The 57,671-nt window shown below is 59.4% G+C and carries 52 protein-coding genes (2 of these 52 only partly in view); 27 read left to right on the forward strand and 25 right to left on the reverse strand.

What is annotated here, in order from left to right; all coding sequences use genetic code 11:
- Both VOI22_RS16650 and VOI22_RS16655 read right to left on the reverse strand, forming a co-directional pair.
- Positions 1-1,103: the 5' portion of a GSCFA domain-containing protein gene (locus tag VOI22_RS16650; protein WP_323797578.1), read on the reverse strand. It extends 256 nt beyond the left edge of the window; 1,103 of the gene's 1,359 nt are visible here — the first part of the coding sequence; its start codon is at positions 1,101-1,103; its stop codon lies off the left edge, out of view.
- Between the two features lie 178 nt (positions 1,104-1,281).
- On the reverse strand, positions 1,282-1,836 hold the full coding sequence (locus VOI22_RS16655; protein WP_323797579.1) for a hypothetical protein: 555 nt from the start codon (positions 1,834-1,836) through the stop codon (positions 1,282-1,284).
- A 188-nt stretch (positions 1,837-2,024) separates the two neighbouring features.
- Between VOI22_RS16655 and VOI22_RS16660 the strand changes: the two genes are divergently transcribed.
- On the forward strand, positions 2,025-3,371 hold the full coding sequence (locus tag VOI22_RS16660; RefSeq protein ID WP_323797580.1) for a TldD/PmbA family protein: 1,347 nt from the start codon (positions 2,025-2,027) through the stop codon (positions 3,369-3,371).
- A 104-nt stretch (positions 3,372-3,475) separates the two neighbouring features.
- Positions 3,476-3,961 (forward strand): YHS domain-containing (seleno)protein, encoded by a 486-nt coding sequence (locus VOI22_RS16665; RefSeq protein WP_028465974.1) that lies wholly within the window; start codon positions 3,476-3,478, stop codon positions 3,959-3,961.
- Positions 3,962-3,973: 12 nt separating this feature from the next.
- On the opposite strand, the gene VOI22_RS16670 is transcribed toward VOI22_RS16665, so the two are convergent.
- Positions 3,974-4,957, reverse strand: a complete 984-nt coding sequence (locus tag VOI22_RS16670) for a diacylglycerol kinase family protein (RefSeq protein ID WP_323797583.1) — start codon at positions 4,955-4,957, stop codon at positions 3,974-3,976.
- Positions 4,958-5,185: 228 nt separating this feature from the next.
- Between VOI22_RS16670 and VOI22_RS16675 the strand changes: the two genes are divergently transcribed.
- The 5 genes from VOI22_RS16675 to lpxK all read left to right on the forward strand — a co-directional run bounded on the left by VOI22_RS16675 (position 5,186) and on the right by lpxK (position 10,104).
- The gene (locus VOI22_RS16675; RefSeq protein WP_323797584.1) at positions 5,186-5,956 is read left to right on the forward strand and encodes a UDP-2,3-diacylglucosamine diphosphatase; all 771 of its coding nucleotides are present in this window, start codon (positions 5,186-5,188) and stop codon (positions 5,954-5,956) included.
- A gap of 13 nt (positions 5,957-5,969) precedes the next feature.
- Complete coding sequence (locus VOI22_RS16680) at positions 5,970-7,016, forward strand: glycosyltransferase family 1 protein (RefSeq protein ID WP_323797585.1); 1,047 nt, start codon at positions 5,970-5,972, stop codon at positions 7,014-7,016.
- Between the two features lie 102 nt (positions 7,017-7,118).
- Positions 7,119-7,832 (forward strand): lysophospholipid acyltransferase family protein, encoded by a 714-nt coding sequence (locus tag VOI22_RS16685; RefSeq protein ID WP_323797586.1) that lies wholly within the window; start codon positions 7,119-7,121, stop codon positions 7,830-7,832.
- A complete protein-coding gene (locus tag VOI22_RS16690; protein WP_323797587.1) occupies positions 7,829-9,130 on the forward strand; it encodes a 3-deoxy-D-manno-octulosonic acid transferase in 1,302 nt (433 codons plus the stop codon). The genes VOI22_RS16685 and VOI22_RS16690 overlap by 4 nt, the downstream gene beginning before the upstream one ends.
- A complete protein-coding gene (lpxK, locus tag VOI22_RS16695; RefSeq protein ID WP_323797588.1) occupies positions 9,127-10,104 on the forward strand; it encodes a tetraacyldisaccharide 4'-kinase in 978 nt (325 codons plus the stop codon). The genes VOI22_RS16690 and lpxK overlap by 4 nt, the downstream gene beginning before the upstream one ends.
- A 12-nt stretch (positions 10,105-10,116) precedes the next feature.
- Here the strand turns inward: lpxK and VOI22_RS16700 are convergent, their stop codons facing one another.
- Entirely contained in the window at positions 10,117-10,935 is an 819-nt protein-coding gene (locus VOI22_RS16700) for a M23 family metallopeptidase (RefSeq protein WP_323797589.1), read from the reverse strand.
- Positions 10,932-12,545, reverse strand: a complete 1,614-nt coding sequence (gene xseA / locus VOI22_RS16705; RefSeq protein ID WP_323797590.1) for an exodeoxyribonuclease VII large subunit — start codon at positions 12,543-12,545, stop codon at positions 10,932-10,934. The genes VOI22_RS16700 and xseA overlap by 4 nt, the downstream gene beginning before the upstream one ends.
- Positions 12,546-12,596: 51 nt before the next feature.
- Here xseA and purD point away from each other — a divergent pair, with 51 nt between their 5' ends.
- Both purD and VOI22_RS16715 read left to right on the forward strand, forming a co-directional pair.
- Entirely contained in the window at positions 12,597-13,886 is a 1,290-nt protein-coding gene (gene purD, locus VOI22_RS16710; protein ID WP_323797591.1) for a phosphoribosylamine--glycine ligase, read from the forward strand.
- 142 nt (positions 13,887-14,028) lie between these two features.
- Positions 14,029-15,822, forward strand: a complete 1,794-nt coding sequence (locus tag VOI22_RS16715; RefSeq protein ID WP_323797592.1) for a bifunctional diguanylate cyclase/phosphodiesterase — start codon at positions 14,029-14,031, stop codon at positions 15,820-15,822.
- A gap of 33 nt (positions 15,823-15,855) precedes the next feature.
- Here VOI22_RS16715 and VOI22_RS16720 read toward each other — a convergent pair whose 3' ends face one another.
- The 3 genes from VOI22_RS16720 to VOI22_RS16730 form a co-directional block, all read right to left on the reverse strand.
- The gene (locus VOI22_RS16720) at positions 15,856-16,131 is read right to left on the reverse strand and encodes a hypothetical protein (protein ID WP_323797593.1); all 276 of its coding nucleotides are present in this window, start codon (positions 16,129-16,131) and stop codon (positions 15,856-15,858) included.
- A gap of 118 nt (positions 16,132-16,249) precedes the next feature.
- Entirely contained in the window at positions 16,250-17,182 is a 933-nt protein-coding gene (locus tag VOI22_RS16725; protein WP_323798016.1) for a diguanylate cyclase, read from the reverse strand.
- Positions 17,183-17,289: 107 nt separating this feature from the next.
- The gene (locus tag VOI22_RS16730) at positions 17,290-19,248 is read right to left on the reverse strand and encodes an acetoacetate--CoA ligase (protein ID WP_323797594.1); all 1,959 of its coding nucleotides are present in this window, start codon (positions 19,246-19,248) and stop codon (positions 17,290-17,292) included.
- A gap of 191 nt (positions 19,249-19,439) precedes the next feature.
- Between VOI22_RS16730 and VOI22_RS16735 the strand changes: the two genes are divergently transcribed.
- On the forward strand, positions 19,440-19,985 hold the full coding sequence (locus VOI22_RS16735) for a GNAT family N-acetyltransferase (protein ID WP_323797595.1): 546 nt from the start codon (positions 19,440-19,442) through the stop codon (positions 19,983-19,985).
- A 171-nt stretch (positions 19,986-20,156) separates the two neighbouring features.
- On the forward strand, positions 20,157-21,128 hold the full coding sequence (locus tag VOI22_RS16740; protein WP_323797596.1) for a DMT family transporter: 972 nt from the start codon (positions 20,157-20,159) through the stop codon (positions 21,126-21,128).
- Here the strand turns inward: VOI22_RS16740 and VOI22_RS16745 are convergent.
- Complete coding sequence (locus tag VOI22_RS16745) at positions 21,125-21,622, reverse strand: DUF3429 domain-containing protein (protein ID WP_028465985.1); 498 nt, start codon at positions 21,620-21,622, stop codon at positions 21,125-21,127. The two genes, VOI22_RS16740 and VOI22_RS16745, sit on opposite strands and share 4 nt — an antisense overlap.
- A gap of 138 nt (positions 21,623-21,760) precedes the next feature.
- Here VOI22_RS16745 and VOI22_RS16750 point away from each other — a divergent pair, with 138 nt between their 5' ends.
- The 3 genes from VOI22_RS16750 to VOI22_RS16760 all read left to right on the forward strand — a co-directional run bounded on the left by VOI22_RS16750 (position 21,761) and on the right by VOI22_RS16760 (position 25,012).
- Positions 21,761-22,522, forward strand: a complete 762-nt coding sequence (locus VOI22_RS16750) for an SDR family NAD(P)-dependent oxidoreductase (protein ID WP_323797598.1) — start codon at positions 21,761-21,763, stop codon at positions 22,520-22,522.
- A gap of 69 nt (positions 22,523-22,591) precedes the next feature.
- Positions 22,592-24,271 carry a hypothetical protein gene (locus VOI22_RS16755; RefSeq protein ID WP_323797599.1) on the forward strand — a complete coding sequence of 560 codons (1,680 nt, stop codon included), beginning with the start codon at positions 22,592-22,594 and terminating at the stop codon, positions 24,269-24,271.
- A 333-nt stretch (positions 24,272-24,604) separates the two neighbouring features.
- Positions 24,605-25,012, forward strand: coding sequence for a hypothetical protein (locus VOI22_RS16760; RefSeq protein ID WP_323797600.1), 408 nt, complete (start codon positions 24,605-24,607; stop codon positions 25,010-25,012).
- A 56-nt stretch (positions 25,013-25,068) separates the two neighbouring features.
- Here the strand turns inward: VOI22_RS16760 and cobB are convergent, their stop codons facing one another.
- Both cobB and VOI22_RS16770 read right to left on the reverse strand, forming a co-directional pair.
- Positions 25,069-25,794, reverse strand: coding sequence for a Sir2 family NAD+-dependent deacetylase (gene cobB / locus VOI22_RS16765; protein ID WP_323797601.1), 726 nt, complete (start codon positions 25,792-25,794; stop codon positions 25,069-25,071).
- 8 nt (positions 25,795-25,802) lie between these two features.
- Complete coding sequence (locus tag VOI22_RS16770) at positions 25,803-26,258, reverse strand: nucleoside deaminase (protein WP_323797602.1); 456 nt, start codon at positions 26,256-26,258, stop codon at positions 25,803-25,805.
- A 77-nt stretch (positions 26,259-26,335) separates the two neighbouring features.
- Between VOI22_RS16770 and VOI22_RS16775 the strand changes: the two genes are divergently transcribed.
- From VOI22_RS16775 to VOI22_RS16785, 3 genes are read left to right on the forward strand one after another with little or no spacing between them, the layout of a single operon-like run.
- Positions 26,336-27,439 carry a pseudouridine synthase gene (locus tag VOI22_RS16775; RefSeq protein ID WP_323797603.1) on the forward strand — a complete coding sequence of 368 codons (1,104 nt, stop codon included), beginning with the start codon at positions 26,336-26,338 and terminating at the stop codon, positions 27,437-27,439.
- Positions 27,390-27,962: a 16S rRNA (guanine(966)-N(2))-methyltransferase RsmD gene (gene rsmD / locus VOI22_RS16780; protein ID WP_323797604.1), complete on the forward strand. Its 573-nt coding sequence runs from the start codon at positions 27,390-27,392 to the stop codon at positions 27,960-27,962. Before VOI22_RS16775 ends, rsmD begins: the two co-directional genes overlap by 50 nt.
- A gap of 28 nt (positions 27,963-27,990) precedes the next feature.
- Positions 27,991-28,461, forward strand: coding sequence for a GFA family protein (locus VOI22_RS16785; RefSeq protein WP_323797605.1), 471 nt, complete (start codon positions 27,991-27,993; stop codon positions 28,459-28,461).
- 7 nt (positions 28,462-28,468) lie between these two features.
- On the opposite strand, the gene VOI22_RS16790 is transcribed toward VOI22_RS16785, so the two are convergent.
- The 6 genes from VOI22_RS16790 to VOI22_RS16815 form a co-directional block, all read right to left on the reverse strand.
- Positions 28,469-29,353, reverse strand: coding sequence for an ABC transporter ATP-binding protein (locus tag VOI22_RS16790; protein WP_323797606.1), 885 nt, complete (start codon positions 29,351-29,353; stop codon positions 28,469-28,471).
- On the reverse strand, positions 29,353-30,102 hold the full coding sequence (locus VOI22_RS16795) for an ABC transporter ATP-binding protein (protein WP_193172099.1): 750 nt from the start codon (positions 30,100-30,102) through the stop codon (positions 29,353-29,355). The genes VOI22_RS16790 and VOI22_RS16795 overlap by 1 nt, the downstream gene beginning before the upstream one ends.
- Positions 30,099-31,157, reverse strand: a complete 1,059-nt coding sequence (locus tag VOI22_RS16800; protein WP_028465993.1) for a branched-chain amino acid ABC transporter permease — start codon at positions 31,155-31,157, stop codon at positions 30,099-30,101. Before VOI22_RS16800 ends, VOI22_RS16795 begins: the two co-directional genes overlap by 4 nt.
- Entirely contained in the window at positions 31,154-32,050 is an 897-nt protein-coding gene (locus VOI22_RS16805) for a branched-chain amino acid ABC transporter permease (RefSeq protein WP_323797607.1), read from the reverse strand. The genes VOI22_RS16800 and VOI22_RS16805 overlap by 4 nt, the downstream gene beginning before the upstream one ends.
- Positions 32,051-32,181: 131 nt before the next feature.
- Positions 32,182-33,435 carry an amino acid ABC transporter substrate-binding protein gene (locus VOI22_RS16810; protein ID WP_323797608.1) on the reverse strand — a complete coding sequence of 418 codons (1,254 nt, stop codon included), beginning with the start codon at positions 33,433-33,435 and terminating at the stop codon, positions 32,182-32,184.
- Positions 33,436-33,594: 159 nt separating this feature from the next.
- Complete coding sequence (locus VOI22_RS16815) at positions 33,595-34,428, reverse strand: nitroreductase family protein (protein ID WP_323797609.1); 834 nt, start codon at positions 34,426-34,428, stop codon at positions 33,595-33,597.
- A 205-nt stretch (positions 34,429-34,633) separates the two neighbouring features.
- On the opposite strand from VOI22_RS16815, the gene VOI22_RS16820 reads away from it, so the two are divergent.
- The 10 genes from VOI22_RS16820 (at position 34,634) to VOI22_RS16865 (ending at position 45,720) form a co-directional block, all read left to right on the forward strand.
- On the forward strand, positions 34,634-34,840 hold the full coding sequence (locus VOI22_RS16820) for a hypothetical protein (protein ID WP_323797610.1): 207 nt from the start codon (positions 34,634-34,636) through the stop codon (positions 34,838-34,840).
- 62 nt (positions 34,841-34,902) lie between these two features.
- A complete protein-coding gene (locus VOI22_RS16825) occupies positions 34,903-36,339 on the forward strand; it encodes an amidohydrolase family protein (protein ID WP_323797611.1) in 1,437 nt (478 codons plus the stop codon).
- A gap of 104 nt (positions 36,340-36,443) precedes the next feature.
- Positions 36,444-37,178: a succinate dehydrogenase/fumarate reductase iron-sulfur subunit gene (locus tag VOI22_RS16830; protein ID WP_323797612.1), complete on the forward strand. Its 735-nt coding sequence runs from the start codon at positions 36,444-36,446 to the stop codon at positions 37,176-37,178.
- A complete protein-coding gene (locus tag VOI22_RS16835; protein ID WP_323797613.1) occupies positions 37,178-37,507 on the forward strand; it encodes a succinate dehydrogenase in 330 nt (109 codons plus the stop codon). The genes VOI22_RS16830 and VOI22_RS16835 overlap by 1 nt, the downstream gene beginning before the upstream one ends.
- Positions 37,504-37,845 (forward strand): succinate dehydrogenase, encoded by a 342-nt coding sequence (locus tag VOI22_RS16840; protein ID WP_323797614.1) that lies wholly within the window; start codon positions 37,504-37,506, stop codon positions 37,843-37,845. The genes VOI22_RS16835 and VOI22_RS16840 overlap by 4 nt, the downstream gene beginning before the upstream one ends.
- On the forward strand, positions 37,842-39,599 hold the full coding sequence (locus tag VOI22_RS16845; RefSeq protein ID WP_323797615.1) for an L-aspartate oxidase: 1,758 nt from the start codon (positions 37,842-37,844) through the stop codon (positions 39,597-39,599). The genes VOI22_RS16840 and VOI22_RS16845 overlap by 4 nt, the downstream gene beginning before the upstream one ends.
- A 122-nt stretch (positions 39,600-39,721) precedes the next feature.
- Positions 39,722-41,008, forward strand: a complete 1,287-nt coding sequence (locus VOI22_RS16850; RefSeq protein ID WP_323797616.1) for a DUF3422 domain-containing protein — start codon at positions 39,722-39,724, stop codon at positions 41,006-41,008.
- Between the two features lie 481 nt (positions 41,009-41,489).
- The gene (locus VOI22_RS16855) at positions 41,490-43,517 is read left to right on the forward strand and encodes an N-6 DNA methylase (RefSeq protein WP_323797617.1); all 2,028 of its coding nucleotides are present in this window, start codon (positions 41,490-41,492) and stop codon (positions 43,515-43,517) included.
- Positions 43,518-43,525: 8 nt separating this feature from the next.
- Positions 43,526-44,926, forward strand: coding sequence for a restriction endonuclease subunit S (locus tag VOI22_RS16860; RefSeq protein WP_323797618.1), 1,401 nt, complete (start codon positions 43,526-43,528; stop codon positions 44,924-44,926).
- Positions 44,926-45,720: a hypothetical protein gene (locus tag VOI22_RS16865; RefSeq protein WP_323797619.1), complete on the forward strand. Its 795-nt coding sequence runs from the start codon at positions 44,926-44,928 to the stop codon at positions 45,718-45,720. The genes VOI22_RS16860 and VOI22_RS16865 overlap by 1 nt, the downstream gene beginning before the upstream one ends.
- Before the next feature lie 320 nt (positions 45,721-46,040).
- Here VOI22_RS16865 and VOI22_RS16870 read toward each other — a convergent pair whose 3' ends face one another.
- From VOI22_RS16870 to VOI22_RS16905, 8 genes are all read right to left on the reverse strand, one after another.
- Positions 46,041-47,408, reverse strand: coding sequence for a mechanosensitive ion channel family protein (locus VOI22_RS16870; protein WP_323797620.1), 1,368 nt, complete (start codon positions 47,406-47,408; stop codon positions 46,041-46,043).
- A 27-nt stretch (positions 47,409-47,435) separates the two neighbouring features.
- On the reverse strand, positions 47,436-47,861 hold the full coding sequence (locus tag VOI22_RS16875; RefSeq protein ID WP_323797621.1) for a universal stress protein: 426 nt from the start codon (positions 47,859-47,861) through the stop codon (positions 47,436-47,438).
- Positions 47,862-47,873: 12 nt separating this feature from the next.
- A complete protein-coding gene (locus VOI22_RS16880) occupies positions 47,874-50,486 on the reverse strand; it encodes a TRAP transporter permease (protein WP_323797622.1) in 2,613 nt (870 codons plus the stop codon).
- Positions 50,487-50,611: 125 nt separating this feature from the next.
- Positions 50,612-51,592, reverse strand: a complete 981-nt coding sequence (locus VOI22_RS16885; RefSeq protein ID WP_323797623.1) for a TAXI family TRAP transporter solute-binding subunit — start codon at positions 51,590-51,592, stop codon at positions 50,612-50,614.
- A gap of 115 nt (positions 51,593-51,707) precedes the next feature.
- Positions 51,708-52,712 carry a C45 family peptidase gene (locus VOI22_RS16890; RefSeq protein ID WP_323797624.1) on the reverse strand — a complete coding sequence of 335 codons (1,005 nt, stop codon included), beginning with the start codon at positions 52,710-52,712 and terminating at the stop codon, positions 51,708-51,710.
- A gap of 15 nt (positions 52,713-52,727) precedes the next feature.
- The gene (locus tag VOI22_RS16895) at positions 52,728-54,233 is read right to left on the reverse strand and encodes a biotin carboxylase (protein WP_323797625.1); all 1,506 of its coding nucleotides are present in this window, start codon (positions 54,231-54,233) and stop codon (positions 52,728-52,730) included.
- A gap of 60 nt (positions 54,234-54,293) precedes the next feature.
- Positions 54,294-57,035, reverse strand: coding sequence for an aminotransferase class I/II-fold pyridoxal phosphate-dependent enzyme (locus VOI22_RS16900; RefSeq protein ID WP_323797626.1), 2,742 nt, complete (start codon positions 57,033-57,035; stop codon positions 54,294-54,296).
- A 38-nt stretch (positions 57,036-57,073) separates the two neighbouring features.
- Positions 57,074-57,671, reverse strand: the 3' portion of a protein-coding gene (locus tag VOI22_RS16905; RefSeq protein ID WP_323797627.1) for a carbon-nitrogen hydrolase family protein. Its footprint extends 347 nt past the window's final position; 598 of the gene's 945 nt are visible here — the last part of the coding sequence; its start codon lies beyond the right edge, outside the window — the gene reads right to left on this strand; the stop codon is at positions 57,074-57,076.

Genomic DNA, 57,671 nt, shown 5'->3' on the forward strand with positions numbered 1-57,671 from the left:
GGTATTGGAGATACCGTAAAAACAATCTTTATTTTGTGGTTTAGTTTTTTCAAATCGTCAAAAGTCTTTTCTATATTCAATACATTTTCCTCAACACTCGATTGCCGAAAAATGTATCTCTTTTTGTCATATAACTCAGCGGGAACACCACCCCACAATACACTCTGAGTTTTCTTGTCTTCCCAAATTTCACTTAACCCGTAGGTAATTATGACGCATTCTGCCGTCTTTAGGAAATTATAAGCCTTTGATGCCTTTTCTGTATCGATTACCTGAATTCCACCACCTAGAAATCCAGTATCTAACTCATTATTTTTTTCATGATCATTCTTCAAAAGAAAATTAATATATTCAGATACCGCAAAACTAGTGTTCATACCTTCTGGAATCTCAATGTTCTCTGCCGTCACCTCTTTCTCTATGAGAGCTTTTCTTATATTCTGGGCAAAGCAAGACCCAAAAGTAATTATATTACCACCAATTTCCAAACGAAGTTTGAATTTACCCGGATCTATAAAATGTCTCCTAATAAACTCTCTAAATATAATGCTTGAATCTATTTTTCTTGGAAAAATATCCATTTCTTTTGCAAAGAATTTAATTCTAGACATCGAGTCAATATCTAAATTTCCTTCAGAATGAATGGTATCAATATTATTCCTTAATCCGTTTTGATATTTTGAAGAGATGTCATGATTAAAAATTGTATCAATTTGATTTTTGTATTCATTTATTCTCACGAAAAAAGGATTCTCTTCGTCATAAACTTTTCTGTCGAATTTGACTGTTTTCAAAAATTTTTCAAATTTCTCCAACAATATATACGCTCGGCGAAATCTCTTATGTTTTCTATGGACATTTACCAGGAAAAATACTGACCCCATGTCATTATTATTTTTACACATATCGAATAACTCTTCTTCATTCTTTTCAGAAAAATCATTCTCAAATTCAGAAATTTTACTAATAAAATCTATTCGTTCATTATCAAAAATTTTTTTCGCCATAAAATCAAATAAATCAATAGATCTTTCGTCTCCAAAGACTGTTATTATGTGCTTTAGGTCCAAAATATCTTTATATGAATACTCTTGATTTTTCAATTTAATCTCCCCCGAAACTCCATTCCATTATAATCTCAACATGAGATTGAAAATAGAACTAAAAACCTCATTCCCAAAATAAACCCTTGAATCTATCATTTTTCCTCGACACACAGACTATTTTACTCTTCCAATTGACGTTGTAAACTTAAGCTACGCACTGAATTTCTACAGTAACCTATTTCGCCGGATAGTCTCGCTTGATTCGATCGAGATCCCGTGCCGCAACCACGGCGTCGATTTCAAGCATCGCGTCGAGGAAGCCTTCCCGGCAGGCCGCGATATGGGTGCGTTGATGGCCTTCCTCGGCCTGCTCGACCCAGCAATCGAACTGGGCCTGCGCGCGAGCCGTGGCGTGCGGTGCCAGGATTCTGGAATCGCGGTCAAACGCCCTGAGCAATCGCTCCCGCGCGGATCGGAGGGCCGGTAATAAAGGTTCGGCGAGCTTCCAGTCCTCCAGACGTTCTGGCGAAACCGTCTCACCCCGGACGGAAGCCAGCGTCTTGTCGGCAAAGCGCTCGGCATCGATCCAGTCCGCCATGGCGTCGGCCTCGTAAAGCGCGAGGCGCCGATATTCTCTCGCGAGGTTCTGCGCGAATCCCTCGCCCTCGTCGGCCTGCCCGCGGACTGCGGCCACTCCGTCATAGAATTGGAACACCTCCGCCCGCGCGGTTTCGGCGGTCAGGGGCGTCAGGAAGGCAATCAACGCAAGAGCGGCCATGGATCGTCGCATCGGTTTCTCCTTTCAAGGATGTCGAGTTACCCCCATCCTGCGCACGGGCTTTTGGCGGAAAGAGGGTCGAGTTCGCCACATTCGACCTCATTTCACGACCGATCCGCCGGTTGCACGCGTGGGCGATCCGCCCTATGTCATGAGCCAGTTCTCAGACAGACCAGAGCTCAGACAGAGACGGGAAACACATGCCAGATACCGCCGGACTTGAACTGCTCGACAGCCTGATCGGAAAGGCGCTGAAGGCCGGCGCCGAGACGGCGGACGCCATTTATCTTACCGGGCGCTCGCTTTCCGTCTCCCAGCGTTTGGGCAAACCGGAAGCGGTCGAACGCGCCGAAGGCAACGATATAGGTCTGCGCGTTCTGGTCGGGAAACAGCAGGCTTCGGTCTCCGGCTCCGATACAAGGCCCGACGCTCTCAACGAACTTGTCGAGCGGGCGGTGGCCATGGCCAAGGTTGCGCCGGAAGATCCTTTTGCCGGGATTGCCGACGCCAGCCAGATCGCCGGCACCAACCCCGAGATCGAAATGTTCGATCCGTATGAGCCATCTGCCGAAGGCCTTACAAATCTGGCGGCCGCCGCCGAAGAAGCCGGTCTCGCGGTCAAGGGTATCACCAATTCGGAAGGCGGGGACGCCGGCTGGAGCACCACCGAAGTTGCCTTTGCGGCAAGCAACGGATTTTCCGGTCAATACCAGCGCTCCAGCTTCTCTGTCTCCGCCGTCATGCTCGCAGGCGAAGGTCAGGGGATGGAGCGGGATTACGATTATACCGCCAAGGTCTTTTTCGCGGATCTCGAGGATGCCGCCGAGATCGGTCGCCGGGCAGGCGAACGGACGATCCGCCGTCTGAACCCGCAGCGCCCGTCGTCGCAGCGTGTTCCGGTGATCTTCGACCCGCGGGTCAGCCGCTCGCTGCTCGGACACCTCTCCTCCGCCATCAACGGCGTGTCGATCGCGCGGGGTACTAGTTTCCTGAAAGACAAGATGGGCGAGCAGATCTTCGCCGATAGCATCCGCATCGTCGATGACCCGTTGCGCGACAGGGGCTTCCGCTCCCGCCCGTTCGACGCCGAGGGTCTGCCGACCGAAAAGCAGATGATCGTCGAAGATGGCCGTCTCGCCTCTTGGATCCTCGACCTGTCGACGGCGCGGCAGCTCGGTCTCGAGAGCAATGGGCACGCCTCGCGCGGCGTCGGTGGGCCGCCGAGCCCGTCCGCTACGAACCTTTATCTGGAACCCGGCGAGATGAGCCCCGAGGACCTGATCAAGTCGGTTGGCACCGGCCTCTACATCACCGACATGATGGGCTCCAGCGTCAGCACCGTGACCGGAGATTACAGCCGGGGCGCAGGCGGCTTCTGGATCGAGAACGGCGAGCTGGCCTATCCGGTATCCGAAATCACCGTTGCAGGGCACCTCACGGAAATCTTCCGGAACATGACGCCAGCAAACGATCTTACATTCAAATACGGCACCGACGCGCCGACCATTCGCGTCGATGGCCTGACCCTTGCCGGATCGAACGCATAGGCCTTTCGGTTTCTTTCACTAATTTGTGACTCGAAAACTCTGGCAATTACGATTGGGCCACCCCAGATCAGGCCCAATCGAGAAATTTCCTATGGAGTCCGAAGATGAGCTGCAAACGTAGCTTGCCGCGCCTGTTCCTTGTGCTTGTCGCTGTTGGACTGGCTGCTGCCGTGTCCCGCGACCCGACAGACGCGTCCGAAATGAATTTGATCGACCCGACAATCAGCGCACACCGGGGCCTCGCCATCGGCGGATACGATCCGGTTGCCTATTTCACAGACTATGCCGCCGTCCATGGGGACGAAACGTATGCCGTTGAATTCGACGGTATACGGTTCCTTTTCAAAAACGCCGACAATCGCCACCAGTTCCTGCAGGATCCCAATCGCTATATGCCTCAATTCGGCGGCCACAGCACCTTTGCCCTCGCCAAGGGCAAGCTGTATGGCGCGGACCCGACGGTCTTCGACATCATCGACGGCCGCCTTTATCTCAGCCGCAACGAACGGGTGCAGGAGCTCTGGCACCGGAACCCCGACGGCTATATCCGTCAGGCGGAAGAGAACTGGTCAGAGCTTAGCGGTGGCTAACCTCCGACTCGCCTAACAACCTCCTCTGGGCACCACCAGCCTGAGCGGTTGCGATGGCAGGGAAATACTGGCGGGGAGATTGGTCACGATATCCCCGTCTGCCTGCACAGGGTCGCCGCTATAGGCCCCCTCCTCCGCCCAGATCGAAACGGACCGTGTCTGGATAATCCGGTAGCCGGCCGTCGTCGGCAGACGGCCCATCATCATGTTCGCCGCATAGCGCACGGCGTTCCAGCGCCCGACGCGCTCGAACAGACAGACATGCAGGATGTCCGCGTCGAGCCTGGCGTCAGGCGCGCAGATGAATGTCCCACCGTAAAAATGCGCCTTGGCGACCACGACCGAAGCTGCCTTGTAAGTGTGGCCTTTGATCGCCACCCGGTAATGGTGCGGCTTGTAGGAAGCCAGCTCCGACAGCGTCGTCAACACATAGGCGCCCTTGCCCAGCCGGGCCTTAACACGCGTATTCACGTTTGCCACCACATCCGCATCGAGACCGACCCCGGCCATCAACGTGAAACGGTGGCCGTTCACATCGCCTATATGCGCCTCCATGACTGGACCACGCCAGATCGTGTCGGCAATTTCCTCGGCCTTAACCTTCAGGCCGATCTCGGCGGCCAGCACGTTCGCCGTGCCGAGCGGCAGGATGGCAAGAGGTAACTCCCCACCGCTCATGCCATTCACCACCTCGTTGATGGTTCCATCCCCGCCAGCGGCCACCACAGCGTCCGGCGCATTTTGTGCCTTCATCAGACTGTGCTGCCTGGCCTGACGGGCAAAGGCTTCGGCATCCCCCCGCGCCCCGGTCTCCTTAACCGTGACCATGACGCCATGGGATTTCAGCCGCTCGATGAGCGATGAGAAAAGCGCATAACGACGCTGTCCTGCCTTTGGGTTGTAGATAACCAGCGCATGGTTCCGGCCATCTCCGGCATCGAATTCGAGAGGGTCGCTTCCCTTCACCCGGGTCGAATCGCCAGTGACCTGATCCAAGTGAAACTCCCGCACGCGGATTGTTGCTCAGCCTAGCGGATGACAGTTTTATTAAACAGCCTATGCACTCCACAAATATAAATAGATTTTTTGTTACAGATTCATGAAGTCATACAAAGTTCATTTTACAAAATATGGTGTGATTCATAATAGAACGCGCAACAGACATTGGACAAAAGCGGTTTTCATTCAAGATCCGGCAAGTTTTCAAAAACGGGATGACGGCAAATGAACAGCCAGAAGGGTACCGACCGCTACCGGGCAATCTGGATTTCCGACATTCATCTCGGGACCAAGGGATGTCAGGCCGAGTATCTGCTCGATTTTCTGAAGCATACGGAATCCGACTACCTCTATCTGGTTGGCGATATCATCGATATCTGGCGCATGAAGCGCTCCTGGTCCTGGAAGCAGAGCCATAACGACGTGCTGCAAAAGCTGCTGCGCAAGGCGCGCAAGGGCACGAAGGTCATGTTCCTGCCGGGCAATCACGACGAGATGTTCCGCGGGTTCCTTGGCGAAAATTTCGGCCAGATCGAGGTCCGGGACGAGCATGTCCATGTCACCAAGGATGGTCGCCGCTTCCTGATCCTGCATGGCGACCAGTACGACGTCGTGGTGAAGTACAACAAGTGGCTCGCGCTGGTCGGCGACGGCGCCTACAACCTCGCCCTCACGCTCAACACCCATTTCAACCAGATCCGCCGCTTCCTCGGCTATCCTTACTGGTCGCTCTCCGCCTACCTGAAGAACAAGGCGAAGCGCGCAGTCGAGTTCATCGGCAATTTCGAGCATGCGCTGGCCGACGAGGCTTCCAAGCGCGGCGTCGACGGCATTATCTGCGGCCACATCCACAAGGCCGAGATGAAGCAGATCGGCGACATCACCTACTGCAACGACGGCGACTGGGTAGAAAGCTGCACGGCGCTGGTCGAGCACGCCGACGGCCGTATGGAAATTCTCAACTGGGCCGAGGTGAGGCAACTCACCTTCGCCTGAGGCGGTAAGCCCAATGAAAATCCTTCTCGTTTCCGACGCCTGGTTCCCGCAGGTGAACGGCGTTGTCCGCACCCTGAACACGGTGATCGGCGAGCTCAAGGCCATGGGCCACGAGGTCGACACCATCACGCCGGACCAGTTCACCACCATCCCCTGCCCGACCTATCCGGAGATCCGCTTGGCCTGCTGGCCCTTCTTCCGGGTCCCGGCGATGATCGAGGCGGCCCGGCCGGATGCCATCCATATCGCCACCGAAGGGCCGCTGGGGATGACGGCGCGGCGCTATTGCGTGCGCAACAAGCTGCCTTTCACCACGGCCTATCACACCCGGTTCCCGGAATATGTCGAGCCGCGCCTCGGCGTGCCGGTGTCATGGACCTACAAGGTCATGCGCCATTTTCACGGCAAGTCCGCCGGTGTCATGGTGGCCACGAAATCCATCCGCGCCGATCTTGAGGCGCGCGGCTTCGACAACATCAAGGACTGGAGCCGGGGCGTCGACACAGAGCTGTTCCGACCCCAATCAAAAGATTCGATCGACGCGCCGCGACCGGTCTTCATGTTCGTCGGTCGGGTGGCGGTGGAAAAGAACCTTCCCGCTTTCCTTGAGCTGGACCTGCCCGGCAGCAAGGTGGTTGTCGGCGGCGGCCCTGACATGAACATGCTGAAAAAGCGCTATCCGGACACCATCTTCGTTGGTGCCAAGAAGGGTGAGGATCTGGCCCGGCATTACGCGGCAGCCGATGTCTTCGTCTTCCCGAGCCGGACCGATACATTCGGCCTCGTCATGCTGGAAGCCCTCGCGTCGGGCGTGCCGGTCGCAGCTTTCCCGGTTCCCGGCCCGCTGGATGTCATCGCGTCGGAGAAGGTTGGCGTGCTGTCAGAAGATCTTGGTGCGGCGGCCAAGGCTGCGTTGAAGCTTTCCGCTGAAGACTGCCGGGCCTATGCGCTCGGCTACAGCTGGCAAGCCTGCGCAGAGCAGTTCTTCAACAATCTGGCCCCCTTCGATTCCGATGCCGCTTTCGGCCGTTTCACGGCACGACCCGTCAAAGCCGCCTGACGTTTTACGCCAATAAGAACTTGGCCCGGCAACGGCGCCCTAGTATGCATTCCCGTAATCGCGAAAAGTGACCGATTCGGTCCTGATGTTCGAACGGAAAGCATGCTGAAACGTCTGTTGCGCACGGATACCGGCCGCGAGGTCGCAAGCCGCCTGTTGGCCACCTTGCTTCGGGGCCTCGCGCGCACCATCCGTTGGCAGATCATCAATCCAGAAATCGCTGACACCGTCTTCCGAAGTGAGCAGCCGATGATCGGCGCCTTCTGGCATAACCGCATCATGCTGATGACGGAGATCTGGAACAGCGACCGGCCGTTCGCCATGCTGCAGTCGAAACACCCGGACGGCCGCCTGATCGCCCGCACCATCGAGCATCTCGGCATCGAGGACATCGTCGGCTCGGCCGGCAAGGGAAAGGGTGGAGCCCAGGCCTTGCGCAGCATGCTGCGGGCATTGAAAAGCGGCACCAGTGTCGGTGTCACACCTGACGGCCCGCGCGGGCCGCGCATGCGGGCCTCCGGCGGCGTCATCGCACTTGCCCGGATGAGTGGCGCGCCGATCTACCCAGTAACCTGGAACGTCTCCCGCCGCCGGGTACTGCGGAGCTGGGACCGGTTCATCCTCGCCCTGCCCTTCAGCCGCGGTGTCTATATCTGGGGTGAGCCCATCCATGTGCCCCGGGATGCGGACGAAGCGCAGATGGAAGTCCTCCGTCTCGAACTTGAAGAGCGTCTGAACCATCTCTGCGCCCAAGCGGACGCCGCCCTCGGAACTGACCCGATCGCGCCCGCCGATCCGGCGCCGGAAGCCTCATGATCTTCCGCCTCTATAGTGTCGCCATGCGCCTCGCCAGCCCCCTGCTCGACCGGCTTCTGGAAAAACGCCTCGCACGTGGCAAGGAAGATCCCGCACGCATCCGCGAACGCCGGGGCGAGGCCACGCTCCCGCGCCCGACGGGCCATCTCTTCTGGGTACACGGCGCCAGTGTTGGCGAATGCCAGACAGCACTTGCGCTGATCGACCAGCTGCTGGCGCTCGACCCGGAGCTGCAAGTACTGCTGACCAGCGGCACCCGCACTTCCGCCGATCTGATGGCCGGGCGCCTGCCGGAGCGGGCAATCCACCAGTTCGTACCGGTTGATCAGCCTCGCTGGATTGACCGGTTTCTAGATCACTGGGCCCCATCCGCCGCCATATTCGTTGAGTCCGATCTGTGGCCCAATCTTGTGCTTGAGACCCAGGCGCGCGACATCCCCCTGATCCTGGCCAACGCCCGCATGTCGGAGAGTTCCTTTGCGCGCTGGCGACGCCTCGGATTTCTGACCGGGCGCCTGTTCGAGGATTTCGCCCTGATCCTGGCCAGCAACGAAGCCCAGAAGCGGGGCTTTGAAAGCCTGACCCGCGCTCCAGTGGTCTGTATAGGAAACCTGAAACGTGCCGCCGGCCCGCTTGCGGTAGATGAAGTAAAATTGCTGGAGCTGAAACACGCTACAGGGACCCGGCCGGTCTTCCTTGCCGCCAGCACACATGACGGTGAGGAGTCTGCAATACTGACAGCTCACCGCCATGCCGCGGACAGGATTCCCGGCCTGCTGACAGTGATCGCACCGCGCCACCCGAACCGCGGCCCCGCAATCGAGCTCATGGCGGCGGATACAGGCCTCACGGTTGCCCGACGATCTACGGGAGCTTTGCCCGATGCGGCAACCGAGGTTTATGTCGCGGATACGATGGGCGAGATGGGTACCCTGTTCACGCTCGCCGATACGGTCTTCATTGCCGGATCCTTCGTGCCCGTGGGCGGACATAACCCGCTTGAACCCGCCCATTTCGGCAAACCGGTCCTGTTCGGCCCGCTGATGACAAAGAATGCCGATATCGCCACAGACATGATCGCGGCAGGGGTTGCCGAAGAGGTTGCTGATGGCATCGCGCTTGGCGGCCGGATTGTCGCGCTGACGCAAGACGGCGCGGAGCGCAGTGCCATGACCGGCGCAGCACTGGCCTTCGCTCGGGGGCAGTCGAAGATCGCGGAGGAAATGGCGGAACGCATCATGGACACCGTCAACCGTCACGGTGCCCCCGGCGCAAGCCCGAGCGGGACGACACCATGAAAGCGCCGGAATTCTGGCATCGCGCAGGCCTGCTTTCGGCACTTCTGACACCCGTCTCCTGGCTCTACCAGATCGGGGCCTCCTTCCGCCTCGCGGTGACAAACACTTACACGGCCTCCGTCCCCGTGTTCTGCGTCGGCAACCTCGTTGCTGGCGGCGCCGGGAAAACGCCTGTTGCTCTGGCGCTCGGCCGGGCCCTGATCCGGCGCGGCCTGAAGGTCGCCTTTCTCAGCCGGGGCTATGGCGGCAACAAGACTGGTCCGCTGCAGGTTCTGCCGGACCGGCACACCGCCCGCGACGTTGGCGACGAGCCGCTCTTGCTCGCCGAGGCGGCACCGACATGGATCGCCCGCGACCGGGCGGCCGGTGCCCGGATGGCGGCGGAAGCTGGCGCGGACATCATCCTGCTTGATGACGGCTTCCAGAACCCGGCCCTTGCCAAGACAATGTCCGTGCTGGTGGTGGATGGCGGCTACGGCTTTGGAAACGGTCATGTGATTCCGTCCGGGCCGTTGCGTGAGCCGGTATCTCATGGGCTGGCCCGGGCCGATGCCGTCATGCTGCTGGGAGACGATCCCGGCGGTCTGGAAGACGTGCTCAGTGAAACGCTCCCGGTTTTTCGCGGCCATCTGACCCCAACCCGCGCAAGCGCTGGATTGCGGGGTGAACGGGCCATCGCTTTCGCCGGCATCGGGCGCCCTAAAAAATTCTTTGATACGCTGCGGGCGCTCGGTGTCGAACTGATCGAAACCCGGTCCTTCGGCGATCATGAACCCTACCGCGGGGAAGATCTGATCGACCTGATCGCCAAGGCCGAGCAGGAAGACGCCCTGCTGCTGACCACATCCAAGGATCATGTCCGGTTGCCGGAAGAGCTGCGGCTAATGATCCGGCGTGTTGATGTGGAGCTTGTCTGGGAAGACCCGGCCGGCATCGAGACCTTGCTGGACAGGATCGTCGCACCCGGCGACTAGTTCTTTCGCCGCCTAGTTTTTCGGGGGCAGGGGCGGCACCAGAACGGCCGCGTCGACCCGGACATCGAACCAGTTGATCCGCCAGTCCAGATGCGGCCCGGTCGCCCGGCCGGTCGCTCCGATGGTGCCGATTTGCGCACCGCGTTTCACTTCCTCGCCGACTTTCGCCGTCACCGTCTGCATATGCAGGAAGGCCGAGCTGAGCCCGTGCCCGTGATCGATGATCACCGTGCCGCCGGTATAATAGAGATCCTGCTCCGCCAGTCGGACGATCCCTCCCGCAGGCGCGATCACAGGAGAGCCCACCGGCCCCGCGACATCGACGCCGAAATGCGGCCGTTTCGGAATGCCGTTCAGGACCCGCTGGCTGCCATAGACTCCGGAAATCCGGCCTTTCGCGGGCCAAATGAAACCTTCGGCGAAATAGGGACGGTCGGTGTCGATTTTCCGAACCTTGCCGATCTTCGCATTCTCCCGACGGATACGGGCGAGCACTTCCGGCTTCGGCTCGACATATTTCTGCGGCAGCCCTTCAATCCGTTGGATATTGTAGGTCCGCTTGGCGATCTTCAGCGCCTTGCGCTCCTCCAATCCGTCCGGCGCCTTGGCGACCAGCATGGCATCAGGCTCCGCATCGCGGCCAAAGCCGAGCACGAACACCCCGTCCGCGCTGACCCGCACGGGACGGCCATCGAGCGTCAGTTTAACGTCCGGATCGGTGCGGCCCATGATGATCCCGCCCTGGGTAAAGGCGCCATTCATCTCCAGCGTCACGGCATCGGCAGGGCGCGCCAGCAGCACCAGAAGGACGGCGAGCAAAAAACGAATCACAACAGGCTCCCCTGCGCCGGATCGGGTTTCTTTGGTTTTGACTTGGGCGCGGGCTTCACCTCCGCCGTGCTTTCGGGCGCTTTCTCCGCCGGTTTGCTGGCGCTTGCGACAGGTGCAGCAGCAACGCCGCCGATCACTGCATCGCGGGCGCCATCGCCGAAATGGATGGAAACCCCATCACCTTCCGACAGCGCCTCCGCACGTGTGACCGGCGACCCGTCCGCATCCCGGACCAGCGCGAAACCGCGCTTCAGGGTCTGCTCGTAGGAATTGCTTTCCAGCAGGCGTCCCGCCGCATCCAGCCGTTTTCCCTGCAGGTCGACAACCCGCGCAAAGGCCTGTTCAAACTGGCTTCCGAGCCGGCCAAGATCACGTTCAGCACGCACCATCCGTTCGGCGATCGGTTCAAGCCGCAAGCGCCCGGCGACTGCACCAAGCCTGCTGACCGCGACCTCTCCGACCCTGCGGATCGAGGATGCCCAGCGCTGCTCCGCCACCTTGAAGCGGCTTTCCATCCTGTTCAGCTCGGCCTGCGGGTCCGGGATTTTCGAGGCCAGATCGCGCATCCGGTCATTCGCCCGGGAAAGCCTGCGTTCCGCCGCTGCGCCCGCCGCCTGCCAACGGTAATCGACGGTCTGCGCCTTCGCCTCGATGATCGAACGCGGATCGCCGAGACCGCGCGCAAGGCCGGAGAGACGGGTTTCCGATTCGGCGAACTTGCGGCGCAGGCCATTGAACAGCCGCGTCCCGTCCTGCATCAGAGTCGCCAGCAGATCGGCCCGCACCGGCACCGCAATCTCGGCGGCGGCAGTCGGGGTTGGCGCCCGGCGATCGGAGGCATAATCGATCAGGGTCGTATCGGTCTCGTGCCCAACGGCGGAGATCAGCGGGATCTCGCTGGCAGCGGCGGCACGAACCACAATTTCCTCATTGAAGGCCCAGAGGTCTTCCAGGCTGCCGCCACCACGGGCGACAATCAGCAGGTCCGGGCGCGGCACGGCACCATCCGGCGCCATCCGGTTAAAGCCCTCGATAGCGGCGGCGACCTGATCCTTCGCCGCTTCGCCCTGGACCAGCACCGGCCAGACCAGCACATGACACGGGAACCGGTCGGACAGCCGGTGCAGGATATCCCGGATCACAGCGCCGGTCGGCGAGGTGACCACGCCGATGACCTTCGGCAGAAACGGCAGCGGACGCTTGCGGGCGGCATCGAACAGGCCTTCGGCGGCCAGCTTCTTGCGCCGGTCTTCCAGCAGCTTCAGCAGCGCACCTTCGCCCGCCAGCTCCATCTGCTCGATCACCATCTGGTATTTCGAACGACCGGGGAAGGTGGTGAGCTTGCCGGTACAGATCACCTCCATGCCTTCTTCCGGCTGGATCGAAAGCCGCTGCGCCGCGCCGCGCCAGCAGATCGCGTCGAGAACCGACTTCTCGTCCTTCAGGGTGAGATAAAGGTGGCCCGATCCAGCCCGCGTCGGCCGGGAAATCTCCCCCCGGACACGAACATGCTCGAACGCCCCCTCGACGGTCCGTTTGACCTGATGAGAGATCTCGCTGACGGAGAATTCGGGAATATTGCCGAGCGGCGGCGCGCTGTCGTCTTGCATGAGGAGAATTTATGCTACAAGGCCGCCGAGTGAAAGCACGGGAACAGAAAAATGAAGATATTGGTCGTCGGATCGGGTGCGCGGGAACATGCCTTGTGCTGGGCCATTTCGGCCTCTCCCCTTTGCGATCACCTTTATTGCGCCCCGGGCAATGCCGGGATCGCAAATGTCGCCGAATGCATCGCGGTAAAAGCCGAGGATGTCGACAGGATTGTTGCCTTCGCCAAGGAAAACGCCATCGACTTCGTCGTGGTCGGCCCGGAAGCGCCACTGGTGGCCGGTCTGGTCGACAAGCTGGACGAAGCCGGAATCAAGGCCTTCGGGCCGAGCGCCGCCGCGGCCCAGCTCGAAGGCTCCAAGGCTTTCACCAAAGGCATCTGCGACCGGCACAATATCCCGACGGCCGCCTACGCCCGCTTCACCGATCTGGAAGCCGCGAAGGACTATGTCACGAAAATGGGCGCTCCCATCGTCGTCAAGGCTGACGGGCTTGCAGCAGGCAAGGGCGTGACCGTTGCCCAGACGGTCAACGACGCGATCTCCGCGCTTGAAGACGCCCTGTCTGGCGGCGCTTTCGGTGCGGCCGGCGAAGAGGTTGTGATCGAGGAATGCCTGATCGGCGAGGAAGCCAGCTTCTTCGCGCTCTGCGATGGCAAGACCGCGTTGCCTCTGGCCACCGCCCAGGACCACAAGGCTGTCGGCGACGGCGATACCGGCCCGAACACGGGCGGGATGGGTGCCTACTCGCCGGCCCCGGTGATGGACGACGCCATGGTCCAACGGGTAATGAAAGAGATCGTTCAGCCAACAGTCGACGGCATGGCAGCCGAAGGCATGCCGTTCAAGGGCGTGCTGTTCGCCGGTCTGATGATCACCAAGGACGGCCCCAAGCTGATCGAGCACAATGTCCGCTTCGGCGATCCCGAATGCGAAGCGCTGATGATGCGGTTGATGAGCGACATCCTGCCGGCACTGATCGCCTCCGCGGACGGCCAGCTCGACCAGATTACCCTGCGCTGGCGCCCGGAGAGCGCGCTGTGCGTCGTGCTCGCTTCGAAGGGCTATCCCAATTCCTACGAGAAGGGCACGCTGATCGCCGAACTCGCGCCGGACAGCGACACCGTGACCACCTTCCATGCCGGCACCGCGCGCACGGACAAGGGCGTGTTGCTTGCGACGGGAGGGCGGGTTCTTGTTGTTACCGCGCTGGGCGAGAGCGTTACCGCCGCCCAGATCCGGGCTTACGAAACGGTAAAAGCCATCAAATGGTCCAATGGTTTTCACCGCAATGATATCGGTTGGCGCGCCGTCGCACGAGAGTCTGCCAATCCAACTAAGTAAAATTTTCTATAAAACAGAATGAATTCTTAGACTTCATTCATTTAACATTCACACACAAAAGGATTTAAAAACGCTCGGAATGAAATAGAAAGCGCAGTAACATCCGCGCCTTAAGTTTCTAGGACGAGTTTTTGTGTTTGATATGAACTCAGCAGTTGCAACGCCTGCCGCCGACGTGGAGACTGTTGAAACATTCCCCCCGTTGGAAGATGTCCTTAATGGGGTGAGCCACGCGTTCCAGCCAATCGTCCATCTCGACACCGGCCTCACTCACGGGTTCGAAGCATTGCTGCGCGGCACGGACACGCTTGGTTTTGAAAGCATTGCCCAGCTGTTCGATCAGGCCGCCGAGAACGGTGTTGTGGAACAGCTTGAGTCACGATTGCTGACCAAGGCCCTGAACGATTTCGCAAACCTTTCCTGCGCCGAAGGGCTGCATCTGTTTTTCAATGTAGATGCCCGCAGCCTACCCGAGCTCGGGCGTAACGTTCCGAAGACACTGAACGCCATGACCGATCTCGGTCTCTCCAGCACACAGCTCTGCCTTGAAGTCTCCGAGAAATCGGACATCTCGCAGGACAGCGCAGCCACCAAGGCCCTGCGCAAAGCCCGCGACAGCGGCATCCAGATTGCGCTGGACGATTTCGGCGAAGGCTATGCCCGGCTCCGCCTGCTGCATGAAGAGCATGCCGAGTATGTGAAATTCGACCGCTACTTCATCAACAATGTCGCCCGCGACCCGAAGAAGAAATTGTTCGTTTCCAGTCTGATCGACATGTTCGAGGTGCTCGGCATCCAGACCATCGCCGAGGGCGTTGAAACGGACGAGGATCTGGCCAGTTGCCGTGAACTCGGATTCGATATGGTCCAGGGCTATCTCGTTGCCCGCCCGACGCTGGATCATGAGAGCCTCAGCCGGAGCTACGAAAGCCTGATCTCGGCCCGGCGGCGCGATAGGCGCTCCCGGACATCGGACCAGCATCTTCTGCGGGAACAGATCGTCGATGTGCCGACCCTCAACATCGAAACACCGATGCAGGACGTTTTCGATGCCTTCCGCACAAACGAAAGTACCCGCCTGTTTCCCGTACTCGATGCTAATCAGCGGCCACTCGGCATCGTGCGGGATGCGGATCTCAAGGCCTATGCCTTCTCGCCCTACGGCAAGGACCTGATCGTGAATCGCAGCTTCGGCAAACGGCTCGGCGATTTCGTCCGCCCCTGCCCGGTTGCGGATATCCATACCCAGGCGGAACGCATCCTGCAGATCTACAGCCACAACGACGCGCTGAATGGCGTGATCATCGTCGAGAATGCGCAATATGCGGGCTTCCTCGACAACTCATCGCTGCTGCGGGTGCTGAACGAGAAGAACCTGATCACCGCCCGCGAAATGAACCCGCTGACAAAGCTGCCTGGAAACACAGCCATCTCGGATTTCATCGCCGACGCGCTGACCGAGGACGACCAAACCCGGGCACTGCTGCATTTCGACTTCGATAATTTCAAGCCGTTCAACGACACCTACGGCTTCCGCCAGGGCGACCGTGCCCTGCTGCTCTTCGCGGAGACTTTGCGGCAGGTCTTCACCGGCCAGGAATTCTTTCTCGGGCATATCGGCGGCGATGATTTTTTCGTCGGTGCCTGCGGCCTGCAGCCGACCGAAATCAGCCAACTGGCCTATGAGGCCCGCAAGCAGTTCGCCATGGATGTGGAAAGTTTCTACGACAAGGAGGCCCGTGAGCGAGGCTCCATCGAAGCGCGCGGCCGGGACGGCCAGCTACGCTCCTACCCGCTCCTGACATGCAGCGCTGCCATGCTGGTGGTCGATCCCGGCGAGCATCAGTCGGATCTGGAAACCGTACTGACGGCCTTTGCCGACCTGAAAAAACGGGCAAAGGAGGAAGGCGGCTTCGCCTTCCACCAAATTCAGTAGACCGGCTTTACAAAAGCCGATCCAGACTTACCGTCAGAGGCTGCTTGGCGGCTTGCCATAGACTTTCTCGAACGCGGCCTTGAGCTCCTCTGTCTCCTCTTCGGTCAGATCGACCATCTCGTCGACGAAGTCTTTCTGTTCCTTGAGGGACCGCTCGCACATTGAATGGAAGATATCCATCATGACGCGAAAGGCACTGAAGCGCGGGTTTCCAACCGGGTCGGAACGGATTTCAAACACCGAGATAATGCCGCCCATCTTGCGGACCATATGATCCAGTTCGGCTGATCTGCCCTTGTCAATTGTCACGGTGACGTCCCCTTAAGCGAATGAAATGACCCATTAAAGATAAAGGCAGGGCATCATACCCGGCATATAAGATGCGGCAATCCCATTCCCGTTCACTGGGGAACACATCCTGCCGGTATCAGACCAGCTCCGCTGTCCAGACCACGACCTGATCCCGACCGTTGTTCTTGGCCTCATAGAGCGCCCGGTCAGCGCGCTCCATGATATCCTTCAGGCTCCGTCTCGGCACGAGTTGCGCCACACCGAACGATACAGTCACGGAGAGCGGATCGCCTTTATCAATCTGGATCGGTGTTTCGGAGATGGTCTTCCGGACCCGGTCGAGGACCCGGCGGGCATCCTCCGGACCGGAATCCGGCAGACTGATCAGGAACTCCTCGCCTCCGAACCGATAAATCGAATCGTACGGCCGGAGCGTGTCTTCGATGATCCGTGTCACGCGGGCGAGTACCCGGTCTCCAGCCTGATGCCCATAGGTATCGTTAACGGATTTGAAGCGGTCAATGTCGGCGATCGCGATTGAACAGGGGCGGCCGCTGCGCCGCATCCGCTGTTGCTCACGCATCAGTTCCCGCTCCATGGTCATGCGGGTGTTCGTGCCGGTCAGCGGATCCAGATCGGAAAGCGCCGCCCGGAAGGCCCGGGCCATGCGGCCGGCCTGCTCGTTGAAACTGTCGATCTTGTGCAGCAGTGCGTCGTATTCCCCGGCCGGGATTCCGTCATCCTTCCAGCCCCGCACAGCGAGGATAGCCGCATGCGCGTAAAGCCCCTGATGCATGCCGACGAGCATGGCGAAGGCTGGCTGGGAGAAAATGTCGTCATCCCGGTTGGTGGAGTACCAACGGCCGAAGCGGCTCATCCGGTGCGCATCTTCCGTCACCACTTCCGGATCGGGGCGCAAGCGGCAAACCAGCGCCCGGTGAAACAGCGCGAGCCATTGCCGCGTCTCTTCCATCGCCGCTTCGAGTTCGCGTACGATCTCCTCAAGCTGCGGACGGGACAGCGCTGAGTCCGGTGCCTGCTGTTGCGCGGAGTTATCCTGAGCCGAGATCGTATTTTTCCTTCGTTAAACCTTGCCGATCCCACATCCCGGTCAGAGCCTATCGGCTCTGCCACGCGCAACCAAGCTCAATGAGAGATATCCGCCTGCCAGGCAGGTCAGTCAGTCAGCTCCGGGCGGTTCTCATAAAGCTTCAGCGCTTCCGGGTTGGCCAACGCCTCGACATTCTTCACCGGACGGCCATGCACGACGTTGCGCACGGCCAGCTCGACGATCTTGCCGCTCTTGGTCCGGGGAATGTCGGCGACGGCGATGATCTTGGCCGGCACATGACGCGGGGATGCTCCCTTGCGGACCGTGTCCTTGATCTTCTTGATCAGTGCGTCATCGAGGGTCACGCCCTCAGCCAGACGGATGAACAACACCACGCGGACATCGTCATCCCAATCCTGTCCGATGACGAGACCTTCCAGCACCTCCGGCAGTTTCTCGACCTGGCGGTAGATCTCCGCCGTGCCGATCCGCACGCCACCGGGGTTCAGCACCGCGTCGGAGCGTCCGTAAATCACCATGCCCCCGCGCGGGGTCAGCTCCACATAGTCGCCGTGGCACCAGATATTGGCGTAGCTCTCGAAATAGGCACTCCGGTACTTCGCACCGTCCGGATCGTTCCAGAACATGATCGGCATGCAGGGGAACGGACGGGTACAGACCAGCTCACCCTTTTCGCCGACCACCGGCTTGCCGTCATCGTTGAACACATTGACCGCGAGGCCGAGGCCGCGGGTCTGGATCTCGCCGCGCCAGACAGCGCCGACCGGATTGCCCAGCACGAAGCAGGAGACAATGTCCGTGCCGCCGGAAATCGAGGAGAGCTGGATGTCCGACTTGATCGACCGGTAGACGTAGTCGAAGCCTTCCGGCACCAGCGGAGAGCCGGTCGAGGTCATCGCCCGGACTGTCGAGAGGTCGTGGGTGTCCTTCGGCTGCAGTCCGCCCTTGTTCAGCGCATCGATATATTTCGCCGAGGTCCCGAACAGGGTCATTTTCTCCGCATCGGCATAGTCGAACAGGATATTGCCGTCCGGATGGAACGGATTGCCGTCATAGAGCAGCAGCGTCGCCTCCGACGCGAGGCCGCTGATCAGCCAGTTCCACATCATCCAGCCGCAGGTGGTGAAGTAGAAGACCCGGTCATCCTTCTTCACGTCACTATGGAGCTGATGCTCTTTCAGATGCTGGATCAGCGTGCCGCCGATGCCGTGCACGATGCATTTCGGCACGCCCGTGGTGCCGGAGGAAAACATGATATAGAGCGGCTCGTTGAAGCCCATACGGGTGAAAGCAATGTCGCCCGTCTGATAGGCGCCGGTGAAATCCCCATAGCTGACCGCGCCCCTGATATCGCCGATTGGCGGCTCGTCGCGGGTGTAAGGCACTATGACCGTCTTCTTCACCGTCGGCAGCTCGGCCAGAATGCCTGTTACCTTGTCCAGCGTGTCGAAGCTCTTGCCGCCGTAATAGTAGCCCTCAACGGCAACGAAGACCGTCGGCTCGATCTGGCCGAACCGGTCCAGTACCCCGCGAATACCGAAATCGGGGGAGCAGGAGGACCAGACGGCACCGAGGCTGGCCGTCGCCAGCGTGGCGATGATGGTCTCCGGCATGTTCGGCATGAAAGCCGCGACCCGGTCCCCCGGGCCGACACCCTCGGCTTTCAGGGCCTGGGCGAACTTGGAGACCTCGTCATAAAGCTGGGAGAAGCTCATCCGGCGCTTCACCTTGTCCTCGCCCCAGAACACGATGGCGTCGGCATCGTCGCGCCGGCGCAGCAGGTTTTCCGCGAAGTTTACCTTCGCATCGGGGAAGAAAGCGGCGCCCGGCATCTTGTCGCCATCCTTCAGGATGGTGCCGCCTTTCTCGCCGATGATGCCGGTGAAATCCCAGACAGCGTCCCAGAAACTTTCCAGCTCCGTCACCGACCAGTCGTAGAGACTGTCGTAATCCGTCAGACCGGCACTGCGCTCGCGATTCACGAAATCAATAAAACGGGTGATGTTCGCGTTTGCGATCCGCTCGGCACTCGGTTTCCAGAGCGGTGTGATTTCTGTCGTCATGTCTCTCGGCGTCCCCTGCTTGCCAGCGTCCCTGTTCTTCGCGCCATTCCCCGGTTGGCGTCTTATCTGTTGCTTCATCCTATAACGGCGGCTCGTGCCAGCGGCAATGCTGCAATGCGCAATCGGCGCTGGTGATCCCCTCTCCGGGCCAGGCTAGCTTGGGCATCACACACTTTTCGTGGACCGACGCTATGGCGGCAACACAGATATGGGACGACATTGAAATCAGGGCCGCAAATGCCGGGGAAGCCTCAAAAATCGCCCATTTTCACGTGAAGATCTGGCGTGAGACATACAGGGACATGGCTCCCGAAGAAGCCCTGCACGTGCTGAATGAAGACCGCCGTCTACCCGGCTGGATCGAAACTCTCTCCTCGACCGATATCCGGAAGAACACGCTGATCGCGCGAGCAAATGGGAAGATTGTCGGCTTGGTCGGCTACGGACCGCCAACGACTGGGATCTTCGGCGACAGAGGTGAAATCAAGCATCTCTATGTCGACGGCAGCCAACGCGGCCGGGGCCTTGGACGGCGTCTGCTCCAGCAGGCGTTTCAACAGATGAGAGAGCTCGGCTTCGACGGGATCGGCCTGGCCGTGGTCCGTGAGAACGTGACGGCGCGGCGGTTCTACAACTCCCTCGGAGGAACCGAACATGCCGAGTTTCAGGATTCCGCGCCGATTTGGAAATCCAGCAATATCCTTGTCATATGGCCGGCGGGAACCGAAACAGGCTGACGCAAAGATCCCTTCCGGCCATGCGCATCCGGAAGCCCCGGCACCCGCGCGTTTCCGTGAACGACAAGGCAGCAATGCGCAATCAGCGCTGGTAGAGAGTGCGGCAAAGCGTATTCTGGTGGTCTTCCGCAGATTATGGACATGGCGCTGCCGAGCGCCTGCAGAGTCTCAATGGCGCTCGCTGATTCATCGCTGTCTTCCCGCTGGGCCGCCCTGTCTCCCAATACCCAGGGCGCGCTCTGGATTATCGTTTCCTGCGTGCTTTTCTCGATCATGCAGGCAGAGGTGAAGCTGCTCGGTGCCCGGCTCGACACCTTCCAGATCGCCTTCTTCCGCTGTGCTTTCGGGCTTGCCGTGATCCTGCCCTTCATGGTCAAGGCCGGGCCTTCCGTATTCAGGACCAAACGCCCTCTTGCCCATTTTCTGCGAGGCTGCCTCGGCGCCAGTGCGATGGCTTGCGGTTTCTATTCCGTAACCCACATGCCACTGGCAGACGCGACGGCAATCAGCTTCGCCAAACCGCTTTTCATGATCGTGCTTGCGGTGCTGTTCCTGAACGAGCAGGTCCGCTGGCGGCGCTGGTCAGCCACCGCAGTCGGTTTCGTCGGCGTTCTCATCATGGTTCAGCCCGGCTCGTCCGAGATCGGCTTTGCCTCCGGTGTCGCCCTGCTCGGCACGTTCTTCGTCGCCCTCGTCGTGGTCGTTGTGAAGAAGCTGGCCGAAACGGAATCTCCGCTCACCATTCTGTTCAGCTTCGGCATCATCTCGACCTCGATAATGACCATCCCGGCCATCCTGGTCTGGCAGCAGCCGACCTGGACCGAAATGGCCATGCTGCTCGCCGTCGGCACCCTCGGCTCCGCCGGACAGGCCTGCGCGGTCAAGGGCTTCAAGGTCGGAGAAGCGACGGCGGTCGTACCGTTCGACTATTCCCGGCTGATCTTCGCCGGCTTCATCGGCTACTGGCTGTTCGCCGACGTGCCCGGCATTCACACCCTTGCCGGCGCGGCCCTGATCGTCACCTCGACGCTCTATATCGCCCGCCGCGAGGCGCAACTCGGTAAGACGCCGATGCGCAACAAGACCGATCACCATCCGGTGGTGCTGGTTGAGGAACAGCCCGCCACGGAAAAAAGTACCTAATAGGGTACGACCGCTCCGCCGATCCCGGCGTTGGCAAGCGCGATCAGCGTGAAAATCGTCAGCCATTTCCGCAGTTTCGCGTACCATTCCGGCAAAAAACCGGCGTTACAGGCACGGACGTCGATGAAATAGGCGAACGCAATGCCGAGTGTGATCAGCACCAGACCGAAGAACGGCCCCAGCAGGGTCCCGATCCAGGCGATAAGTGCCGGTACCACGCTCCAGCCGTAGCGAGCCCAGGCCGCCCGGTCCATCTCCTCATCATCCTCTTCCCGTGCTTCTTCCAGCTCGCCCTGCCACATGGCAGCGCCCCAGTGCACAGCACCGAGGAAGGACAGGATCGCCGCACCGTAAGTGATCAGGCTGTCGATCAGCACATAGCTGTAAAGCGGATCCGTCAGCCAGACCGGCAGGGAAATCGCGTAGAACGGGACAAGGCCGCCAAGGCCGAGGATCAGGGCCGGACGGGGCACGTCCTGGAATGAAGGCAGCATCGCGGTTGATCCCTTTGTCGCACTGGCCTTTGCCGCGCTGGACGCGCGGGCGGCTTTCGGTTTCACTGCGCCCCGTTATACCGTTCAAACATCCGGCCAGCAAAGACCGGACCCGAAAGCACCGGAGGAAACAGGAACATGCAGGTTCAGGGACAAGCCGCGATCGTCACAGGCGGCGGCAGCGGATTGGGTGCAGGCACCGCGCGCGCACTGGCGGCAGCAGGCGCGAAGGTCGCACTGTTCGACGTGAATGAGGAAGGCGCGCAGAAAGTCGCTGCCGAGATCGGCGGCATCGCCGTGCCGTGTGACGTTTCCGATGCGGCATCTGCCGAAGCCGCCATCGCCAAAGCCCGCGATGCCCATGGCCCGGCCCGTATTCTGGTGAATTGCGCCGGTATCGCACCGGCAGAGCGCATCGTTGGCCGGAACGGCCCGATGCCGCTCGACAATTTCCGCAAGGTCATCGAGGTCAACCTGATCGGCACCTTCAACATGATGCGCCTCGCCGCCGCCGACATGCAGGGCACGGACCCGCTGGAAGACGGCGAGCGCGGCATCGTCATCTCCACCGCCTCCGTCGCCGCCTTCGAAGGCCAGATTGGCCAGAGCGCCTATGCGGCATCGAAGGGCGGCGTGCATGCGTTGACCATCGTCGGCGCCCGCGAATTCGCCAAAGCCGGCATCCGCTTCAACACCATCGCGCCGGGCCTGTTCGGTACCCCGATGCTGCTCGGCATGCCTCAGGATGTGCAGGACAGCCTCGCCGCCACGGTTCCCTATCCGTCCCGCTTCGGCACACCGGAGGAATACGCGAAACTGGCCATGGCGATGATCGACAACGTCATGCTGAACGGCGAAACGGTACGGCTTGACGGCGCCATCCGGATGCAGCCGCGGTAGGGTGGCTCCGCTTACTACTTCGTCATCGCGGCCGGAGAAGCGTGACTCAAACGATCGAAGGAAGGCTACATGCCAGCGACCGGACTTGTAGGAGCATATTGGGCTGATTTCACCCGTATGTTCGGATGGCTGATGGACGGCGATCACGCCTTTCTATTTATCGCCGGTTCTATCTTGATGGTCGGAGGCTCGGTTTATTGGTCCCTGCGGGAATCCGTTACTAACACCGCCAACGACCTGTGCTTCCCGATAAATGCCAGCGCGCGTCGGTGGACAGAAATATGGCAACAGACGGTCCGGTACGGCCTTGACCGGCTAGGTAATTGGTTTGGCCCGCCGTTTGGATTCAGGGCGTTTGATCGCTGTCTAATTATTGTTCTGGGTTACGCTCTGTTCGGCCCCTTGCTTGCGCAGTCATTCGAGCACATTGGTGCAATTACTAAAGAATGGAAAGTTGCCGACGAAACCGCGACCTTAGCCGCGCTCGCGGTCTTTTTTAGCGTCGCATCGCTTGGAGGCATAACTATGTGGATGGTCGCGCGCGGACCGTTCCCAATCATGGATAGCATTCTTCTCGAATCGGATTTGTCATCGAAGATTAAATCTGGACAGCGCATTTTGTTCAAAAGCGCCGGGGTCATTATCGGCGCGGCGCTCATCGCATTCGTGGCGGGTGCCGCGGTCGGCGCGGGCGTCAAGTCTGGTGCAATCAGCCACTTTTTTGGTAGCGCTACTTCTGCTGGGATAGCGGCGATAGCATTAGTGGGTGCGTTAGCTGCAGGCGTTCGGGGCATTGCTGTTGTCGTGGGGATTGCGGTCATCGCCGGTATTTGCAGCGTCAACACTACGGAAAGCGGCGGGATCCAAGAACTCGTGATCTCTGCGCTCCGCACGGGCATCTTGGGCGGTGCGATTATCGCCGGAATTTTGGGTGCCGCCGGGATCAAGATCACCGTGGTCATAGCGGCCATCACTATTGTTGCAAGTGTCGTGACCGGTGCCTTCATGGCGGGCTTCGGAGGCATGCTCATCGTTGGCACCTATGTCCCGATCTTCGCCATGATCGCGTTCATCCCGCAAACGGCAATCCTAACTGTAACGATTAGCGCCACGGTTTTTGCCTTATTGACCGTAATTCTGGGTCTGAATGCGTTTACTGATTGGCTCACATGGTGGGCTGGCCGCAGGCTTGCGCACCCTCCGCTTCCAAACGCTGATACTATCGGACCCGGATTATGGCCTATTGCCAGACAATTGCTGATCGTTAGCGCAACCGCTCTGGCCGCCTCTATCGCCCTTTCAGCCGCGCTTGCATTCTCTCTTGGTCTCGCGGTCAGATTCGGCGTGAAACTCGATTGGGCTCTTCATCTTGAAAATGCTTATACCGACCCTCTTGGTTCCGGCATCGGTTTAACGATGATGCTGGTGAGTCCGTGGTTGCCAGTCGCATTTCATCTGACAACGGGCCTGTTCTCACTGATCTTTCCGATCTTGAGATCATTGGCTGAAATGACAAAATCAAGACCGACTGCGTCTCTGGCCGAGCAGGATCCTTCTCGTCCAATGGAAACATGTCCGCCAGGGATCATTCCCGTCAGCGCTCTGTTGTCGGCATCACTCACCGTTCTATTGCTAATAATCCTGTCAGCAGCAATCAGCTCAGCATTACCAGATGCTCTGCCATGGCTCGCTCATACGGCATGCGATATCGGAAACTGGGCCGAAGGAATTGAAAACTGCATGCTGTAAACACCTAGTGACCAACCTCAACCCGGCACGTAAGCGCGGTCAATAAACGGGGGAGCACTGGGGGCGGTACTCACTCATAGCTTACTACGCTAAGAAAAAAGTATTCCTCCTAAGCTGAAAAAGACCAAGCATAAGCCTTTACAGACCACAATCCGGGGCGAGGGTGATCGAATGGCCGTGCCTGTCAGAAGTGTCGTGCCCGTCATCAAAAGATCCCAGGTCAAGGTCCGGAATGAAGGTTTTTCGCGCGACGGACACCCTTTCACACGTCAGTATTGCTGACCGAATTGTCTTAATTTAATATGCAGGCCACATATTTGTTTGGAGATATTCATGTCGATAAAACGCTTTCTGAGCGCGTTCCTGTTGGTCACCCTCAGCGCCTGCGCCACCTATTCCACCGGGCAGATCACCTCCCCATCAGGCGCACCGATTGAGGATCCAGTAGCCACGAAAAGTGACTCCACCTTCGAGAAGCAACCCTCGCAGGTCCTCGTCACGACCGGCGATATGACGGACCGCCCCTACGAGGTGCTCGGCGTTATCGATGTGCAGGTGAACAAGACCACAATTTTCCATCCCAGCCCGACTCCGGCACTGGTCGACGAGGCTCTGCAGCGTCGTGGCGCAGCACTTGGTGCGGATGCTGTAATCAATGTCGTCTACAGCGATGTCCATGTCTCACTTATCAGTTGGGGCACCATGGACGGCAGGGGCCGGGCGGTGAAATTCAAGAAATAGGAACCAAAACGACCGTTACCCAGGCATAGAGCCGGGATGACAGCTGAGCGAGAGATTCAAACCCCGCCCAGCAACTCTTCCACATAGGCCGGCACGATCTCGCTGGCGGGGCCGTAGCGCTTCTCGGCAAACTGCGTTGCGCCCTCCGACGGCTCCAGGTTGAGCTCGATCGTGTGGGCGCCGTGCATGCGGGCTTCCTGAACGAAACCGGCGGCGGGGTAGACGTTGCCGGAGGTGCCGATGGAGATGAAGAGATCGGCGTCGGAGAGCGCGTCGTAGATCTCTTCCATATAGAGGGGCATCTCGCCGAACCAGACGACATGAGGGCGCAATGTACCTGCCTCATTCGTGGTCGGGTTCCGGCTTTCCAGCGTCAGGTCATCGCGCCAGTCGAAGATCGCGCCGGTCCGCTCGCAGCGGGCCTTCAGCATTTCTCCATGCATATGCAGCAGGCTCGAAGTGCCCGCGCGTTCGTGCAGGTCGTCGATGTTCTGCGTCACCAGCAAAACCTTGCCCTGCCAATCCTTTTCCAGCTTCGCCAGGGCCGCATGGGCCGCGTTCGGCACCACGTTGCTGTCCATGAGGGAACGGCGGCGGGCATTGTAGAACTCATGCACCATCACCGGGTTGCGCAGATACCCTTCCGGCGTCGCCACATCCTCCAGATTAACCTTCGACCAGATCCCGTCCGCGTCCCGGAATGTGTCGAGACCGGATTCCTTGGATATACCGGCGCCGGTCAGGATAACGATGGAAGCATCGGGAGAGAGATTGAGCTGCATGGTATCTCCTAGCGGCGATCCTGGAAAAAGCTGCGGAGCAGGTCACCAGCCCGGCTTTCCTCCACCCCACCGATCACCTCCGGCGCGTGATGACAGGTCGGCTGGCCGAAGATCCGGGGGCCATGCTCGACCCCGCCGCCCTTCGGGTCATAGGCTCCGAAGACCAGACGGCGGATACGGGCAAAGCTGACGGCCTGGGCGCACATCGGGCAAGGCTCCAGCGTCACATGCAGGTCACAGTCGATCAATCGCGGCGACCCGATTTCCGCCGCCGCCGCGCGGATCGCCAGGACCTCGGCATGGGCGCTCGGATCGTTCAGCTCCTCGACCCGGTTACCGGCGGCAGCCAGCACTGTACCGTCCGGGCCGGTCACCACAGCACCCACCGGAACCTCGCCCCGTGCAGCCGCCGCTTCCGCTTCGGCCAGCGCCCGTGCCATAATTGTCTGATGTTCAGTCTTCATAGCTCCATACCTAGCGGGAAGCCGGATTGCATCCAAGCCGTTTGCATCCGCGCCCGTCCGCGCGTAAGACCTGCTTCATGAGTGATTTCAGCGAAATTTTCACCGAAGACCGTGGCCCGGAACGGATCGCGAAGCGGCTGGCACGCGCCGGGCTCTGCTCGCGCCGCGAGGCGGAACAGTGGATCACCGACGGGCGAGTCGAGCTGGACGGGGAGGTCCTGACCAGCCCCGCCATCACCGTCACCGCGGAGTCGAAAATCCGGGTCGACGGCAAGGCTCTGCCGGTGATCGAACCGACGCGTCTGTGGCGCTTTCACAAGCCGCGTGGCGTGGTGACGACGAACAAGGATCCGGAAGGCCGCGAAACCGTATTCGACCGGCTGCCAGCGGATCTGCCGCGCGTGGTCACGGTCGGCCGCCTCGATTTCGATACCGAGGGTCTTCTCCTGCTCACCAATGACGGCGCGCTGTCCCGGTTGCTGGAACTGCCATCGACTGCGTGGCTGCGGAAATACCGGGTCCGGGTTTACGGCTCCATTACCGAGAAATCGATTGCCCTGCTGAAGTCCGGCCCAACGGTCGACGGAATCAAATACGGTTCGGTCATTGTCGAGCGGGATATCGAGGGCAAGTCGAATACCTGGCTCACCCTCAGCATCCGGGAAGGCAAGAACCGGGAAATCCGCAAGCTGATGGAACATGTCGGCCTGAAGGTGAACCGGCTGATCCGGGTCTCCTACGGCCCCTTCCAGCTCGGCGATTTGCCGGAGGGCGAGGTTCTGGAAGTGCGGCAGGCCACGCTGAAAGAACAGCTCGGCATCAAAGAGGATAAGATCGGCACCGCGAAGGCCAAACAGAAGGCGCCGTTCAAAGGCGACCGTCGTCCCGCACCGAAGGGCGTTGCCGGGAAAGATGGACCGACAAAGCCCACGGGCGCTGGCAAGCCTAGAGGCGCCGCAAGACCGGGTGGTGCCGTCAAGGTCGGGGTAACCGGAAAACCCGGCGGCCCTGGCAAATTCGCAGGCTCTGGGAAGGCCAGCGATGACCGAAAGCCCTCGACGCGGGGTACGGCCGACAAGCCGAATGTGAAGCGGGACGCGTCCAAAGCTGGCCCGGCTCGAGGAGACAAGAATGCGGATCGTCGCGGGCAGAAATCGCGGAACCAAACTCGCCGCCCCTGAGAACTGGAACACAAGACCCACTGCCGACCGGACCCGGGAATCCCTCTTCGGCGTCCTTGAAGGCGGCAGGATGGGTGATGTCCTGACGGACTCGCTGGTGGTGGATGTTTTTGCAGGCACCGGCGCGCTCGGCCTCGAAGCTCTGTCGCGCGGGGCCACGGAAGTGGTTTTCATCGAGAGTGACCGAGAAGCCGTCTGGGCACTGCGCGAGAATATCGCGCGCCTGAAAGCCGGTGATGCTGCCACGGTCATCGAGGGCGACACCCTTTCCCTGCACCGCACGGCGCCGCGCCCGGCGGATCTGATTCTGATGGACCCGCCCTACAATAGCGGTCTCGCCGCCCCAGCGCTGGACCAGCTGCACAAATGCGGCTGGGTCGGCGGGGAAACGCTGATTGTTGTCGAATGCGAAAAATCAGAGCAGCTGGAAATTCCGGAATGGCTGGAAGTGCTGGATAACCGGCGCTACGGCAAAGCCCAGATCAGCTTTCTACGCCCAAGCATGTCTGGCGGCGCGGACTGATCGAACGCCAAACCACGGGAGATGCGCCATGCACCTAGAAGGTTCCTGCCATTGCCGCGCCGTCCGCTTCAACCTGGAAAGCAAGCATCCCACCCCGTTCAACCGCTGCTACTGCTCGATCTGCCGAAAGACGGCGGGCAGCGGCGGCTATGCGATCAATCTGTCTGGAGACTTCGACAGCCTGAAAATAGACGGTGCGGAGAACATCTCGAAGTACCACGCCAAGATGGCAAGCGGTGAAAGCCCGGCCGAGCGCAGCTTCTGCAAAAATTGCGGCTCCGCCCTCTGGCTCTGGGACCCACGCTGGCCCGAACTGGTGCATCCGCAGGCAGGCGCCATCGATACACCGCTCCCCGCAGCACCGGAATTGACGCATTTGATGCTCGGGTCGAAACCGGACTGGGTACCGCTGGAAAAAGGCGCGAAGGACCAATGCTTCGATGCCTACCCGGAGGAAAGCATCGAAGCTTGGCACAAGCGGTTGGGGCTGGAACGGTAAGAGGCCGCTACCCTCCCAGGAAGAGCCGCCCTACTTCCGGGTTAGCCAGCAACTCCTCGCCAGTACCGGCCATCGCCGTCTGACCAGAAACCAGCACATAACCGATATCAGCGAATTCCAGGCCCTTCTTGGCGTTCTGCTCCACCATCAGGATGGTCTTGCCCTCAACCCTTTGCAGGTCGTCGAGGATCTCGAACACCATGTCGATAAAGCGCGGCTCAAGCCCGATTGACGGCTCATCCACCAGCAGGATTTCCGGTTCCATGACAAGCGCCCGGCTGATTTCCAGCAAGCGCCGTTCGCCACCGGACAGCACCTTGGCCTGATGGTTTCGGCGGGCGGCAAGGCGGGGGTATTTCTCGAAGATGCGCTCCGCCGCTTCCTTGGCTTCCGAAGTTTTCTCCTTCAGATAGCCGCCCATCCAGAGATTTTCCTCAACGGTCATGCCACCGAATACGGATTTGTCCTGCAGGATGTAGGCGATGCCGGCATTCTTCAGCTTCTCGTTGGAGGAGAAGTTGGTGACGTCCTGGCCGCCGACATTGACGGAGCCGGAGAAGATGTTGGTGAAGCCAAAGATCGAGTGCAGCACCGTCGATTTGCCCGCCCCGTTCGGTCCGATCAGGCAGCAGGATTGCCCCTTGCCGACCTTGAGGGAGAATTCGTGCAAGATCTCCATCTTGCCGTACCCGGCCTTCAGCTTGTCGATGGTGAGATACGGATCAGGTCCGGCCAACGCATCGATCCGGGCCTGGTCCGGACCGTCGGCGATGGCTTCGACCTGGCGGACCACGTCCTCGACGGAAATGACTGTTTCAACACCGCCGCTGCCATAGCCGCTGATGCGCGTTTCACTCACCGTCACACTCACGGTTTCTTCCTTGTCGCTCATCAGTGTGCTCCCAGATAGGCTTCGACGACCCGTGGGTCGTTCTGGACCTCATCCGGCGTCCCGGTGGCGAGCAACTCGCCATGGGCAAGACATGAGATCCGGTCTGCGAGGTTCATGATCACGCGCATATTGTGCTCGATGACGAAGAGGGTAATGCCGAACTGTTCGTTCGCCCGCTTCAGCCGGTCGATCAGGCCGTTGATCAGGGTCGGGTTGATCCCCGCCGTCGGCTCGTCCAGCAACAGAACTTTCGGCCGGTTCATCAGAGCCATGGCGAACTCAAGCAACTTCTGCTGACCGAAGGACAACTCGCCCGCGATCAGGAACCGCTTCTGGTAGAGCCCGACGAATTCCAGAAGCTCCTCCGCAAAAGCCTCGGTTTCCCGGTCATGCATGGAGCCGAACATGGAACCTAGTCCCTCATCCCTGTGAGAGACAGAGATCAGCATGTTCTTCATGCAGTCCATCTTCGAATAGATCCGGGTCTGCTGGAAGGTCCGGAGCAGACCGAGTCGGGCAATGTCCGGCACCCGGAGTTTGGATATCTCCTGCCCCTTGAACTTGATCGAGCCCTCATCGATCGGGTGATAGCCAACAATCGAATTGAACAGGGTGGTCTTGCCCGACCCGTTCGGCCCGATCAGCCCGGTGATGCCGCCCTCGGCGACATCAATGCTGACTTCCTTGTTCGCGACAACGCCGCCAAAACTCTTGGAGACACCGCGCACCTCGATTAGCGATCCGCTCATTTCGCTGCCTCCGCCTGGCCCGTTCGGGTCGTTTTCTCATCCACCGTCACGCCAAACAGAGATGGCCAGCGATCCTGCGCCCAGCCGAGGATACCCTGCTGGAAATAGACGATATTGATGATGATGATGGCGCCGAGAGCCACCCACTGCCAGCCGAGCAGATGGGTCCAAGTGACCTCCTTGACGATGTGGAACAGGATGGCACCGAGTACCGGCCCCCAGACCGTTCCCTTACCGCCGAGCAGTGCCATCGCCACCATGAAGATGCCGAAGGTCGCGGTCGGGAAGGCCACCTCCAGAGGCTCGATGAAGCCGGACATATTGCCGAAGACGGCGCCGGCCATGCCCATAAAGAAGGCCGGGACCATCCAGGCCGTGACCTTGTAGCGGGTGGTATGGATACCCATCGCCTCGGCCTTGTCCTCGTCATCCCGGATCGCATTGATCGCAAGCCCGAAGCGGGTCTTGTAGATCGCGCGGATCACGACATGTGCGAGGATGGCGAGCACGAACAGCAGCACATAGAATACCTGTGAGCCGCTGGCCGCCTCGCCCGGGAAGACCGGCATGGAAATGCCGCTGCCGCCGCCGACATAGGACCAACCGCTGACCAGTTCGGCCACCGCGACCGCAAGGCCCAACGTGCCAATGGCAAAATAGGGGCCGCGCAACCCAAGCATGAATGGGCCGATGATGAGGGCGAAAACGGTCGCCACGACACCGCCGAAACCTATGCCAAGAAGCAGCCCCGTCCAGTATTGCTCCACTGTGAAATCCACCTTGATGGCGCCAAAGGCCGCGGTGTACTCCGCAACATCGTAGACAATACCGATCTGCACCACCGCAGAGGCATACATGCCGATCCCGAAGAAGGCGATGTTGCCGAGCGAGTTGTAACCCATCTGCCCGCCGGTCATGTCCCAGGTCACCGCCATGAGCACCATGAGCCAGAGAATGGCCATCTGGCTGGTGAAGGCCGGTGCCAGCAACGGCACCAGAATTCCGGCGGCAACGAGGACGCCGTAGAGTGAGAGATCGAGTTTCTGAGCGCTCATCGGACGACCTGCCTTAACCGGTACATTTGGAAGAGCCGCACCATGAGCACGACGACGAGCAAGCCAACCACGGCCGCGACTGCGAATTCCGCTCCGAAGATGAAACCGGAGTAATTCTCCCAGACCCCGAGACCGAAGCCGGCGACAATAACGCCCGGCAGATTTCCTAGTCCGGCCGCTGTCACGATGATGAAGGCCCGGATCGAATGCACGAGACCGTAGAAGGGCTGGATATTCCAGATCATCGCCACCAGCACCCCGGCTGCGCCGCAGATTGCAGCGTTGAGCGCATAGGTGAAGGCATAGACCTGATCCGTGTTGATACCGAGAACGCGCGCCGCGCGCGGATCCTGCGACGTTGCCCGGATTGCCTGCCCCATCCGCGAGTTACGCATGAAGAGCACGATGCAGATCGCCAGTATGGCCGCCAACCCCAACCCGACAAAGCGGATCGCGGGAATGCTGAGATCTCCGATATCAAACGTGCCGAAACCGGCTTCCGCGATCTTCACTTCCGGACCGAAACGCAGGTTCAGCGCCTGCTGGATCAGCAGGCTGAGCCCGAACGTGGCCAGCAGGGATGTGAACATATCCCGGTCGACAACACGGCGGATGATCGTCGCGTAAACGCCCCATCCGAGCACGAACAAAACGACGAATGCGATTGGCAGGGCCAAAATCGGATGTATTCCCCAGAGCGTGCATTGATAGGCAACGTACCCACCGAGAATCACCATGTCGCCCTGCGCCAGGTTCTTCACGTTCATGACGCCCCAGACCAGGGCCAGTCCATAGGCGGCGAGGACAAATATCCCCCCGATCAACAACCCCTGAACCAGAAGGTCCACGGCGAAGATCGGCGCCTGCAATAAAATCGAGATATTGTCGAGCATTTAAGGTCGCAACCCTTCCCGCAAACGCGCCCTGGGGCCTCAAACGTGGCCTGGCGAGTCAATAGCTTTCAAAGGATAGGAGAACGGCAGAAGAGCAATGCCCCTCCGCCGTTCACTGTTCGGTTATGCGATCAGTATTTCGGCTGACGCGGATGCCGTGCTTCCGAAGACGCCCATTTCAGCGGCGCCACCACGTTCAGATTGCCGTCCTGAATTTGACGCAGCACCATCGGTTTGGCGACATTGTTGCCCGCTGGCGAGAACTTGATACCGCCATAGAAGGTATTCATGTCGGTATCAGCGATCGCATCGCGCAGTGCCTCGGAATCGAAGCTGTTCGCCCGTTCGAACGCATCTTTCCAGACCATCACAGCGGCAGTTGCCTGAGCGGCCTGATAGGGAACGTTCTTGTATCCTTCGAAGGATTTCTTGAAGAGCGCGTCATACTCGGCAGCGGTGCCGAACAGATCGTCCTTGTAGCTCAGTGTTTCCGCCCACTGGGTCGGGCAAAGAATACCTTCAGTCGCACCGGCTCCGAATTTGCTGATGATTTTCGCGGCCTCGCAGTGAGTCATGGCAATCATCGGCGTGCTGATCTTCAGCTCCGCGATCTGGCGAGCTGCGGTAGCCGCTCCCTTGGAGTGACCGGAGATAACCAGCAGGTCCGGCTTGAGCGCCTTTACCTTGGTCAGGGTCGAGGTCATGTCGGAAAGATCGCGCGGCAGCTTGTCGTCGATAACGATCTTCATGCCGAACTTCTTCGCATCGTCGACCACACCGGCCCGAACGTCGAGCGAGAACGGATCGTTCTCGAACGCCATGGCCACTTTGACGTCGGACGGCTTCTTGCCGTTTTTCTTGGCAATTTCAGCGGCGAGCTCGATTGAACTGGCGAGGTACTGCTCGGAGGTGGACAGCACGGCGAACAGATAGCGATAGCCCTGGGTAAAGAGCGAACGCGATGCGCCTTCCGCCTCAACCATCGGGATCTTGTATTTCTCGGTAACCGGCGCGATCGCCTTGGTCAGACCGGAGCTATACGGGCCAAGCATATATTTGACGCCGTCCTGACTGATCAGACGCTCGGCAAGCTGCGCGCCACGGGCCGGGGTCGACTCATCATCGTAGTAGACAATCTTTAGCTTGTAGCTTTTGCCACCGACGACCACGCCGCCATTGTCGTTGATCACCTTCACGCCGAGCTCGTAACCATTCTGGGCGTGAATACCGTTTGTCGAATATTTGCCGGTCAGCGAGATCGCCGAGCCGAGAATGATGGTATCGCCGTCAACCTTGGCTTCTGCAGGTGCCGCAGCAAGACCGAGTGATGCAGTCAGCGCGGCCGCAATCGTAGCGGCACGCAAATCCATTTTCAGGAAACGCATTTCAAGTTCCTCCCTTGTCCTAGGGAGGTCGCAGGCACATGCCCTAACCGCAATTATTGTTTTTTTAGCGGCGCGCTCTCCCTATTGGGTGAAACGTTAGGAAATCCCCCCGCGCAACGCCAGCCCTTTTTCCGCCATGCGCGAAGGGCAAGTCATGCCTCACTCAAGATTGAAGCCTTTGCCCTTTAAATATTTGGCCAATTGCTTGCGTTCCGGTTTCGAAACTTGACGCGCTTTGTCCTCTGACCATCCGTATTCTTGCGCCAGCCCGTATTCATCGACCGATCTTTGTTTTTCATCCGGAATTTGAAAACGCGCGCTGCGGCGAGCGTCATACGCCGCGACCTCCTGTTCAAGGCGGCTGTCGTCATAGCGATCCGTATGAACGAACACGGAGGGCGGCAACCGCAAGCTGATATGTCCCTCGCCAGCAGGCCAGCCGAGGCAGAAGCCGCAGATCGGGAAGACATGATCCGGCAGCTCCAGCAGCTCAGAAATCACCTCGATATGGTTCCGGACAACACTGATCGGACAGCAACCGAGCCCGGTTGATTCCGCCGCCCGGATGAAGTTCATCAGCACCAGCCCGGCATCGACCGCCGCGTTCAGCACGGAATCCAGATGATCGTTAGCAAAGGGCTTGCCGCGCAACTCCGAGACCTTGCGGATACGCCTGTTATCGGCGAGGAAAACCATGAAGACGGGCGCATCCGCGATCCAGGGCATTGCCGGCATCAGCGCCTCGATCTTCCGGCGCTTCTCCGCATCCCGCACGATCAGCACTCCGGATTGCTGAAGATCCGACTTTGCCGGGGCTGAAAAAGCCGCCGCCAACAGCACCTCAAGAAGATCATCCGGCACCGGATCCGGCTTGTATCGACGATGGGAGCGGTGAGAGAGAATATGGGCAAGATCGCCCTCGGCCGGCATGTCCCGGCCTGCATCGACCGGCAGGCCGAACCTGTCTTCAATCAAATCGGCGATTGTCTTCATGACTGCGCGCGTCCCTTCTCTGCGAATAAGCCGAGAGTAGGCAGGCCATGTGCCGGACCGCAACTCCCGCCCATGCACCGCATACAACTCCTGGTGTCGCACGGGGCGGTTCACGAAAACCTCTCCGCGCCTTGACTCGACCGGCGGAATGATGACGAATCGGCAGCCCGCTGACGGGTTCACGCCGCTCTCATGGAGGAAAACGGTGTCTGACAAATCGGATTTCGAGAACCGAAATCGCCAGTCCATTTTCAAGCGCCTCGGAATGACGGAACTTGAAAGCCCCGGCCTTCCTGCCGACCCGGCGACGGAAGAAACGGGTACATCTGATGTCAGCGGCAACGGCCCCTGCCCGGAACACCCCCTCGGCAGCGATCTTTTTTACGTCCTCAGAAACGCGTATCGTCCCTGATCAGACGGCTCTCTGACCGTTTGAGTATCCTTTAACTCCAAGTTGTTTGCCGTGGAGAGACGATGCGCAATCTTGTGATAGGCGGCGGTATCGTCGTTACGATGGATTCCGGCCGACGGGTTATCGACGGCGGCACGGTGCATGTCCGGGACGGACGGATCGCCGCCATCGCTGGGCCCAACGAAGCGATCAGCACAACCGAAAGCGCGGAAATCATCGATGCCACCGGCATGCTGGTGCTCCCGGGTCTGATCGATGCCCATGCCCATGCCGGGCACGCGCTGGTGAAAACTCTCGGCAGCGATGACAGCGCGACCTGGTTCAACGCCTGCCGGCAGATCTACACGCTCGGCTCGGACGAGGAATTCTGGCGCGCCGACGCAGCTCTTTTCGCCCTTGAGCGGATCAAGGTCGGAGTCACCACCGGCATTTCCATGCTCGGCGGCGGCGACAGCATCAGCAGAACCGATCATCCGGGTGTCGCCGACGCTCATTTTACCGCCATCAAGCAGGCTGGCACGCGCGCCATGCTTGCCATCGGCGCTAACCGGCCGCCTTTCCCCTGGCGCTTCAGGAATTGGGATCATGGCGAGGACGATAGAGATGTCAGCTTTGAGCGGCAGCTCGACGTCAGCCGGATGATCGCGGAGAAATGGCATGGAGCGGAGAACGAACGGCTTTCGGTCGCAATCACCTATCCGGTGTCGCGCCTGGACGAGCCCCTGCCGGAAGGCGTAACGGCCGATCTGGTAACAGAGCACGCACGGCAAGTCCGCGCCCTTTCGCGCGAACTAGGCCTCCGCTTCACCCAGGACGGGCACCGTGAGGGCAGTATTACCTATGCTCATAACGTGCAGGATCTGCTCGGCGAGGATGCTTTCCTGTCCCACTGCACCAATCTGACCGAGGCGGATATCGCCGTCCTGCGCGAGACCGGTGCCAGCGTCGTGCACAATCCGTCCGCCGTTGCTTCGATCAAGGGACGCTGCCCGGTGCCGGAGCTGATCGATCAGGGCGTCACTGTCGCCATCGGCTCGGACGCGCCCGCGCCGGATCGGTCCGGAGACATGATCCGGCATATGCAGCAGGCCATGCATTATCACCGCCGCCATTTCCGTGACGATCAGATCCTTCCGCCCGGGAAGGCTCTGGAGATGGTGACCATCGATGCCGCGAAGGCCATCGGCATGGAGAACGAGATCGGCTCGCTGGAGGCTGGCAAGAAAGCCGACATCGTGCTGCTCGACCTCCGCAAGCCGCATCTGGTGCCCGCCAACATGCCGCTGCACCGGGCGATCTATTTCGCCAACGGCGCGGATATAGACACCACCATCGTCGACGGTGAAATCCTGATGCGCGGCCGCGCCGTCACCAGCCTCGACGAGGGCAGCGTGCTGGACGCTGCGGACGCGGCCATTGCCAAGGCGCTGGAACGAACCGGCCTCACCTCCCTGCTGGAAACCCGCTCCGGCTTCTGGGGCCAAAGCCGCTACGACTAATCACCGGGACTAGCTGCCGGTACTGAACCGGACTTTTTCCACGCCCGCCCCTTTCCGCCACGTGAATTCAGCGCCACACTCCCCCGATAAAAAGGAGTGGTGGAATGCAAGACACCGCCGATAGGGAAGAAATGCTGACGGTGGAGATCTGGCGCGGTCGCGAAGACGGCGCGCTGCAGACCTACGCTGTGCCGCGCCGGGAAAGCCAGACCGTGCTGGACGTGGTGACCTGGGTGCAGCGGCACGAAGAGCCCGCGCTGGCCTATCGTTTCGCCTGCCGGGTCGGCATGTGCGGCTCCTGCGCCATGCAGGTGAACGGCAAGCCGCGCTGGACCTGCCGGACCCATGTCTCCCGGGTTGCCAAGGACGGTCATCTCCGGATCGAGCCGCTGGCCAATCTGCCGAAGATCAAGGATCTCGCCACCGACATGGCGCCGTTTTTCGAAAAATGGCAGGGCGCCCGTGGCCGGCATGTCCCGACCCGCACCCGGCACGAACCGATGGCCCCGGTCTCGTGCGAAAGCCCTGAACGGAAAGCTGCCGATGCCGGGATCGAATGCATCAATTGCGCGGTCTGCTACGCCGCCTGCGACGTGGTCGGCTGGGATGACACCTATCTCGGCCCCGCCGCCCTGAACCGGGCCTGGACCCTGGCCAACGACGAGCGGGACGCGGACAAGGCCGGGCTGCTCAGGGCGGTCTCCGAGAGCGGCGGCTGCCACTCCTGCCATAGCCATGGAAGCTGCGTCGAGCATTGCCCGGTCGGCCTCAACCCCACCGCCGGGATAGCCGGGCTGAAGCGGATGACGCTCGCCGCCCTGATGAAGGGCGAGCTCTGATGCTGGAAGCCCGCCTCTATCTGCTGCAACGCGCCAGCGCGATGCTGCTGGTCCCGCTCCTGCTCGCCCATCTGGTGATGATCCTCTATGCCATCGAGGGCGGGTTGTCGGCCGCGGAAATCCTCGGCCGGACCCGGGGCAATCTTCTATGGGCCGCGTTCTACGGCCTGTTCGTGACGGCAGTGGCGCTGCATGCCCCGATCGGGCTGCGCAACATCCTGCGGGAATGGACCGGCTGGCGCGGCCGCTCCCTCGATTTCGCCACGCTCGGTTTCGGCGCACTGCTGTTCGGCCTCGGCCTGCGCGCCGTGCTGGCGGTGACGGCATGATGCGCGCCTCGCGCAACCATCCGGGCTGGTGGGCGGCGCTCGGCCACCGGCTTTCCGGACTCGCCCTTGCGCTGTTCCTGCCGGTGCATTTCCTTGTGCTCGGACTGGCGCTGGATAGTGACGCCGCGCTCGAAACGGCAATTGCCTGGACCGATCAGCCGCTGGTGAAGGTTGCTGAATGGGGGCTGGTCATGCTGCTGACCCTGCATCTCGGCTTTGGATTGCGGGTGCTGGCGCTGGAATTCCTGCCCTGGCGTGACCCGCTGAAAACCCTGATTTCCCTCGGCGCCGGCGCTTCCGTGCTGGCCGGCCTGCTGTTCTGGATCATGGCCTCATGAATACTTCCCTCGAAACACTCCGCACCGACATCCTGATCATCGGCTCCGGCGGGGCCGGGCTGATGGCGGCGCTGCATGCCTTGCAGGCGGACCCGGATCTGGACGTTACCATCGCGGTGAAAGGGCTGATCGGTAAATGCGGCTGCACCCGAATGGTGCAGGGCGGCTACAACGTGGCGCTGGCACCGGGTGATTCTGTCGAGCGGCATTTCATGGACACCATCGTCGGCGGCAAATGGCTGCCGCGCCAGGATCTCGCCTGGAAGCTGGTGGACAAGGCGGTCGAGCGGATCCACGAGCTGGAGAACGAGCTTGGTTGTTTCTTCGACCGCAATCCGGACGGCTCCCTGCATCAGAAAGCCTTCGCCGGGCAGAGCTTCGACCGCACCGTGCACAAGGGCGACCTGACCGGGATCGAGATCGTCAACCGGCTGATGGAGCAGGTCTGGGCGCGCGGCGTGAACAAGCTGGAGGAACATCGCGCCATCGAGCTGATCCCGGCGCGGGACGGCAGCGGCATCGCCGGGGTTCTGCTGGTGGATATGCGGACCGGCCAGTATCGCTATGTCGAGGCCAAGGCCGTGCTGCTGGCGAGCGGTGGCGGGCCGACGATGTATCTTTATCACACGCCATCCGGCGACAAGGCGTGCGACGGCATGGCCATGGCGCTGCGCCGAAACCTGCCGTTGCGGGACATGGAGATGGTGCAGTTCCACCCGACCGGATTGCTGGCGGGGACGGATACGCGGATGACCGGGACCGTACTGGAAGAAGGGTTGCGGGGCGCCGGAGGGTATCTTCTGAACGGCGCGGGCGAGCGCTTCATGAGCCGCTATCACGAGCACGGAGAGAGGGCGACGCGGGACATTGTCAGCCGGTCGATCTACTCGGAAATGCGGGCCGGAAATACCACACCGAACGGGGGTATTTTTATTGAGATGGCGCATCTCGGTCCGGAGAATGTTGCCAATAAATTCAAGGGGATGGTGGAACGCTGCGCCGATTGCGGCTTCGATCTGGCCGGCGGACGTGTGGAAGTTGTGCCGACCGCCCATTACATGATGGGCGGTGTGGAATTCGAGCTGGATTGCGGCACCGGACTGCCCGGCCTGTTCGCCGCAGGCGAGGATTGCGGCGGGGTACACGGCGCAAACCGGCTCGGCGGCAACGGCGTTGCCAACTCCACCGTCTTCGGCGGCATCGCCGGGGAGAGCATGGCGGCTTATGTGCAAACCGGAAGCGCCGCCTGGCGCGAAGCCGACAAAACCGTGCTCGAAGCCGGCATTTCCCGTGCAGAACACCCCTTTCAAGCGCGCGGCGGCAACCTCTCCGACCTGCGCGAACGGCTGAGCCACTGCATGTGGGACGATGTCGGCATCCTGCGCACCCGCGACGGGCTGCGCTCGGCCCTGACCGCGCTCGGCGATTTCCGGGCGGAGCTGCACGAGACCGGCCTCGCCGACGGCGACCGGGCCTTCAACCTGACCTGGCACGACTGGATGAACCTGGAGAGCCAGATCGATGTCAGCGCCGTCATCGCCACCGCCGCGCTCGGCCGCGAGGACAGCCGCGGCGCCCATTTCCGCGAGGATTTCCCGGAGACCGGAGCGCTGGAGGAAACCTGTTTCACCCGCATCACCCAGTCCGATGCCGGGCTGGCGCTGGACATGGTGCCGGTGGATTTCTCCATCGTCGCGCCGGGCCAGTCTCTGATCGAGGACGAGGCCGGCGCGCCCCCAAGCGCAGCGGAGTAGATGGCATCAGCAGCGGAATAACGCGCGGCCAGGAAAGCGCGGCGAGACGCCTCATAGGCGAAGCGGCCGCACACGGGTAGAGTGAGCATCGGACCGGCTCTGCCTCTGGAGGGCAAGACAGAGTGAAATTTCATCCCGAACGGGACTCGCTGACCCTGGAATTGCACGCCCGGCCGATCCGTCCGGTGCGGGCGCCGCTGCGCATCAGCCATATCGGTTTCGGCACCGGCGAGCATGGCGGCGACCGGGATTTCGAGGATCTCGTCGCGCTCTGCCGCAAATTCGGCAAGGCCGAGCCCTCCGCCGACATGAAGCATTTCACCGCCGATCTCGGTCCCTTCACGGTGAAGTGGGAGCGCCATACCGAATTCTCGACCTACACCTTCCTGCGCGAGGAGAGCTTCGAGGCGCCGTTCGAGGAGACCGTTTTCGGACTGCTGCCGGCGGACTGGAAAGAGGCGAAGTTCGGCGAGGTCATGGTCGCGGTGCATCTCGCGGTCGCGGACGGCGTGGACGCACCGCTCGACGGCAACAAGCTGTCCCGCTGGTTCGACGGAAACGAGGTCTTCGCCAATCGCATGGAGAAAGAGCGGGTCGAGATCTACGGCGACCTGCGCACCCATGACGACGGCTTCGACCGGATGTATCTGCGCGCCGGCGACCTCGGCCAGGAACTGCTCGGCCAGACCGTGCAGCGGGTGCTGGAGCTCAACACCTATTGGCGCCTCTCCCTGCTTTCGCTGCCGATCGCCCGGGAAAGCAGCCCGAAGCTGGAACGGATCGAGCGCGGGCTGGCCAAGATCGCCGCCGAGCTCGCCGACGGCGATCAGGATCGCAGCGACGAAAGCCTGCTCGACCCTCTGGCCGCGCTCTCGGCGGAGCTGGAGACCATCATCGCCAGCTCAAGCTACCGCTACCGCGCCAGCACGGCCTATTTCGAGATCGTCGAGGGCCGGCTGCGCCAGCTCGGCGCGGTCAACCTGAACGGCTACATCCATCTGTTCGACTATCTGATGCGCCGGATCGACCCGGCCCTGCGCACCTGCTGGTCGGTGCAAAGCCGCCAGGAAGCGATCTCCAAACGCGCCTCGCGCCTGTCCAGCCTGCTGCGCACCGGCATCGAGGTGAAGGTGGAGCAGCAGAACCGGGACCTGCTCGACAGCATGAACCGCCGCGCCGCCCAGTCCCTCGCCATCCAGCGTACGGTCGAAGGCCTGTCCGTGGTGGCGATCAGCTATTACGCGGTCAATCTGCTGAAATATCTGCTGGAAGGCATGGTGAAGGCACACCTGATCACACTCGATCCGACAATCGTCTCGGCCGCCTTCCTGCCGGTGCTCGTCATCGCGCTCTGGTTCAGCCTGCACCGCCTGACCCGCCGGGCACTGAAAAAACCGGACGGCAAATAGCGCCGCTCAGCGCATGTTTTAGATATTTGTATTTTTTCAAGCCTCCTGATGAGCACCATGTGAAGACTGTATGAGCAGCGTCGGGAGAGGTGCTATGCCGCGCAGTTCATGCATGGACTCCGGCTGCGGGCAGCGATGCGCTATTCGCGTAATAGGGGAGGCCCACCTGGTGGTGAAAATCTGACGCTTGGTACCCGCTGGGAATGGCGGGCAGCGATCCGAAGTGGTCGGTCGCATCGTAGCTTCCCTAAAGCCGACATCTAAATGCGCCGCTGAATAATGTACCAGGTCGAACGTTTGATTTGGCTGAATTCTGGCCTTTAGCTAGAAAACGCGAAACGCACCTACTTCTTATGATTGTTTTTTAGAACTGCAATTGCGGCATCCCGCTTCTGCGCAGAAAAGTTTGTTAAGGCTTAGAAAACTGGCTACACAATTGAACAATGGACATGCAGCTCCGCCCCCCAGAGAGTAGCCATCAATGAACAAAATAACTAATGAATTCAGCCAATTCGTTCTCTTCTCCGAGGACGAGAACCACGCACTCGATAGCCGCAGCGAAACCCGCGAGGTTAGGGGGAAATCCACAACCTACGTCACCTGCATTGTCCGCAATAAGCCCGTCCAACTGAAACCCGAGGAGCGGACTCGCCAGCTTTGGCTTGCTCGACTAATTGATCAATACGGCTATGCTGTATCCCGTGTTCAAGTCGAATACCCAATCACATTCGGGCGCGATAGTTCCAAGCGTGCCGATATCGTTGTCTTCGACGCAGACCGCCCGACTGTTCCCTACATCATTATTGAAGTGAAGGCTGACAAGTTACGAGACGGCAAAGAACAACTGCGCTCGTACACCCACGCCACGGGTGCGCCTTTGGCAGTTTGGAGCAACGGCATTCAGGCCGAAGTCTGGCACCGCAAGAACCCCAATTATTTCGTCCCCATTCACCACCTGCCACGCGCTGCGCAGACGATTGAGGATATCGTCGATCAACCGTGGACCATTCAGACCCTTATCGACAAAGAGAACGAGCGGGAGCGTGAAGGCTCGAAAGCCCGATCGCTGCGCGAGTTGATCGTGGACATGGAAAACGAAGTGCTGGCCAACGCGGGCGTGGACGTTTTCGAAGAAGTCTTCAAGCTGATCTTCACGAAGCTGTATGACGAGATGGCCACGCATCGCGGCCAACACCCCTACCTGCGCTTCCGCAATACCAATACTGCCGCGCAGCTCAAACGCGCCATACAAGACCTGTTCGACGAAGCAAAGCGTAAGTGGCCTGGCGTTTTCCTCGACGATGAACGTATCCGCTTGTCACCGGATCACCTGCAAGTCTGCGTCGGGTCGCTGGAAGAATGGAAGCTGTTCAACTCCAATCTCGACGTGATCGACGACGCGTTCGAATACCTCGTGAACAAGTCGTCGAAGGGCGAGAAGGGGCAGTACTTCACGCCGCGTTGGGTGATCGACATGTGCGTGAAGATGCTCAACCCGCAGGAGCATGAAACCGTAATCGACACTGCGTGCGGATCGGCGGGCTTCACGGTGCACACCATGTTCCACGTCTGGCGGCAGATCATCGCTGACATGGGCATGGAAGAAAGCCATCTGTTCACGATGGACCAGAAGCCTCCGCGCTGCGAAGACTACGTGCGCGATAAAGTGTTCGCTATCGACTTCGATGAAAAATCTGTGCGTGTGTCACGTTGCCTCAACCTGATCGCAGGCGATGGCGAAACCAACGTGCTACACCTCAACACGCTGGATTGGACCAAGTGGGACGAGACAGTGAAGCAGGACGAATGGGCCGACACCTATGGCGACGGATGGCGACGATTGCGCAAACTGCGGGCCAATCCGCGACAAGCGGACTACCGGTCATTCGGTTATGACGTGTTAATGGCCAATCCACCTTTTGCGGGTGATATCAAACAGTCTGACATGCTGTCGCCTTACGACCTGGCCCACAAGAAAACGGGCAAGCTGGAACGCGCGGTAGGTCGCGACTTGTTGTTCATCGAACGCAATCTGGACTTCCTAAAACCGGGCGGGCGCATGGCCGTAGTGCTGCCGCAAGGCCGGTTCAACAACTCGTCTGACCAGCGGGTACGCGAGTTCATCATGGAACGCTGCCGCATCCTTGCTGTGGTAGGGCTACACCCGAACACATTCAAGCCGCACACCGGGACCAAGACCAGCGTCTTGTTCGTGCAGAAGTGGAACGACGATCCAGCCGCAGGGCCTCTCTGCTCCAAGGTGGAAGACTACAGCATCTTCTTCGCCACGCAGCAGGTAGAAAGCGTCAACAACTCGGGTGAGAAGGTCTATGTGCGCCGAGATGACGGAACTCTCATGCGCGATACGCACGGGCACTTCATTGTCGCCCATGACCTCTACAATCACGAAGGGCTGACACAGGACGGGATAGCCGAAGCCTTCCAAGAGTTCGCGGCACAGGAGCAGTTCAGTTTTTTTCGCCGCGCCCCTTCGACAGTGACCGCCTAAGCGCACTGTTGGAGGGGCTTGAAGCCTCGATAAGCAATCATGAGGAAGTTCTGGATAACAAAGACTGGCGCGTTGATAGCGACTTTTGGACAAAGGAACCTTATCGCAATCCAGACTTGAGTTACGTGCCCATCGGAAATCTTTTAACCCAGTCGCAGTATGGCATTTCTATTGCAATGAATGAGGATGGCGAAGGCGTCCCAATATATCGCATGAACGAAATGCACGACATGCTGTGTGACTACACCATTTTGAAGGCCGCCGAAGTAAATGACAAAGAGCGGCGTCTCTTCGGCCTTAATGACCGAGATGTACTATTCAATCGCACCAACTCCTATCAATGGGTCGGTCGCACAGGCTTATACAAGGGCAATGAAGGAACAAGAGCGATTTTCGCGTCTTACCTTGTTCGCTTTCGTACAGATGAAACCTCCATTTTGCCCGAGTTTCTCACAGCTTTCCTTAGCTGCAAATTCGGCCAGCAAGAGGTCAAGAGACGTTCTCGACAGTCGATCAATCAGACCAACGTAAACCCGGAAGAAGTAAAGGAGATACTCATTCCGGTCTTGGACATGGGCTTGCAGACAAGGCTAAAAGACGCCTTCAACATAGCCCACCATGCGCGCCTTACGGCCTTGGAGAAAGTCAACGAGGCAGAGCAAACGCTTCTGAATGCACTTGGGCTGGCGGACTGGACACCGCCGGAACCGCTCAGCTATTCCGCCCGCGCCAGCGGCGCCTTCGCCGCCGGACGATGGGATGCGCAGTACTTCCGCCCATTGTTCGCAGAAGTCGAACATAGGCTTTCGGCGACTGGCGGCGCAGTAAAGTTGGGCGCAATCCTCGATATCAACAGTAGGGGACGACAGCCGAACTATTCAGACGAAGGATTGCCCGTCATAAACTCTAAGCACGTCCGAACGAATAAGGTGCTGCTGGATGATGACAACCGCCGGGCATTAGAGGCAGGCTCGCCTGTAGTCATTGAAAAGGGCGATGTTCTCGTCAATGGTACTGGCGTTGGTACGATTGGACGCGCAGCAGCATTTCTGCATGAACAGAGAGCCTTGCCCGACAACCATGTGACAGTGCTGCGGACTTCCGGCGTCGATCCGATATACCTTGCCGTGTTCTTGAACAGCCTGCTTGGTCAGCTGCAAATCGAGCGGCATATCAAGGGATCATCCGGCCAGATTGAACTTTATCCGAATGATATAGCGAAGGTCGTGTTCTGGGACGCGCCTGAGCCAGTGCAGGCTGGTGTTCGCGATACCGTGCTTTCGGCTTTTAACGAAGAACGGCGTGCTGCCCACCTGCTGGAAGCCGCCAAGCGCTCTGTCGAGATCGCCGTTGAAGACGGAGAAAACGCCGCAATGGCGTTCCTCGACCAAGTAGAGGGAGCTGAGTAATGACGCTTCCACCACATGCGCAAGAATGGCTTGAGCGAGCCGAGATCGATTACATCGGGCCGTTCGTGAAGGCATGGGCTGCGTTCAACGCTTGGTATCGCCATGCCAGTGGTCAGACGCAAGAAAGGTCGATGCTCAACTTCGCCATACGTGACAACAACAGTCGGCTGCGTCGCCGGGTACTGCCCTTGCTGCAAGACAACAACACCACTGCCGATGCGGAACGCCTTAAACAGGCTATTTGTGACCTTCAGCTTCAGCTGGATGAAATCCATTGGGAGGTCAGGCCAAAGGGTCGCGTGGAAAGGGTGTCATTGCGGGAGGTCTGTATCGCGCCGAAACACTTGCAAAATGAGCATATGGACAGGAGTGGACAGCGGTACAGGGCGCAGAAGATAATAGGCGGGCACATTGAAGTGTCCGTAGCCACTATCAACAATGGGAACGTGAAGTTCCAGCACATCCAACAGCAATATGACCCGCCATTGCTTTATGGTCTTCCAGACTTCACGAATAATCTGTCCGTGCCGCAACAGGATAGACTTAGAAATTTCTACGATGGCTGCAATCCGCGTCCAATGGTGGACCTTGTGCAAGGAGGTGGCCCACAGTTGCAGGTTTCGACAATGCACTTCCAGTGCACCAACGAAGACCTGCTGGCAGGGATTGTCGAAACACTCTACGCAATGCGCAATGCTCTGTTGCACGGCGAAGTGGATCCGGACGAGCAAGTACTTGCCTGCTTCGAGCCGGCCTACAAAATCGTCACATGCTTCCTGCGAAGCATGACCTGATAAATCGGTGCGCAATAAATTGGTCGAGTTAAAGGTGAATGAACCCCAGTATTGAACTATCTGAATGCTCACAGGTCACGGTGAGTGTCAGCTTTCATGGGGGCACTTGGGTTGGCTCACGCTAACAGCGGATGGCCGCTATCCATCCGGCAGGGCCTGACGGCCTATTCGGCCGCCAGCACCTGGAGAGTTCACTCCGGGTTTGACACCGCAGACCAGCTTCTCAAGATTTCGGACGGCGCGCGCTGAAGAAGCCGGACGGGAAATAGGGCACATTCACAAAACTTTCCTCGGAATCGCCACGTTGATGTCAGGCTTGCTCACCCGGTAGAGGGTGCTTTCCCGTCCTTTGCCACTTCGGTGCCCCCGCCGGAAGAATCCAGTTTGACCTTGATGGGGACTGAGGAGCGCAGGTGCAGATCGCGTTGCGGGAACGGGAAAACCACGCCGTGCTCGTGATAGAGATCCCAGAGCCGCAACTGGACTGCGCTGCGTACGTTGGCGACCCCGTTTTGTGGGTCGTTGATCCAGAATCTGAGCTCAAGAACCACTGCATTGTCGCCGAACTCGATCAGATGGCAGACCGCCTTCGGCTCTTTCAGTACACGTTCGACACCGTCCGCGGCCTGAAGAGCCAGGTCTCTCGCTTTGTGGACGTCGGCGCCGTAGTCAATCCCTATGGGAACTTTCTGTCTGATCAGTTGGTTGGAGAATGACCAGTTCTCTACCCGCTGCGAGATGAGCTCTTCATTCGGAATGAGGTGTTCGATGCCATCCCGCGTAATGACGGAGACATAGCGTGCGCCAAGGGTGTTGATCCAGCCGAAGGTGTCACCGATAGCGATGACGTCTCCAGGTTTTACGGAACGGTCGAGCAATAGGATCACACCGCTCATCAAGTTCGAAATCACCTTTTGCAACCCGAAACCGATGCCGAGACCAATTGCGCCGCCGAAGACCGCGAATGCCGTGAGATCGATGCCGACGCTTTCGAGCGCGAGAACGAATGCGGCAACATATAGCAACACCCGAACAATCTTGCTCGAGAGCGCACGCATGCTCGGTGTCAGAGAGTCCGACGATGCTATCCGCCGTTCCGCCAGCCTTGAGAACAGGCCTGCGAGGTAAATGAACAGAGCAAGGGAAATGCCGGCTTCGATAAGACCCAGGGCGGATATGCGGAGGGTTCCCAGGCTGAACGCCAGTTTGTCGAGGCTATCCCGTAGCGGATTGAGGAGACCGAGGATATTCAGAGCGGCAATTGACCAGATACCGATGGCCAATGCGCGCGCACCTGATGCATTGCGAATGAGGCTGGATGCGAGACGTATGATGATCCATGCAGACAGCAGGCTTAAGGCAGCATCCGTCAATTTGAGCGGCCAGCCGCCGTTCTCTGCGGCCAGATTTGCAAACCACATAAAGGCAAGCCAGATGATGTAGCTGCTGAGAGGCTTCAATGCCTTGGCGACCGGCCGGCAATACCGGAGATACCAGTTGGCATTCGGTTCTCTGTCGAGAAGCCGCTCCAGTGCGGGCGCCAGAAGCCGCCCGACCCCGAAGGAAACGAGAATCAGTGTGAGCTGGAGGAAATTGCCGACTGACAGAACGTTCGTGTCTATCCAGACAACGCTTCGTTCCAGCCAGCCGGCAAGTTCTTCAGACGTTATGAGCGTATCGAGATTCATCGACCGCAATTCCTCAGACGGTCGGTTCTATCTTACGACCAGTACCGACCGTTTGGTGTGCGATACGACATAGCTCGTTGCCGGACTGATCAAGAAGTCCGTCATTTCAGGCCTGTGCGGGGCCATGATGATAAGATCGCATCCCAACTTCTCTGCAGCTTTGGCGATTTCCTCCCGGATCACGCCATGAGCGACATGGCTTTGGCCTCGCACACCCTCCGGAATCTTCTCCACAGCGAATGCATGCAGATGTTCCGCCGCATGCTGCAGAGCTTTGGTCTCGAAATCTTCAGGCAAATACATGCTGATGGCCGGCATGCCGACTTTTGGCACGACGGATACCAGATGGAGTGTGCCATTGAACGCCTGGACCATTTCAAGCGCGACCGGAAGTGCTTTTGCCCAGGAGCTGTCATGCTCCAGGTCAATTGGGAGCAGTATTGATTTATACATGTCGACGTCCTCCTAGACCTGAGATCCAGCTGTGCCGGCCACAGTGCCGCGCCGCGTCCTGTTGCGCTGTACCGCCACCAGACCGCCCAAAAGGATGATCGCAGGGATATACATCAGATATTTCGAAGGCTGGTCTACCGGTTGCAGGACAACGGCGATCTCCTGATCCCAGTCGAGACCTGCTTCCTTGGCGACCGACCCGAAGGCCACATCGTCGATCATGACCTTCTCCCCGTCCTGACGCAAAGTCAGTCCGGCATTGCTGATCCGCTCTTCGCCGGACGCCGCTCCGCTAACGGTTAACAGGACAACCCAGCTTCGAGGATTACCCACTTCGTCGATGCCATTGATCCGTAGCTGGATCTGTTCGCCCTCAGGTGTTTCAGCAAAAGCGGTGGCAAGTTCCGCAGGCGACCGCTCCACCGTGGGGGGAGAAATCATGTCCATCCAGAAACCGGGCCTGAAAAAGGTGAATGCCAGGAGCAACAGGATGGCGGTTTCCCAAGCCTTGTTCCGGGCCAGAAACCAGCCCTGGGTTCCCGCGGCGAATAGCAGCATCGCTACCGTTGCGACCAGGAAAATGAAGACTCCGTGGATGAAGTCAACGCCGATCAGAAGGAGCTCGGTGTTGAAGATAAAGAGGAACGGCAGGGCCGCGGTACGCAGCGAGTAGAAGAAGGCTACGAACCCTGTCTTGATCGGGTCACCTCCCGACACGGCTGCGGCCGCGAAGGATGCAAGGCCGACCGGTGGGGTAACATCCGCCATGATGCCGAAATAGAAGACAAAGAGATGCACGGCAATGAGCGGGACGATGAGGCCGTTTTGCTGCCCGAGAGTGACGATAACCGGTGCGAGCAGGGCCGAGACGACAATATAGTTGGCCGTCGTCGGCAGCCCCATTCCGAGGATCAGAGACAGAATCGCGGTGAGGAAGAGGATCGCGAGCAGGTTGCCGCCTGACAGGACCTCGACCACATCGGCAAGCGCCGAGCCGACACCGGTCTGACTGACCACGCCCACGATGATACCGGCCGTGGCTGTCGCAATACCGATACCGATCATGTTGCGGGCACCGGTGACGAGTCCGTCCAGAAGCTCGAACCAGCCGCGTTTGACCTGCCCGGCCATGTCGGTCTCGCCGCGGAAATAGGCGAAGAGCGGACGCTGGGTCAACAGGATGAAGATCATCAGGACCGATCCCCAAAAGGCCGACAGACCTGGGGAAAGCTGCTCCACCATCAGGCACCAGACAAGAACGATGACCGGCAGCAGGAAGTGCAATCCGGATTTGATCGTCGGGCCGGGGGCTGGCAAGCGCACGACCGGCTCGTTGGGATCGTCCATCTTGAGGTCGGGATAAGTGGCCCCGAAGCGGATCAGCAGGACGTAAACAACGCCGATCATTGCCACGATGACCAGAGAGGCGAACCCGCCGAGCACCGGCCGCATCCAGCCAAGACCGTAATAGACCGCAAGCGAGAGGCCGGAGATAAGGGCGACGCCGAAGGCGAAGCCGATCAGCCGCTGCATCCAGGGCTTTGGTTCAACGGCGCGCGGAAGACCTTCCATGCCGAGCTTCATCGCTTCCAGATGAACGATGTAGACCAGCGCGATATAGCTGATCAAAGCGGGCAGGAAGGCATGCTTGACGACGTCGAAATAGGGAATACCGACATATTCGACCATCAGGAAGGCCGCGGCCCCCATGACAGGCGGCATGATCTGTCCGTTGACCGAGGACGCAACCTCGACGGCACCGGCCTTCTCGGCAGAAAAGCCGACCCGCTTCATCAGCGGGATGGTGAAGGTGCCCGTGGTCACGACGTTGGCGATGGAGGAGCCGGAAATCAGTCCGGTCATGGCGGAGGCGACGACCGCGGCTTTCGCCGGTCCGCCCTTCAGATGCCCCATCAGGGAGAAGGCGACCTGGATGAAGTAGTTGCCAGCGCCCGCTTTGTCGAGAAGCGCTCCGAACAGCACGAACAGGAAGACGAAACTGGTCGACACGCCGAGCGCGATGCCGAAGACGCCTTCGGTCGTGATCCAGTGATGGTTCACGACTTCCGCTAGCGAGTTGCCCTTATGGGCAATAATGCCAGGCATGTACGGACCAAGAAATGTGTAGACCAGAAACACCGAGGCAACGATCGCCAGTGCTGGTCCGAGCGCCCGCCGCGTGGCTTCAAGAAGAAGCAGCACGCCGATGACAGCGACAACGATGTCCTGTGTGATCGGAGCGCCGACACGGTCCGCGATATCACGATAAAAAATGAACAGGTAGGACGCGGCCGCAGCACCGAGAACGGCAAAGACGATATCGATGATGGGAATGTGGTCGCGCGGCGACTTGGAGAATGCCGGATAGGCCAGGAAGGCCAGCAAAATCGCAAAAGCGAGGTGAATAGATCGTGCTTCGGTATCGTTGAAAACGCCGAAATGAAGCACGAATGGCAGCGGGGACGCGAACCAGAGCTGGAAGAGAGACCAAGCCAGCGCGAGAGAAAACAGGACCGCTGAGGTTTTTGGTCCGGGGTTTCGTGCGCCTGTATCGGTTGACGCTACAAGCCCCTCGAGATCGACCTGGTCGGTCGGGGTTCCCTTGGGATTGTCGGTTTGGCTCATGGTTTGCCTCCGTAGCCGAAGTCGCCGGTGCTCCGGCATTCGTCTCGCCGTGTGGAAGAGTGAATCGAGCGAGAAAGAGAGTGTTCCGCCGCCGGCACGGCGGCGGAACACGGATCAGGGTTGGCTTATTTCAACCAGCCCTTCTCTTTGTAGTACTTGGCCGCGCCGTCATGCAGCGGGGCGGACAGACCACCGGAGATCATGTCCTGCTCTTTCAGGTTCGCGAAGGCCGGGTGCAGCTTCTTGAAGCGGTCGAAGTTGTCGAACACGGCCGCCACGACCTGATAGACGACATCTTCCGGAACCGTTGCGGAAGAGACGAAGGTCGCCTTCACGCCGAAGGTCTGGACGTCCGCATCGTTGCCCTTGTACATGCCGCCCGGCACTGTGGCGTGCGCGTAGTAGGGATTCTCGCTGACCAGTTTGTCGATCTCCGGACCGACGACCGGAATCAGGAGGGCGTCCGTGGTCGTGGTCGCTTCCTGGATCGAGCCGTTCGGGTGTCCGGCGGTAAACACGATCGCATCGACCTTGTTATCGCCAAGGGCTGCGGCCTGCTCGGAGGATTTCAGCTCGGATGCGAGAGCAAAGGCATCTTCTTTCCAGCCAAGCGCATCCAGCACGACTCCCATGGTGGCACGCTGGCCTGAGCCTGGGTTGCCGACATTGACCCGCTTGCCTTTCAGGTCCGAGAATTTCGTGGCGCCGGAGTCCTTGCGGGCGACCACCGTGAACGGCTCACCATGAACGGAGAATACGGCGCGAAGATCCTTGTAGGCGCCGTCGTTCTCGAATTTCGCGGTGCCGTTATAAGCGTGATACTGCCAATCTGACTGCGCCACACCCATATCCTGGTTGCCGGCCTTGATCGCATTGATGTTGGCGATCGACCCGCCTGTCGACGGAGCTGTGCACTTGATACCGTGCTTAGAGGTGTTGCGGTTAACCAGTTTGCAGATGGACTGACCAACCACGAAGTAAACGCCGGTTTGCCCACCTGTTCCAATGGTGATGTATTTTTCTTCCGCAGCGGAGGCTGGTGTCGCCGAGGCCAGGATCTGGCCGGCGAGAACGGCTGCCGCCGACAATGTTAGGAACTTCTTCATTATATACTCCCTGTTTTTGCTGTGTTGAGCTTGTGAGATCCGGAAGTGTCGGCCTGCCGCCGATCTGGTCTCCGGTATTTTTTTGCTGGCCTGTTCGTCTCCTTCTTCTTTCTGTTCAGGCGCTGACAGCGCCCATAGGGTATCGGATATGCCGGACGTTCTCGTCCGGAGCATCGACCTGATGCTTCCAGACCTGGCCGGGCCACCGATATTCAGCCTGGCCACGGGCCGGCCAGTAAGCCGCCGTGTAAAGGGTGCCGAAGCCGCGATCATATGCCGTGGAGTAGAGAGGCGGTCTCTGAAATGCGCCGATGAACCGGTCTGCAGGCTCCTTATGCAATGTCATGCGCTGCAACAGATATCGTTCGCGTTCTACTGTTGCGGTGGCGCGAGCGTGGCGATGCCATTCTACCTGCTTTTGATGATTTGTGGCGACTCTGGAGTCCGTGATCACCGCATCGCGGTCAGGCGACAGGTGAGCCGTGAGATGGCGGCCGGCGCGATCGACAACCGTGACGTTGTAGGCCATGTGACACGGTATGCGCTTCAGGGCCTTTTCCGCTTGCGGCGTGTTGCTGCAGAATTCGAGCAAGTACCGGATGATGATCGGCACGCCGAAACCGTCGCCGACGATGGTGCGGCCGCCAAAAGTCAGCGAGACCGCCAAGCCATCACCGTTCATTCCGTCTACCAGGCCGAATAGCCCGTCAGTCATTCCGAGTACGTTCCGGCCATTCCAGCGTGATCCCAGGATGACACCGTCGGACAGGGTCGGCGGGTAATCGTAGTTGCGGACCAGAAGCGGCTCGTCGCCGGGCCACACGGCCTGCGAGCATCCCGATAGATAGGCCGGCGGGCAGTAGTAGCTGAGGAATCTGGCGACCATGTCTCCACCGCCGGCGACCTCCACCAGCCGCTCATAGGTCGGTACGAGTTCCGGCATGTATTGTTGCATGGCCCGCAGGCCCGCCAGATAGGTTTGGCGGGCTTCGATGCCTTCCGACAGGAACCAACGCTGGTATGCCGGCCAGTGATATTCGAAGAGAGCGCGCCAACGTTCCCCGGCCCTGGCTTCAGCCACGGCCTGGAATGTCAGCACTGCCTCATTCAGGTTCGGCACCAAAGCGCAGGCCTCTCAAAGCATCTTGAACGCAGGCGCACCCGTATCAGCCGGCAACGCGCTGGGCAGCGGGCGGGCCCTGTACTGATTCTTGATACCTTCGATCCAGGCCTTGGAGCGTTTCGTCAAACCGAACCGGTTGCCCATCGCCCGGCCGCGCGTGATCAGGATCCCCAGATCGGCGCCTTCATAGCGGAAATCGCCGGTCCCACTGATCCGCAGGAAGAACGCTTCCTGCTCGCTGATGACGGCGCGCCGGTGATAGTCGAACCGGTTGTATCCGATGCTGCCGTCGGGCTCCATATGCCAGATTCCGCTCTCCGGCGCGTTGGTGATGATGTCGACATTGTCATCGGTATGCTTGATCACCATCTGGCACCAGCCGTCAATATTGTCCGGGTCGGCCCAGCGGTTGTTCAGTTCCTCTACATCAAGATCGAAATCGACGCCGGAGAACTCCAGCAGGTGGAACAGGAACAGCGGTGCATCAGCATGCGCGAACGCAGCATGGTTGGTCATCGAACTGGCGCCGGTGACACGCGGATTGCATTCGCCGAGATAGATATCGCCCGTATCCTGGTCGATCAGGAAATCCAGCTCGAAATATCCACGATAGCCTTCGGCGACCAGCTGGTTACCGAAGTCGTAGGTATATTTGCGGGCGGCATCGCGGATCTTCTGATCGAATGCATCGGCAAAGATTTCGTTGCCGCACCAGCCGCCACGGTACGGGGTCAGCTCCTTGAAGCCGACGAGTTCGGTCATCAACGGCCCGACGATGGTGCCTTTCTTGGTCGCGCAAGCCTCGATCGCCGACCCGCGGCAGGTGATCCGCTTCATGATCTTGATCTCGCCCTTGCCGACGATTTCCTGCTCGTAGCGGCGGAAGTCGGCCTCGGTCTTGATGAAGAAGGTGGTGTGGCCGGAATCGCCGAAAGCGGATTGCAGGACGAGGTCGTTGCCGATCGGTTTTGCGACTTCCTGCAGGTGCTCCCAACTCTTCACAACGGACAGTACGTTGGGGACGCTGGGCACGCCGGCCTTGTTGCCGATCCGGACGGTTTCAATCTTGTGATCGATCTTCTCGCGCAGCTTGGCCTTGGGAAACCAGACCTCGATCCCCAGTTCCTTGCAGATTTTCTCGACCCGCTCATCGAACATCAGGAAGACCGCTTTCGGTTTTCCGCCCTTCGACCTGATGAAGTCGATGACTTCTTTGTGCTCGAGAAGATAGGCGTTGATGTCCTCGATCGACTCGAATTCCGGGTGCGGCTGTTCGGTCGGGACGAAGGTATTGGGATGTCGCCCATCATAGCAGTCTATGTAATTGATAAAATGGAAGTTTTTACACCATTCATCAAGGCCGAGCAGATTGAAGTTCGTCGCGCTGATGAAAAAGATCGGGTCTTCGTTCCTGTGGAAGTAACGCCGCACCTCGGAGATGTTCTTGAGATGCTTTTTAGGCGCTTTCGGTCGCGGATTTTTTGCCACCGGTTTTTTGCTTTTAGCCTTGGCTGCCATTTTCGAGCTCCCTGCGTTTCTGCTCATGTTCTTTGTTTCGTTTACTGTGGTCTCGCTGTCTCAGAGGCGTTTGTTGAGTGACTCCTCAGTGAAGACGCGCAGACCGAGATCCGGCCGATACCCGTGGATCTCCTTGACGTCCAGATTGCGTAGAAATTCGATGATTTCGGCGCTGATGACTTGCCCTGGAACGAGGATCGGGAAGCCGGGCGGATAGGGGATCACGAATGTGGCCGAAACGAGTTCCCGTCCCGCATTCATGGCCTCTTCGAGTGATCCGCCGGTCAGGCCGAGATACTCACACTCGTCCTCGTCATAGGCGAGGAAATACGCGGTCCGCATATCGCCTTCGGGCGTGGTGCCACCGGCATCCGGTCTGAAAGCATCGTGGAAACGCGAGAAGTCTGGCAGTGGCGGCAAGTCGTAGGTCAGTGAATGGACCTTGCGCTCCTGCACCTTGCGCTCCGGACCATTCATATCCTCGGCCTGCTCCTCGAGGTCGTTCGCTATCTTGACGAGCACCTCGATGAGATAGGCGATCGAGCTCCGCGTTGTTCCGATGTTGGTCATGAACAGCACGGTGTTACGCGAGGTCTTGTTGATCTGGATGCCGAACTTGTCCATCAGGATTTCGTTCTTGAAACTGTCCCCGTCGAGTCCAGTTCCACCGACAAAAAGGGTCACCCGCGTCGCGTCGAGACAGAATTCGTCACCGGCCCAGGCATCCCAGATCTCGTTCCAGCCACGTTCCGGATCGTAATAACTCTCGATTCCGGACTGACGGTGACCGGACGGAATCATATCCCCGACCGTCAAAACCTTGAAATGCTTGCTGAGCAGCGGGTGGGTGCGGATCCGCTGACGCAGGATCATGGCGAGTTCCACCTGTTTCTGGACGAGCTCGAAGCCTTCCAGTTCCACCTGTCGCCGGCCGACATCCAGAGAAGCGAGGATCTGGTAGTTAGGCGATGTCGACGTGTGGGTCATGTAGGCTTCGTGGAACGGCTCCTCGACTTTCGAGCTGAAATCCTGATCGTGCATATGGATCATGGAGCCCTGGCGCAGGGACGTCAGCGTCTTGTGCGTGGATTGCGTCGTGTAGACCCTGATGCGGACGTGGTCGGGATCAGGATAGAGATGCTTTCCGAGATGCGCATCGACATCGTCCGGATCCAGCTTCGCAAGTTGTTTCTGCTTGGTAGCGTAGAGTTTCTTGTATTCGGCGGAACGGTACTTCCGGCGCAGTGTCTCTGCGGCATGCATCCCGGTGCGGGTCCGGTAGGTCGGGCCGAAACGGGCAAAGCCGAACCAGGCCTCGTCCCAGAGGAAGACGAGATCCGGTTTGATCGCCAGGCACTCTTCCATGAAGCGCTCTACGTTGTAGACGATGCCGTCAAACGTGCAGTTCGTGAGCAGCAACATCTTGACGCGATGGAGCTTGCCCGCCTTGCGCAACTCCAGCAGGGTCTTCTTGATTTCCCGAAGCGGAACAGCGCCATACATCGAGTATTGGTTCAACGGGTAGGAGTCGAGATAGATCACCTCGGCGCCGGTCAGAACCATTCCGTAATGGTGCGACTTGTGGCAATCGCGGTCGACGAGAACGATGTCGCCAGGCCGTACCAGTGCCTGGACGACGATCTTGTTACAGGTGGACGTCCCGTTGGTCGCGAAAAACGTCTCGCGTGATCCGAATGCGCGAGCCGCAAGTTCCTGCGCCTTCTTTATCGGGCCGTGAGGTTCGAGCAGGGAATCGAGCCCGCCTGAGGTCGCGGAGGTTTCCGCCATGAAGATATTCATGCCGTAAAATTCGCCCATGTCCTGAATCCAGTGGGACTTGACGATCGATTTACCCCTGGAGATCGGCAGGGCGTGGAAAACACCGGTCGGTTGCTTGGAGTAATGCTTCAGGGCGGTGAAGAACGGCGTCTCGTAGCGCGCATCAATGCCCCGGAGGATATTGGTGTGCAGCTCCAGGAAGTCTTCGCGGTTGTAGAACACCCTGCGGCAGGCTTCCCCGACCCGTCCGGCGATATCCTCGACCGCCTGGTCTGTGACCAGGAAAAGATCGAGCTCCGGACGGACGCTGGCAATGATGTCCGCCAGGACGATGCCGTAATCCTGAGGCTCCAGATCGTCGATGTCGCCATGCTGAGCCTGGTTCAGATAGCGCTGCAGCACCGGCATGTTGTGGTTTGAATGCAGGCGGAAGCCGAACCGGATCACGACGGACTGAATGGCCTGATTGAACAATATTGCGATCAGGGCGTCTTCGAAGCTGGGCACAAAGACGGGTTCGTACGTAAAGTCATCTTCTTCCCGGCGTAACCCGACGAGCTCTTCGCGCTGCAGCCGCTGCTGCGACTGGCTCAGGTCATCGACAATCAGAACTTCGAAATACGGCCGTCGACGCATTCGTTCGTCGGGTTCCTCATCGTCCTCGTTATTTGTGGCGGGATCGATATGGGCGGAGAGGTTGACGTGCTTGCGCCGGTAGCTCTCGCTCATCAAGGCGCCGACGATCTGCTTCACGAGACTGAAAAGTGTTTCGAAATCTTCTTCTTGAAGCAGTCCCGCTATCTGGTGAAACGCATGGCGGCCGGGGAAGGCGAAATATTCCTCCATCGGGCCAAGCAGGGCGAGCATTTCTCCGACCTGGGCAACGTCTTTCTCACGCCCACGCCCCTCGGCGAGGCGCTGGGCGTGGTTCTTCAGCCTGTTCCAGGTGTCCGCTCGGAAGGACGATGCATTGTAGTACTGACTTAGTGAGTGCTTGCCAGTAACTGCTTTAGCTTTTGCCATAATCTATTGGACACGAAGAGTGCCCCCCCTAATCCTGCTTAAATTTTTGTTTTTTCGGCCGTCAGATGCTCATTTCCCGGGACGTGTGGTTCAAGGAAACTAGCTGGCGGGGGTACGCCAATGCCTTCGCGGGTCCCCTGCACGGGCATGGTCAATACACCGAGGCTGTCCAGATATCGGGGGTCATACTGCTCCGAATAAACTGGAAACGTGCAATTGCGGTCTCTGAAGCTCTTCAGGGTCTGGCCGAGGCCACGCAAGCCGGTGGCCCGCTGTCTGCGAACCATATCAAGATCGACCTCGATCGGGATGATCTCTTCCTGGCCGGCCGCCTGATAGATGACGTTCCCCGACGGCCCGATAACGCAGGATCGTCCTGTGCCACCGGTATCCAACCCGTTGATGTCGAAAACATAGCACTGGAACATCGCCGCTGTGGAACGCGCGATTGCAAGCTCGATATCCCGATCGATAGTAGCGGTCAGGACTGGATGGAGAAGTATTTCCGCCCCCATTGCCGACAATTGCCGCGTCGTTTCCGGGAACCAGATGTCGTAGCAAATGGACAGGCCGAAGCGGCCCACATCAGGGACATCGAAAACCAGAAACTGATCGCCGCCGGTGACAGCATGCTCA

It is taken from the genome of Nisaea sp., from assembly GCF_034670185.1.
GTDB lineage: Bacteria > Pseudomonadota > Alphaproteobacteria > Thalassobaculales > Thalassobaculaceae > Nisaea.

Bases quoted from the DNA above. Each gene is read 5' to 3' on its own strand.
- VOI22_RS16760 (WP_323797600.1), top strand. From the start codon at position 24,605: ATGTCGATAAAACGCTTTCTGAGCGCGTTCCTGTTGGTCACCCTCAGC.
- VOI22_RS16715 (WP_323797592.1), top strand. From the start codon at position 14,029: ATGAACTCAGCAGTTGCAACGCCTGCCGCCGACGTGGAGACTGTTGAA.
- VOI22_RS16750 (WP_323797598.1), top strand. From the start codon at position 21,761: ATGCAGGTTCAGGGACAAGCCGCGATCGTCACAGGCGGCGGCAGCGGA.
- VOI22_RS16885 (WP_323797623.1), bottom strand. From the start codon at position 51,592: ATGAAGAAGTTCCTAACATTGTCGGCGGCAGCCGTTCTCGCCGGCCAG.
- VOI22_RS16900 (WP_323797626.1), bottom strand. From the start codon at position 57,035: ATGGCAAAAGCTAAAGCAGTTACTGGCAAGCACTCACTAAGTCAGTAC.
- VOI22_RS16785 (WP_323797605.1), top strand. From the start codon at position 27,991: ATGCACCTAGAAGGTTCCTGCCATTGCCGCGCCGTCCGCTTCAACCTG.
- VOI22_RS16880 (WP_323797622.1), bottom strand. From the start codon at position 50,486: ATGAGCCAAACCGACAATCCCAAGGGAACCCCGACCGACCAGGTCGAT.
- VOI22_RS16690 (WP_323797587.1), top strand. From the start codon at position 7,829: ATGATCTTCCGCCTCTATAGTGTCGCCATGCGCCTCGCCAGCCCCCTG.
- VOI22_RS16840 (WP_323797614.1), top strand. From the start codon at position 37,504: ATGATGCGCGCCTCGCGCAACCATCCGGGCTGGTGGGCGGCGCTCGGC.
- VOI22_RS16655 (WP_323797579.1), bottom strand. From the start codon at position 1,836: ATGCGACGATCCATGGCCGCTCTTGCGTTGATTGCCTTCCTGACGCCC.
- VOI22_RS16775 (WP_323797603.1), top strand. From the start codon at position 26,336: ATGAGTGATTTCAGCGAAATTTTCACCGAAGACCGTGGCCCGGAACGG.
- xseA (WP_323797590.1), bottom strand. From the start codon at position 12,545: ATGCAAGACGACAGCGCGCCGCCGCTCGGCAATATTCCCGAATTCTCC.
- lpxK (WP_323797588.1), top strand. From the start codon at position 9,127: ATGAAAGCGCCGGAATTCTGGCATCGCGCAGGCCTGCTTTCGGCACTT.
- VOI22_RS16815 (WP_323797609.1), bottom strand. From the start codon at position 34,428: ATGAAGACAATCGCCGATTTGATTGAAGACAGGTTCGGCCTGCCGGTC.
- VOI22_RS16675 (WP_323797584.1), top strand. From the start codon at position 5,186: ATGAACAGCCAGAAGGGTACCGACCGCTACCGGGCAATCTGGATTTCC.
- rsmD (WP_323797604.1), top strand. From the start codon at position 27,390: ATGCGGATCGTCGCGGGCAGAAATCGCGGAACCAAACTCGCCGCCCCT.
- VOI22_RS16790 (WP_323797606.1), bottom strand. From the start codon at position 29,353: ATGAGCGACAAGGAAGAAACCGTGAGTGTGACGGTGAGTGAAACGCGC.
- VOI22_RS16665 (WP_028465974.1), top strand. From the start codon at position 3,476: ATGAGCTGCAAACGTAGCTTGCCGCGCCTGTTCCTTGTGCTTGTCGCT.
- VOI22_RS16770 (WP_323797602.1), bottom strand. From the start codon at position 26,258: ATGAAGACTGAACATCAGACAATTATGGCACGGGCGCTGGCCGAAGCG.
- VOI22_RS16755 (WP_323797599.1), top strand. From the start codon at position 22,592: ATGCCAGCGACCGGACTTGTAGGAGCATATTGGGCTGATTTCACCCGT.
- VOI22_RS16745 (WP_028465985.1), bottom strand. From the start codon at position 21,622: ATGCTGCCTTCATTCCAGGACGTGCCCCGTCCGGCCCTGATCCTCGGC.
- VOI22_RS16795 (WP_193172099.1), bottom strand. From the start codon at position 30,102: ATGAGCGGATCGCTAATCGAGGTGCGCGGTGTCTCCAAGAGTTTTGGC.
- VOI22_RS16685 (WP_323797586.1), top strand. From the start codon at position 7,119: ATGCTGAAACGTCTGTTGCGCACGGATACCGGCCGCGAGGTCGCAAGC.
- VOI22_RS16730 (WP_323797594.1), bottom strand. From the start codon at position 19,248: ATGACGACAGAAATCACACCGCTCTGGAAACCGAGTGCCGAGCGGATC.
- VOI22_RS16895 (WP_323797625.1), bottom strand. From the start codon at position 54,233: ATGGCAGCCAAGGCTAAAAGCAAAAAACCGGTGGCAAAAAATCCGCGA.
- purD (WP_323797591.1), top strand. From the start codon at position 12,597: ATGAAGATATTGGTCGTCGGATCGGGTGCGCGGGAACATGCCTTGTGC.
- VOI22_RS16835 (WP_323797613.1), top strand. From the start codon at position 37,178: ATGCTGGAAGCCCGCCTCTATCTGCTGCAACGCGCCAGCGCGATGCTG.
- VOI22_RS16855 (WP_323797617.1), top strand. From the start codon at position 41,490: ATGAACAAAATAACTAATGAATTCAGCCAATTCGTTCTCTTCTCCGAG.
- VOI22_RS16660 (WP_323797580.1), top strand. From the start codon at position 2,025: ATGCCAGATACCGCCGGACTTGAACTGCTCGACAGCCTGATCGGAAAG.
- VOI22_RS16830 (WP_323797612.1), top strand. From the start codon at position 36,444: ATGCAAGACACCGCCGATAGGGAAGAAATGCTGACGGTGGAGATCTGG.
- VOI22_RS16740 (WP_323797596.1), top strand. From the start codon at position 20,157: ATGGCGCTCGCTGATTCATCGCTGTCTTCCCGCTGGGCCGCCCTGTCT.
- VOI22_RS16870 (WP_323797620.1), bottom strand. From the start codon at position 47,408: ATGAATCTCGATACGCTCATAACGTCTGAAGAACTTGCCGGCTGGCTG.
- VOI22_RS16735 (WP_323797595.1), top strand. From the start codon at position 19,440: ATGGCGGCAACACAGATATGGGACGACATTGAAATCAGGGCCGCAAAT.
- VOI22_RS16680 (WP_323797585.1), top strand. From the start codon at position 5,970: ATGAAAATCCTTCTCGTTTCCGACGCCTGGTTCCCGCAGGTGAACGGC.
- VOI22_RS16825 (WP_323797611.1), top strand. From the start codon at position 34,903: ATGCGCAATCTTGTGATAGGCGGCGGTATCGTCGTTACGATGGATTCC.
- VOI22_RS16800 (WP_028465993.1), bottom strand. From the start codon at position 31,157: ATGAGCGCTCAGAAACTCGATCTCTCACTCTACGGCGTCCTCGTTGCC.
- VOI22_RS16810 (WP_323797608.1), bottom strand. From the start codon at position 33,435: ATGCGTTTCCTGAAAATGGATTTGCGTGCCGCTACGATTGCGGCCGCG.
- cobB (WP_323797601.1), bottom strand. From the start codon at position 25,794: ATGCAGCTCAATCTCTCTCCCGATGCTTCCATCGTTATCCTGACCGGC.
- VOI22_RS16845 (WP_323797615.1), top strand. From the start codon at position 37,842: ATGAATACTTCCCTCGAAACACTCCGCACCGACATCCTGATCATCGGC.
- VOI22_RS16805 (WP_323797607.1), bottom strand. From the start codon at position 32,050: ATGCTCGACAATATCTCGATTTTATTGCAGGCGCCGATCTTCGCCGTG.
- VOI22_RS16865 (WP_323797619.1), top strand. From the start codon at position 44,926: ATGACGCTTCCACCACATGCGCAAGAATGGCTTGAGCGAGCCGAGATC.
- VOI22_RS16875 (WP_323797621.1), bottom strand. From the start codon at position 47,861: ATGTATAAATCAATACTGCTCCCAATTGACCTGGAGCATGACAGCTCC.